A 55,542-nucleotide genomic window follows, 5' to 3' on the forward strand; every position below is an offset into this window, starting at 1 on the left:
CGTACTCCGGCCCCAAATGGGCTTCTGGGGCGCATCGGCGCCTGGCTCGACGATGCCGATCGTCGCATCCTGGGCGTCCCTGCGCGCATCATGGAGCCACGACTCTTCTTCATCCTCGCGGTGGTGGGGCTGGTGGCCTTAGGCCTGGTGATGGTCTATTCGGCCTCATCCATCAAAGGCCTGCTCTCAGACGGCGAAAACCCTTCCGCATTCTTTAACACCCAGCTCAGAAGCTGTGTGTTGGGAGTAGTGTTCTGCGTCGTTCTGGCCAAGCTGGATTACCGCAAATTGATGAGCGGCTGGCCTCTCTATGTGCTCTGTCTGTTGAGCGTAGGCCTTCTTTTGGGCGTGCATCTCTTTGGCCTGGACTCCCATGGCGCCACCCGCTGGATCCGCCTGGGACCCATATCCTTCCAGCCCTCGGAGTTCGCCAAAATCTATGTGGTGGCCGCCGCCGCAGCCATCCTCGCCCAGTTCTGGGGCGATCAGGCCCATTGGGACTTCAAGGACTTCGCCTGGAAGGGCGGCCTCATGGTGGCGCTGCCTTTAGCCCTTATTCTCTTCCAGCCCGATAAGGGCACTACCTTGGTTCTTGGCCTGGTAATCCTTAGCCTGGCCCTAATGGCGGGCGTCCCTACCCGGCTGGTGATGGGGATAGCGGCGATCTGCGCGGTAGGTTATTTAGCGCTGTCGCTCAAAGATGACTACTCCCGCCAGCGCCTGCTGGTGATGTTTGACCCTTGGGCCGACAGCAACAAGACCGGTTATCAGCTCACGCAGGGCTTCTATGGCTTTGGATCCGGCGGCCTTCTGGGCGTAGGGCTCGGTTTGGGACGCCAGAAGTACGGCTACCTTCCCGAGGCCCACAATGACATGGTCTTCGCCGTCATCGGCGAGGAGCTGGGCTTGGTGGGCTGCCTGGTGGTCTTCGTGCTCTTTGGGGTGCTGCTGGTGGCTGGCCTGCGCATCGCCAAGCAGGCTCCCGACCTCATGGGCACCCTCTTGGCCTCGGGCATCACACTGCTCATCTTTTACTCCATGGTGCTCAACGTGGCGGGCGTCATAGGAATCTTTCCTCAATCGGGCAAGGCCTTACCCTTCATCTCCTATGGCGGCACCGCTCTTATGGCCGCACTCATGCAGGTAGGCGTGATCTTATCGGTATCCTTCCACAGCCGTCTGCCCGAAACCGTTCACGATCAGCGCCGCCGCTCTCTTAAGGTGGCCGCGGGGGCTTCCAGGCGCGCCTCGGGTGTGGAGGGCTCAACCGCAGGGGAGGCCCAGCCTCGTTCGTTGCGCCTGGTGGAGGGAGGCTCTTCTCGGCAAGGGTCTGAAGCGCGCCCCCAGAACACCTTGGGATCTGGGCGGGGCTCTGCTGCGTCTGCTGCCGAGAAGCGCCCTTCGGCCAAAAGGGTGACCTCTTCATCCTTGGCGCCAAAACCTCGCCCTCGTCGAAGCACTGGCGGCTGGGAACGCATAGACTTGGGTCCAAGCTCCACAGAACGGCTGAGACCTCGCTCTGGTCCCCAGGTAAGGGAACGCGGGGGATCGGGACGGGGGAGCCAAAAAGATCCAAACAGGAGGAATCATGGCAGACACTCTTGAGGTAGCCATTGCTGCCGGTGGGACTGCAGGACATATCAACCCGGCACTGGCTCTGGCAGAAGAGCTGAGGGACCGTGGCCATCATGTGACCTTTTTTGGCCAGTCTGCCAAGCTCGAGGGCACTTTGGTACCTCAGGCAGGCTTCGATTTCGTGCCCATCAAGGTCTCGGGCTTCGACCGTTCCCGTCCCTGGACGGCCCTGAGCGCTCTGGGGCGCATGGCTTCGGCCCGTCATGAGGTGAGCCGCCACTTTGCCATGGCAGGCGCTCCCGATGTGGCCGTGGGCTTTGGCGCCTATGTGGAGATGCCCCTGTTGTCTTGGTGCACCGGCCACGGGGTGCCGGTGATGCTGCACGAGCAAAACTCGGTGCCGGGTCTCGCGAACAAGACGCTGGCCTCGAAGGCCTCGGTGGTCGCTGCGGCCTTGCCTCAGGCCACTCACGCCCTGGCGGCTCATGCAGGAGCAGGCACCTCCATCGTGGTGACGGGAAACCCCGTGAGACGCTCGGTGATCGATGGCGACGGAGCCAAAGGCCGCGCCTCTCTGGACATTCCTGAAGACGCCACATTGCTGCTGGTGTTTGGCGGCTCTCTGGGAGCCGCTTCCATCAACGAGGCCATGGAACGGGTGCGCCCAAGCTTGATGGCGCGCGAGAATCTCCATGTGGTGCATTCTACCGGTCGCGACGGCTATGAGCAGGTGGTCTCCACCCTCAACCTCACTCCATCGGAGCAGCAGCGCTACCACGCGGTGCCCTATATCGAGAACATGGGCGACCTGCTGGCTGCCGCTGACCTAGTGGTCTCCCGGGCGGGCGCCTCTTCTATCGCTGAGATCTCTGCTGCGGCGGTGCCCTCCATCTTGGTGCCCTATCCCTTTGCCACCGCAGACCACCAAACGGTCAATGCACAGTTTTTGGTGGGCGCCAAGGCGGCCAAGCTGGTGACAGATGACGAGCTTTCCGGCGCTGCCTTTGACGATGTGCTCTTTGACCTGCTGGATCATCCTCAGGCGCGGGAGGCTATGCACAAGGCTGCAGCCGACCTGGCCCAAGACAGAGCCGCTCAGCGTTTAGCTGATGAGACGGAGAAACTGGGTAAACGCGGCCATTAGGGCTCGAAGAAGGTAGAGTCAAAGGCAATACTGCGCCAAAAGCCTCAGGCATTGGCAGAGATTAGCAACTAAGGAGCTTTTTTATGGCAGACACGAGCTTGCCCTTTAACCACGCCCATTTTGTAGGCATTGGCGGCGCTGGCATGAGCGGCATTGCCAAGGTATTGCACGAGCGCGGCTGCCAGGTGACCGGCTCAGACCTTAAAGAGTCGCGCTATGTGCGTGACCTGCGCCGCTCGGGCGTAGAGGTGGCCATTGGCCATGAGGCGGCCACCATCGACAGCCAAGAGCCTGACGTCATCGTGACCTCCACCGCCATCCCCGATACCAACCCTGAGGTTGTCCGTGCCAAGGAGCTCAACATCCCCATTTGGCCTAGGGCCAAGATGCTGGCAGCCCTGGGCGCAGGCCGCAGAACCGTGGCGGTAGCAGGTACTCATGGCAAGACCACTACTTCTTCTATGGTGGCCACCATGTTGGACGCCATGGGCTTAGACCCCTCCTTCCTCATCGGCGGCATCGTGGAAGGCTATCACACCAACGGCCGCAACGGCGAAGGCGATCTCTATGTGGCAGAGGCTGACGAGTCCGATGCTTCCTTCCTTCTGTTGGATCCCTCCATTGTGGTGGTCACCAATATCGAGGCAGACCATCTGGACCACTACGGCTCTCTGGAGGCCATCGAGGAGGCCTTCTCCCAGTTCATGAGCTCGGTGGGCCCTGATGGCACGGTTATCGTGTGCGGTGAGAACCCCCATGTGCCCGAGCTGGCGTACCAAACCGGTCGCACGACCCTCACTTATGGCTTCGGCGGCCAAAACGACATCGTCTGCGCCCCTCGCGCCCAGACTCATAAGCTGGCAAGCACTGTAGATGTCACCCTGCCCAACGGCCAGGTGGTCACCGTCACCATCAAGAGCAACCCCGGCGCTCACAACCAGCTCAACGCCACTGCCGCCATTGCGGTGGCGTGGGCTTTGGGCCTTGATTGCGCCAAGGCAGCAGAGGCGCTCTCCACCTTCTCTGGCGTTCGCCGCCGCTTTACCCATGTGGGGGATATCGATAACATCTGCGTGGTGGATGACTATGGCCACCATCCCACTGAGGTCGAGGCTACTCTCAAGGCTGCAGCGGGCTTGGACTTCGATCGCGTGGTTGTAGCCTTCCAGCCCCACCGCTATAGCCGCACCCAGGCTTTGGCCTCTCAATTTGGCCAGGCGTTTTCCAATGCAGACGTCCTTTTGGTAATGGATGTCTTCTCGGCAGGGGAGATGCCTATTCCCGGCATCTCTGGCAAGACTGTGGCCACTGCAGTGGAGGAGTCGGGCCAGGTGGGCGAGGTCCGCTACGTGGCGGGCCGCAGCGACATCGTGCCTGCCTTGATGGAGGTAGTGCGTCCAGGTGACCTGGTGATCACCATGGGTGCAGGTGATGTCACCATGGTAGGCCCGGAATTCATCGAGGCCATGCAGGAGCGCGATGCCTCCTCTGAGTAATCGCTAGGATTGTTTATGAGCTGAGGTACCTCCCGGGCATCCAGGTGCTTAAGGTGCCTCAGCTTTTCTGTGAGAATAAGGACCAGCAGCTATCGGAGCCTTGAGGGAGCCTCATGAGCCTTTTTAATGCCTATATGGCGCTCTCGGGCGCCTACGATGCAGAGATCATCAAGGATGAGCGCCTTTCTCGGCGCACGTCCCTTCGTGTGGGCGGCCCCGCGGCTTTGGTGGCCAAGGTGCATAGCTATCCGTCGTTGGCCCGCGTGCTTACCACTCTTCAAGAGGAATCGGTTCCTTGGGTGGTGCTGGGCAAAGGCACCAACATCATCGCAGCCGACGGAGGCTACGATGGCTGCGTGCTATTGCTGGGACGTGAGTTCTCTCGCATCGCGGTGGACGAAGAGGCTTCGGTGATGCATGTGGGTGCCGGCGCGCTCACCGCCCAGGCGGTCAACGTGGCGCTCCAATGCGAGCTCTCGGGCATCGAGATGCTGGCAGGGATACCTGGCACATTGGGAGGCGCGGTTTCTCAAAATGCCGGATCGCGCCATCAGTGGATTGGCTCCTGTGTGCGAGGGGTGGTGTGCCACGTGCCGGGCCAGGGGCTTTGCAGGCTGGACGGCCATGACATCGAGTGGGGCTATCGCACCTCCTCGATCCCGGCAACGTCCATCTTGCTTGAGGTGGAGCTCGCTCTGGATCCTTCCACCAAAGCCCAGGTGTCCGAGCGTATAGACCGCAGGCTCTATCGTCGCAAGATGCAGCAGCCCATGGGAGTTGCCACCTGTGGCGGCATCTTTTGCGATACCGCCCACGACAGCGCTGCAAACCTCATAGGTCGCGCAGGACTTAAAGGGAAGCGCTTCGGTGCCGCTCTCATCTCGGAGGCCTATCCCAACCACATCGTCAACGAAGGCGGGGCTTCTGCCCAAGACGTATTGCGACTCATCGACGAGATGCAAACCCAGGTAAAGGAGGGATCCGGTGTCACGCTCAGACCGCAGGTCAAGTTCCTCGGGTTCTCGTCCTAGGACCTCCTCTTCCTCCCCCCGCAGGGCCACGCGCCGTCCTTCACGGCCGGCTTCCCCCAAAGCTTCGAGCCTCAACTCTTCGAGGCCGCCCCGTCCTTTGCGGGCTGCGGGCACTTCTCGGGAGACTAAACGAGTGGGTCATCTCTCGGTAGCGGGACTAGGCCTTACCGATCAGAGCAAATCCCAGCGGGCTCTGCCACGTCCTTTGCTTTGGGCATTGGTGGCGCTTGTGGCAGTGGGCGTTATTATCGGCGGCCTGTTCGCGCTGAGCCTCACTCCCATCTTGCCGGTGCAGCAGATAAACGCCGAGGCCACCAATCATTTGACTCAGGAGAACATCCTCAAGTTGGCAGCGGTGCCAGATAACGCCACGCTGCTTAATGTGGACACTGCCAAGATCGAGGAGAACCTGGCAAAAAACCCCTGGGTAAAGTCGGTGCATGTGAGCCGGAAGTTCCCCGGAGAGCTCACCGTCTCTGTGGAGGAGCGTCAAGTCTTTGCCATCGTCACCATTCCCTCAGGCAACAGCGCCTGGTACTTGAGCGAGGACGGCGCCTGGATCGAGCCTATGCCCGCTCAGGCGCTGGACGGGGGAGACCTGGTACAGGTGGCGCTGGCGCAGGCTAAAGAAGACGGCTGTCTGCTCATCCGCGATACGCCTTCTACGGTGGATCCTAAGGCTGGCGCCAAAACCACCGATGCCCCCATATTGGACTGCATCCAATACCAGACTACCTTCTCTCAAGGCCTGGCCTCGCAGATCGTGTCCTATTCCGCTGCGAGCGAGGAAGCCATCTCCTGTGTGCTTTCCTCTGGGTTGGAGATCTCGCTCGGGGCTCCCAATCAGATCTCTTCCAAAGAGGCGGTTATCAATGAGCTCATGGGCGCCCATCCCAACCAGCTCACCTACATCAACGTGCGAAATCCCGCAAAGCCCAGCTATCGTCAGATCTCCAGCTCGTCTGTGGGTGCAGGCACAGGAGTGGTCGCCAGCAACGATGGAGCGGCTGCGCAAGGCCAAGAGGCTGCAGCATCCGGCCAGCCAGCTCAAGGCCAAGAGGCGTCGGGGAGTCAAAGCGGCTCTGAGGGAGCCCAGGGTTCTGAAGGCGCAGGCTCAAGCCAAGGGAATGGCAGTTCAGAATCTACTGGAGGCTCCGACAGCCAAAACCCTCAGGACCAAACTACATCCTAGGGTTTCTTACAGCTGCTAAGTTTAAGCTTCAAGAATAGGTTGAAGGTTGCAAAGCAGCCCTTGTGAGCTGGGGCGTTCATGGATTCGTCAAAGGGGTTGACGCTCTCCTTTGCTTTGTGCCACTATTAGACGATTTAGATGGTTTATAGACGTCTACTTGAGCTTGAGGGTTTTCAAGGGGCGCTCTTCCATAAGCCACCATCGGCGCGGACTCAACGTCCACACCACCCCAAGGCGTCTTGCGATGCCTTACCACTATCAACGCAGCACCAAGCATCGGGTTGGGACCGAGCCCCGAGGAGGAACTATGAACGACACCGACGCGCCCAATAACTACCTCGCCGTAATCAAGGTTGTAGGCGTGGGCGGTGGCGGCACCAATGCCGTTAACCGCATGATCGAGGAGGGCATTCGCGGCGTCGAGTTTGTCGCCATCAATACCGATGCCCAAGCACTGGCACTCTCTGATGCAGACATCAAGGTGCATATCGGCACCGATCTCACCAAGGGTCTCGGCGCCGGTGCCAACCCTGAGGTTGGCCAGCAGGCGGCAGAGGACTCTCGCGACGAGATCAAGGCTGCATTGGCAGGCTCCGACATGGTATTCATCACTGCCGGCGAGGGCGGCGGTACGGGTACCGGCGCTGCCCCCGTTGTGGCAGACATCGCCAAGAACGACATCAAGGCGCTCACTGTGGCCGTAGTCACCCGTCCCTTCACCTTCGAGGGCCGCAAGCGCAGCCAGCAGGCAGTGAACGGCGTGGATACGCTGGCAGAGAACGTGGACACCCTCATCGTGATCCCTAACGATCGCCTTTTGGACATCGCCGAGAAGAAGACCACCATGCTTGAGGCCTTCCGCTTGGCAGACGACGTGCTTTGCCAGGGCACCCAGGGCATCACCGATCTCATCACCGTTCCCGGCCTCATCAACCTGGACTTTGCAGACGTCTGCACCATCATGCGCGGTGCTGGCACTGCCATGATGGGCATCGGCATCGCCTCTGGTGACTCCCGCGCCTCTGATGCCGCTCAAGAGGCCATTTCCAGCCGCCTTCTGGAGAGCTCGGTGGATGGCGCCACTCGCGTGCTCCTTTCCATTGCTGGCAACAAGGACCTGGGCATTCAGGAGATCAACGACGCCGCGGAGGTCATCTCTCAAAACGTCGATCCCGATGCCAACATCATCTTTGGTACCGTTATCGATGAGAGCCTGGGCGATCAGGTGCGCGTCACCGTCATCGCTACCGGCTTCAACGACGGCTCCGTCCAGCCCCAGCTATCCATGGGCTCCTTTGGCGCTTCCCCCAAGCCCCACACCCCAGCGCCGGCTCCAAAGCCTGCCTCCTCGGGCTTTGCAGACAAAGAGTTTGATATCCCCGATTTCTTGAGGCGCTCTCGTGGCTAAGGCGCAAGCCCCCTTTGAGACTAAGACTTGTAATGGCGTGACCCTGAATGGCGGTTTTCACCGCGCGGACGGGGTCACGTTCGCGTTTACAGAGAGAAATGGGGGAGTCTCTGCTGCGCCATTCGCCTCTCTCAACTTGGGCGATGCGGTAGGCGATGATCCGGGTTGCGTGACCGAGAACCGCCATCGCGTGCTCTGTGCGATGGGCGCTCAGGCTGCCGAGAAGAACCTTGTGGTGCCCAAGCAGGTTCATGGGGACCATTTGGTAGAAATCACTTCAAATGCGCCTGAGGCCATCTGTGCCGCTAGGGTCGAGGCTCGTGCAGGCGCTGATGGCATTCTGTGCACCGCCGCAGATGTTCCGGTGCTTCTGTGCTTTGCCGACTGCGTTCCCGTTGTGCTCTGTGTTCAAGATGGATTTGCAGTGGTGCATTCTGGATGGAAAGGCACGTTTGCTTCTATCGCTGCCAAAGCGGCGGTGCGGCTCTGCGAGCTCAAAGGGTATACAACCTCTCAAGTGGAAGCCTTTATTGGTCCCCATATTGCAGGTTGTGACTATGAGGTGTCGGAGGAACTACTTAATCGGTTCGAAACAAGCTTTGGTAGCATGGTCAAGGTTGATGACAGGCACCTGTCTTTAGCCGCTGCTATCGAACAATCGCTTACGAGTGCAGGGGTTATGCCGTGCAACATACACAACATCGGGATTTCCACACCGGCTCACACAGACCGGTTTTTCTCCTATCGGAAAGAGCGGGGTCTGTGCGGCCGTCACGGCGCCGTTGCCTGGATGGCGCCCGCCGCGCCTTTGTCCCAGGGTTGCTAAGCGTTCTGGTGGCCTTGGCGGTGCTTCTCGGCAGCACGGGATGCGCCGGCTCTGGAGCCTCGGCCGGTGAGCTCACGGTGGCGGGTTCCACCACCGTCATGCCCATCGCAGAGATCGCCGCAGAGCAGTTTACCGAGCATACGGGTATCCACGTGCTGGTGAGTGGCTTGGGCTCGTCGGCGGGCATCGAAAGCGTGCTCAACGGTACGGCAGATATCGCCACTTCCAGCCGCGACCTCACAGAGGCCGAGAAGAGCACCGGCGAGCTGGTCACCACAGAGGTCGCTACTGACGGCATCGCAGTGATTGTGAACACACAAAACCGTGTGGCCAACGTCACCATGGATCAGCTGCGGGCCATCTATGCCGGTCAGATCACCAACTGGAAAGAGCTGGGCGGAGAGGACCTGCCAATCTTGGTGGTCAATCGCGACGAGGCCTCGGGTACTCGTGAGGCCTTCAAGACCATCGTCATGGGCGACACGCGCTTCGACCCTGCTGCGGCAGTGCTGCCTGGTACCGGTCAGGTGCGCGACGTGGTGAGCCGCACTCCCGGCGCCATCGGCTACATCTCGCTGGGCTTTGTGGACTCCGCCTTCACCTCTGCGAAGGTTAAGGCGCTGGCAGTCAACAGCGTCGAGCCCAGTGAGGCGGCGGTGGAGGCCGGCGCCTATCCGGTCTCCCGCTATCTGTACTTCTTCACCAAGGGCGAGCCCTCCGGCACGGCCAAGGAATACATCGCACTGGTAGTCTCTGACGAGATGGCCCAAACCATCCGCGACGCGGGCTACATCCCCATTTCTGCCGAGAGAAAGGGAGGGGAGTAGCTTCATGGCCAAAGAGAAAAAGCTGCAAAAGCCGCCCCATCTAGAAGACATCGACCCCAATACCTCGGGTGCCCATAGCCGTCAGCTTCAGTTGGTAAGCCGCTCCACTATGATCAAAGAGCGCGCGTTGGAAGCGCTGTTTTTGGCCTGTGCCTGCGTGGCGGTGCTCGCGGTGCTGCTTATCTTCGCCTTCACGCTCTACAAGGCGCTGCCTGTGCTCTCAGACATCGGCCTGCTGTCCTTCTTTGGCATGGACTGGGCGCCTTCCTCCGGGCACTACGGCATCATGGCGCTTCTGGTGGGCTCCATCATCGTCACTGCCGGCGCCTTGGTTATTGGCGTGCCTCTGGCCATTGGCTGCGCCGTCTACCTCACCGAGATTGCCAACAAGCGCCTCTCCAATATCGTCTCGACGGCGGTGGACCTGCTGGCTGGCGTACCTTCGGTCATCTATGGCTTCTTTGGTCTGGTAATCCTGCGCCCCTGGCTGGCCGACCTCACCGGAGGCTTGGGTTTTGGCGCTCTCACCGCCTGGCTGGTGCTGGCCATCATGATCGTGCCCACCATCACCACCCTCACCATGGACGCCTTGCGCTCCATCCCCATGGGCGTGCGCGAAGCGAGCTATTCCATGGGCGCCACCAAATGGCAGACCATATATAAAGTGGTGCTTCCCGCGGCCAAGCTGGGCATCGTCAATGCGGTGGTGCTGGGCATGGGCCGCGCCATCGGTGAGACTATGGCCGTGCTCATGGTGGTGGGAAACGCTCCCGTCATCCCCGAGAACATCTCCAGCCCCATCTCCACCCTCACCAGCCAGATCGCGCTCGACATGGGCTACTCCTCTGGCCTCCACCGCTCCGCTCTCTTTGGCATGGGCGTAGTGCTCTTTATCATCTCTGCTGGCTTGGTGGGCATCGTGCGCCTTATCAGTCGTCCTCGCGAGGCCAAGGTGGACACTGCCAAAGCTGTCAAAGAGCGTGCCGAGAAAGACTACCGCGCTAAAGCCACCGACTATGAGCTGGCAGAAGATGTGGCAAAAGCTCCCTCCAACCTCCCGGAGCTCGAGAAAGAACAGGAGCACTCCCGCCAGCGCATCAAGCGCCTTCTGGCCTCAGGCGCCAAACCTAAGGTTTCCAAGAATGCCACCAACGCCACCATGTTGAGCGTCTTTAGGGCCACCGGCGCCGTTACTACTGGTGTGTTGGTGCTCATCATTCTCTTTGTGCTGGTAAACGGCCTGCCCGTTATGAGCCTGGACTTCATTTTTGGCTGGCCTCAAGGCGTCAACGCAGAGGGAGGCATTTTCCCCACCATCGTCTCCTCCCTCTATGTCACAGTGCTGGCCATGCTCATCTGCACCCCCATCGCAGTGTTGGCGGCAGTCTATCTGGCTGAGTATGCCAAGCAGGGCCGTCTGGTGAACTTCATTCGCTATGCCACCGACACCTTGGCCTCGGTGCCCTCCATCGTTATGGGCCTCTTTGGCTTCGCCCTCTTTGTGGAGGCCTTTGGCTTTGGCCTCTCCATGCTCTCCGCCGCTCTGGCGCTGGCCCTCATGATGCTGCCTATCGTCATGCGCACCACCGAGGAAGCCATCCGCGCAGTGCCTCGCTACATCCGTTGGGGCGCCTATGGCCTGGGAGCTACCAAATGGCAGGTAGTAAGCCGAGTGGTGCTTCCCTCCGCGTTTCCCCGCATTGCCACAGGCATCGTGTTGGCCATCGGCCGCGCCGTGGGCGAGACGGCGGTAGTGCTTTATACCATGGGCCAGGCCATCAACCTGCCCATCACACCCATGGATTCCGGCCGCCCCATGACCATCCATCTGTACCTGCTCGCTAACGACGGCATTAACATGCAGGCTGCCTACGGCACCGCCCTGCTGCTCATGCTCATGATCCTCGCGTTTAACCTCTTCGCACGCTATCTGTCGCGCAAGAGTGCGAAAAAGACCGGAGGTAAATAGCCCATGACCGAGTATCGCGACGCCCCCAAGAACGAGAAGACCGGCATCCATGTGGCGGACTTCGACTTTTGGTACGGCAGCTTCCATGCCTTGACAGGCGTAACCATGGATATCGCCCAAAACAAGATCACATCGTTCATCGGCCCCTCGGGCTGCGGCAAGTCCACCTTCCTGCGCTGCATAAACCGCATGAACGACCTCATCGAAGGAACACGCACCCAAGGCACCATGGAGCTGGACGGCAACGACATCTACGGTCCCGGGGTCGACCCTGTGGACCTGCGCCGCCGCGTGGGCATGATCTTCCAGCAGCCCAACCCCTTCCCCAAGTCCATCTACGATAACGTGGCCTTTGGCCCCAGGCTCCAGGGCGTGACCTCCAAGAGCGATCTCGATGGTATCGTCGAGGAGTCGTTGAAGCGCGCCAACCTCTGGAAGGAAGTCTCCAACCAGCTCAACAAGAACGGCCTGGCGCTCTCCGGCGGCCAGCAGCAGCGTCTCTGCATCGCCCGCGTGCTGGCAGTGCAACCCGACGTCTTGCTCATGGACGAGCCCTGCAGCGCCATCGACCCCACCTCGGTCCAAAAGGTCGAGGACCTCATGTACGAGCTCGCTCCCGAGATGACCATCATCATCGTCACCCACAACATGCAGCAGGCCGCCCGCGTCTCCGATTACATGGCCTTCTTCCTGCAAGAGCATGCCGGCGAGCCCGCCACCCTCATCGAGTACGGCGTCACCAGCGAAATCTTCTCCTCTCCGCGCGACCAGCGCACCGAGGACTACATCACCGGCCGCTTTGGCTAAGCCCCGCGCTTGGTTGGTCGGGGATCCGCACCGCCCTCCCTGCCGAGAAACCCCTCCCTTCCTTTGAGGAAGCCTTTCTTGGCAGCGACTCCTGCACCTCCCACAAGAAAGGATCTCTAGATGAGAGAGCAATTTGACAAGCAGCTCGCCCGTCTCCGCCAGGAGCTGGTCGCCATTTACACAGAGATCGATCTTCAGCTCCACAAGGCGGTGGATTCGCTGGTGGAGGGCGACAAGGCCAAGGCGCGAGAGGTGAAAAAAGCTACCCGCGCCATCGACAGCCGCTGCGCGGATCTGGAGGATCGCGCCTATAACCTCATCGTGCTGCAAAACCCGGTGGCCTCAGATATGCGCCTCTTGCAGTTTGTGATCTATGTCAATTTCAACCTGGCTCGCATGAGCAACCATGTGCGCAACATCGCCAAGACCACCAAGCGCTGCGTCGGCCGCGAGATTCCCCGCCAAATGCTGGACCTTCTGGCCAGCCAGGCCCATCTGGTCTATCGCGTGCTGGGAACCACCGTCGAGGCCATCGTGGACAACGACATCGCCGAGGCCGCAGAGCTCCCTGAGTTCGACCGCCCGGTGGACGACCTCTACAAGAGCTTCTATTCCAGCTTCTCGCACCTGGGCCCCGACGACGACATCGATGCTGTGAGCCGCGTCATGATGGCCGCGCGCATGCTGGAGCGCATCTCCGACAACTCTGTAGAGGTGGGCGAGCGTCTGGTTTTCTTGCTCACCGGCAGCCGCGCAGAGCTTGCGGTGCTGGCAGACATGGACGAGGAAGAGCTGGAAGACCTTTATGCCTCCCAGAATGCCGCCTTCACCATGGGTGCAGACAAGATTGAGACCGTGGTAAACCAGATTCCCGAGATCGAGGTGGGCACCTCCACCAACCCCATCCTCGACGATGAGGAGATCGCCGGAAACCTGGCCCAGGCATTGGAGATGGCTGCCAACGCTGCCGCCCGTGCCAAAGAAGAGAAGGCTCGCCGCAAATCCCAGAAAGCCGATGATGCTTCATGACACCCAGTTCCACGTCCGCGATCTCGATGGATCCCAACAGCTATAAAGAGTTTTTGGCCCAGCGTCGTCAAGAGATCATCCAGAAGGTACACGATGCCTGCCAGCGCTCGGGTCGCAGCGCCGAGGATGTGGACATCTATGCCGTATCCAAGACCGTAGGTGTCCCTCAGGTGATCCAGGCCATGGAGGCAGGCTACACCCACTTTGCCGAGAACCGCCCCCAGGAGCTGGTGCGCAAACTCTCCGAGTTCCAAGAGCAGGGCATTAACCCGCCGCCCTTCGACATGATCGGCAACCTGCAAAAGAACAAGATCAATGCGGTGCTGGGGACTGCTGCGCGCATCCAGTCGGTGAGCTCGGTGCATCTGGCGGAGGCCATTAGCGCCCGTGCTACCGAGAAAAATCTCGTCGTACCTGTGCTCTTTGAGGTCAATGTGAGCGGCGAGTCCACTAAGAGCGGCTTTGCTCCAGAGGAGCTGGCTCAGTGGATGGAGCGCCTGTTAGATTTGGAAGGCATCGAGCCTCAGGGCCTCATGACCATGGCGCCTGCCCATGAGCCCGCAGAGGATCGTGTGACCTTCCGCGGTTTAAGGGAGCTTCGTGATAGTCTTGAAACTAACACTGCAGCTTCGCTGCCGGTTCTGTCCTGTGGCATGAGCGACGACTTCGAGATGGCCATCGAGGAGGGCGCGACACTGGTTCGCCTAGGTCGCATCGTCTTCGATCCTCAGTACACGCCAGCGAGCGACTAGCGTCAGCAAGGGGTACTTAGGTACCCTTTCTGATACCTGTTGCTGGCACTGCTCGGTCTTCTTAGGCTGCGGGCACAGCTGTCGATCTAGAGTAAACACACCACTACCGCAGGCGAGGAGAGACTCATGAGCATTCTGGACAACCTTCGCGACCGCCTTATGGGCCAGTCGCAAAACTACAACGATTACGATGACTACGATGAGTCCTACGACGGCTATGATCAGCCCTACGACGACTACCCCGCAAACGACCATCCCACCAGCGGCGTATTGGGCAACACCTCCCGCCCTGAGGCAGAGAGCGTCTCGGTCTACACGCGTTCTGGTCGCCCGGTAGATGAGGGGGTTCCTTCTCCTTCTGCCGGGGGGTTCTCCACCTCTCAGCGCATGAGCGAGGAGAGCTGGGGCGTAGGAAGCACTCATCGCGCTCTGGATGATCGTCCCTCCACCTCGGTGTTAGGCGGCCAATCCACCGTGACTCCCGGCGACATTGGCCTTACTCCTGTGCCCCGCGTGAACTCCGGAAAGCTGCCTCCCTACGTCTTGAAGCCCACCAGCTACGATGATGTGCAGATGGTCATCCGCCGCGTGCGCACCAACCAGCCTGTGGTGCTGTCCTTCAAAAACACTCAGATCGAGATCGCCAAGCGCATTTTGGACTTCTGCTTTGGTCTCTCCTGCGGCGTCAACGGCTCGGTAGAAGAGCTGGGCGATCGCGTCTTTGTGGTGCTTCCGGCAGGCATTGAGCTCTCTCAAGCCGATCTCGACAAGCTTGTATCCGATCGAATCATCGAGGCTTAAACCCTATGACTTCTCCCTCAACTTCGAAAGCTTCCCAGGTCACCATCGCCATCCTTGGCGGCGGTTCCATGGGCTCCGCCATTGCTCGCGGTTTGGTGGCCTCTGGTCTCTGTCCTGCCAGCCATATCTCTGTGGCCGACCACAACCCCTCCAAGCTGGAAGCCCTTCGCTCCGAGGTGGGTGTCGCTATCTCGCCAAAGGCCAAAGACATCCTCGAGGCCTCTCCCGACCTGTGCATCCTGGCAGTGAAACCCCAGGTGCTCAATAACCTTATCGATGAGGTGGGGGATGCCCTTTCTGGCTCCCTTATCGTTTCGATTGCGGCAGGGGTCACCCTGGGCACCCTTCAAGAGGCGCTGGGGGAGGGAGAGCGCATCGTGCGCGTAATGCCCAATCTGCCTGTAGCAGTGCGCCAGGGCGCCTCGGCTGTGGCCCCCGGTCTTTGGGCTACCGAGAATGACGTGCAACTGTGCCTGGAGCTCTTTGGGGCCCTAGGATCTGCTGCTGCCATGACAGAAGAGCGCCTGGAAGTCGAGGGTGCGGTAGTAGGCTGCGCGCCTGCGTTCTTTGCTTTGCTGGTTGACACACTTACTCGCGCGGCTATTGATGCTGGTCTTCCGGCTGCCCAAGCCCGCGATCTTCTCAACACCACCATGGGTGGTGTATCCTCCATGCTCTCTCAATCCCAAGAGCACCCCCGCGCTTATATGGAGCGGGTGACGTCTCCTGGAGGCACTACTTCTGCAGCCCTCCATGAGCTCGAGCCCCTCATGGCCGAGGGTAGCTTTAAAGCTGTGGAGGCAGCATTGGCTCGTGCGTGCAAGCTTTCCCAAAACGGCTAGGAACCTCATGCTTCGTTTGCAACTTATTCGTGCACTCAGTACTTTTATCGACATCTACGAGTTCATTATCTTGGCTTGGTGCATCCTGTCTTGGATTCCTCGCAGGCCCGGTGGCTTTGTTGATGATCTGGCCACTGCGATCAATCGCATCGTGGCTCCCTATATGAATATCTTCAGGCGCTTTATCCCACCTTTGGGAGGCATCGACTTCTCACCCGTCATCGCCATCTTGGCGTTGGGCCTTATCCAAAATTTGGTGGTGCGCCTGCTCTTGATGTTCTAACTAGGTTGCCTCTGCAGCCCGAAAGATACCGCTTATCTCACACTTTTGCGGGTTTACCTTGCATTCTTGGCGCCCAGGGGTATCTCGAGGCTGGTCCTGAGGTAGTATTCTTTAGTTCGTATGTTCGATCACACCAGGCCATCCTCAGGGAAGGGAACCAGAATGGCAATCACACCCGCAGACATCGAGCAGCTTGCCTTTACGCCGTCCAAGCACGGTTATGACACCAAGGAGGTCGATGCCTTCTTGGAGGAGCTGGCTGTCGAGGTAGACGCTATGCTCCAAAAAATCGCAGACCTCAAGGGTCGCCTCACCGCTTCAGATCAGGCTCTTGACGCTGCTCGCTCTCAAATCGCTCAACTTCAGCAGGAGCTTCAGGAGCAGGGCCAGTCCTCATCGCCCTCGCTTTTGGCGGTTTCTCAACCCAGTGGCTCCATGGCCTCTGAGCGCCAGATCTCCCAGGCCCTCATCGTTGCCCAGCAGGCTGCAGACCGCATGATCTCTGAGGCCCGCGACAATGCAGACAAGATCAAGAATGACGCAGATCAAAAGGCTCGCGAGGTCATTCGCCAGGCGCTGGCAGAGAAGCAAAACGAGCTGGACGAGATCGACCGTCTCAAGGCTTCTCGCGAGGAGTTCCGTACCGAGTACAAGCAGCTCCTCCAGCACTTCATGGATGATGCAGAGTCTGTCTTCCCCTCGCAGATGCTCACCACTCCTGCCGGATCTGCCCCTCGCTATGACGCTCCTGTCGCTGCAGAGTCGGTGGATGTAAACGCCACTGTCTATGCTCCTGTAGCACCGGCCAACATGGACGACCTAGACTAGTCCTGCCGTTGGGTACATCCAACGCGAAAAGGCATCTATTGGACCCCGTTTTCTTTGAGAGAGCGGGGCCTTTTTCCTGCGTAGCCTTCAAGATAGGCTCCTAGGTACATATAATTCAGAAAAAATGCGACAAAGCTGAACGTATACTGGCCGTTCACGGACTCATCCTTGCCGTTGGCAATTGTGTATAGTCCCTTCATAAACCTTGTGTCCTCCCATTTCAAAATGAAAGCATCACTACCTAAGGGGAGGAATATATGTCCTGGGTTGTTCTAAATGAGAACTACGCTGCGAATTCGTCCACTAAAACCATCGTGCGCCGGGCGCTGCAGACCACCGGTATCACCGATGATGAGTATACCGTGTGCGATGATCCGCTTACCCGTAGCTCCAATCGTGGCGTGCAATTCGCGTCCTTCGACGAGCGTGTGCGCGCTGGCTATCGTGGCGGCACTGAGCGTGTGATCCTGCCTCACGGCATGGAGTTTGAAGACGCTCTTGAAACGGTGCGTTTCTACGGCATGATCTAGCTTCTAAAGGCTTCTTGGGCAACGCGCAACCCAAGAGGCAAGAGCGCTCTCATCTTGTGCCCCCCTAATAGGCGGCCCGGCTCAAGTCGGGTCGCTTTTCTTATGTCGAACCTTATCGAGTGCACCCAGCCTCTGGGGTACCCTTAGATGGCACAGAAAAAGGCGCGTGGTAGCTGCGAAAGCGCTTCTGCGACCCTCACCTAAGTTTCTTACTGTCAAAAGGGGTGGCCATGAGCTGGGATAGATCCATCAACGACTATTTGGAAGAGCTGGGCTCTCCCTCTCCTGCGCCTGGCGGGGGCGCTTCGAGCGCCTTAGCGGCGGCCATTGGCGCCGCCCAACTGCAGATGGTGGTGGAGCTTACACTGCAAAACTCCCGATACCAGCAGGTATGGCCCCAAATGGAGGAGCATACAAGCCATCTTCAAGTTCTGCGCAAGCGCTTTTTGGAGCTTGCCGATGAGGACGCTCAAGGCTACCAGGCCGTGGCTGCTGCGCTTAAACTCCCGCGCAATACCCCAGAACTTGCCGAGAAGCGCGCAGCCGTCCTAGAGGCAAATCTTTATGCTGCTACACGGGCGCCCTTGGCCATTATGGAGCTGGCTGCCCAAGCGCTTTTTCTGTGCCAAAAGATCGCCGCGGAGGGCACATCAATGGCAGCATCCGATGTCACGGTAGCAGCAGCTCTTTTACGAGCGGCAATCGATGGCGCCGCTGCTACCACGCTGGCTAATACCTGTTGGATGCAGGATCGCTCGCTGGCCCAGCGAATCAACCGGCAGCTCGACCAGCTACGCAGGCAAGGAGACGATGAGGCTCGAAACGCCATGGACCTTGCCGAGAAAGGACTCCGCCGTGATTGAGCTTAAAGGTAAGCCTGTGGCTGATGCGTTGATGAGCGCCTTGTCTGTCCGCGTGCAGGCTCTTGCAGACAGAGGGGTGACCCCACAGCTCGCCATCGTCGAGGTGGGGGATGACTCGGCGAATCGCTGGTATCGGCAGGCTGCCATTCGGCGGCTTGAAGCCGCCCATTGTGAGGTGGCGGTGATCTCTTTGAGCGATAAGGCAACCCAGCCAGAACTCAATGAGACCCTGGATCGCCTCTCGGCCGACGACCAGATCCATGGCATCCTGCTGCTCAGGCCTCTGCCCGCGCATCTCAATGAACAAGAGGCTGCCGATCACACCTCTGCGCTCAAAGATGTCGACGGCATGAGCGATGCGAGCTTGGCGGGGGTGTTTCTCGGCAATCCGGGCGTGTTCGCTCCTTGCACTGCAGATGCTGTCATTCGACTTCTTAACCATTACGGCTTTGAGTATCGGGGGAGCCGAGCCAGCGTGCTGGGCCGCTCGGCAGTGGTGGGGCGTCCTGTGGCTTCTTTGCTGCTGGTGCGCGACGCTACGGTGACTCAGGCCCATTCAAAGACACCGAGTCTCAAGGATGCCTGCTCGCAGGCTGATCTTGTGGTAAGCGCGATGGGGGTTTTGGGCGCATTGGATCAGGAGGTGCTCCCTTCTGGTTGTTGGCTTGTAGACGTGTCGTGCAACAGCCGTGAAGACGGATCGATGGCCGGCGATGCGGTGTGGGATCGCCTGGGTGATATAGCTGCAGCGACGCCGGTTCCTGGAGGAGTGGGCGCGGTGACTACGGCAGTCCTGGCGGAGCATCTGGTTTCTGCCGCAGAGCGTCAGAACGCCCATTTTTAGCGGTAGTTGCCAAAGGCTTTGAGCGGTCGGGAGAGACTTCTCGAAGCGAGAGAGGAGAGCCTAATGACCACAGATGACCCCCAAAACCCGCTGCCAGATTCTCTATTGGCGTCCACTGTCACTACCCGAGAGTTGCAAGAGAGAAAATCGGTGCGCGTCTTTAGGCCTGAGCCGCTGAGCCCTCAGGTGCGCGAATCTATCTTAGAAGCAGCTTTTGAGGCGCCTACGGCAGGCAATCAGCAGCTTTATTCAATTATCGAAATCAAAGACGAGAAGATCCGGCAAAAGCTCGCGCTTCTCTGCGACGATCAGCCTTTTATTGATGCTGCCCCGTTGGTGTTGGCTTTTGTGGCCGACTGCCGCTATTGGCCGCAGATTTATAGGGCCGCCGGTGCCGAGAAGATCCGACAGCCAGGCGTGGGGGACCTTCTGCTGGCTGTAGATGACACTTTGATCGCAGCGCAAAATGCAGTGAGTGCTGCGTGGTCGCTAGGGGTGGGATCTTGCTACATAGGCGACTTCATGGAAAACGCCGAGGCTATGCGTGAGCTGCTCCATCTGCCATCCTTTGTGTTTCCGGCCACTCTGGTGGTCTTTGGCTATCCCACTCAAAAGCAGCTGGAGCGTCAGAAGCCGTCACGCTCTCCCGAGTGCGCCATGGTGATGGTGGATAGCTATCAAGACAGGTCCCCAGAAGATCTTTATGAGATTGTGGAGGCACGCAGGGGTTCTCAAGATTTTGAGTCCTGGGCGCAGGCGTTCTGCGCACGCAAGTACAACTCCGATTTCTCGCGGGAAATGACCAGATCGGTGGGAGTATATCTTGCAGATTTTGATAACTCTGGCAATGGGGAGCTTGATCTTTCTGCATTAGGCTAAGAAGCTTAATGAACAAAAGAAGGTATGGCTATTTGTCGATTAGCCTGCTGGCTGAAATGGCAGATAGCTTTGGGGCCAGGCTGGTAAGTCCCTCTATTGTCAACCGCTATACTTATACCAGATGCTGTGTTCGTGGCATCAATGGGTTTCTTCTATTCGCGCTCATGACGATTCTTCCGATTCGTCATACATAATTGTTTGTAGAACCTCTGACCCGGGAAAGGGAGGTCCTTCTGTAATGAAAGGTATCGTTCTGGCGGGCGGCCACGGTAAGCGCATGTATCCCATTACTCGAGCCACCTCTAAGCAGCTGTTGCCTGTGTATGACAAGCCGCTGATCTACTACTCCATGTCGGTGCTGCTCGAGGCTGGTATTCGCGACATTCTCATCATCTCCAAGCCAGAGCACCTGGGCGCGTTCCAAGAGCTTTTTGGCGACGGCAGCCAGCTTGGCATCAATCTTTCCTATAAGCCCCAGCCCACTCGTGGCGGCATTGCAGAGGCCTTGGTGATCGCTTCTGACTTCATCGCGGGTGACGAAGTGGCTTTGGTCCTGGGCGACAACGTCTTCTACGGCTCTGGCTTCGCAAAGAAGCTCGCCCGTGCCATCGACAACGCCAAGGCCGGGTATGCCACCATCTTTGGCTACCGTGTTGATGACCCCCAGCATTTTGGGGTAGTGGACTTTGACGATGCAGGCAATGCCATTTCTTTGGAGGAGAAGCCCGCTGAGCCTCGCTCCAATTATTGCGTTACCGGCCTCTACTTCTATGACAAGGGTGTGGGCGACTACGTAAGTCGTCTGCAGCCCTCCACCCGTGGAGAGCTTGAGATTACCGATCTCAACCGTATGTATCTTGAGGATAAAAAACTCAAGGTCGAGCAGCTGGATCGCGGCTTTGCTTGGTTTGATACCGGTACCGTCGATTCTCTCTTCGCAGTGGGCGAGTACATCCGCGTAGTGCAAGAGGCTACCGGCGTCAAAGTTGCTGCGCTCGAAGAGATCGTCTACGACGCTGGCTGGATCAAACGAGCCCAACTGCTTAAGCTGGCAGACGGTCTCAAGAAGACCGAGTATGGTCGCTACCTCGAGAAGATCGCCTTGTCTACTCGTCGTTAAAAGGTTGGCTTGACGCCAAGAAATGCCTAAACAAAGCCCTGGAGCTTCAGTGGGAGCTTCAGGGCTTTTGCTGGTAAGGCATAGGATGCGAAGCTCTAAGAATGGGGGAACGCTTCAATTTCCGATCCAGGGAATCGAGGCTCGAGATCGTCGTGATCTTGGGGGTAGTAGGGAGAGAACGAGTCCACAATAACCGATACGCGCTCTGGCAGTACTCGCGCTGAGAATTGTGAGATCTCATAATCGAGAGCATCGCCATCGATCTGTAGAGGTATGGGCTTGCTGGAGCTTACATGCACTCGCTTGGTACGGAAACGCTCCAGACGAGGACGTCCTAAATTGGCCCCATGATGATCGATAAGGCCAAAGAGCAAGGGACGCAATAGTCCTACGGCGTCATTAGTTTCCAGTACGATGACATCGAGCAGCCCGTCATCCAGCCTACAGTCGGGCATGATCTCTATGTCCCCTTGAATCATGGCGCAATTGGCTACGATGCAGGCAATGCCTTCGCGTACCACCGTTTGGTCGTCCAGCTCTATGGTAAAGGTCACTACTGGTGGATGGCTGTTGTCAAAAGCTGCGAGGAAGTAGGCACTTTCGCCCATGGCCTTTTTGTTGGGTACGGCCGCACGCATAAGACTTGCGTCAAAGCCAGAACCCGTCATCAAAGTAAAACCGCAATGGTGTTCTTGTCCTTGAGGATCTGCCCAGCTTATCCCTCCTAGATCGCAGTCAAACGTACGACCGATGCGGCAGGCTCGCGCCACTGCTGCAGGTTCAGGCGAATTACCTAGATTGGAGAAGAACAGATTGGCTGTGCCCGAGGGAAAGACGCAGACATTCAAATCCTTGTCTTTTGCGGCGTAAAGGAGAGAGGCAGCGGTGCCATCTCCTCCTGAGATGACCACTTGGTCAAACTCCTCTGCATCCTTAAACGCATCTTCTGCATTCCATCCATCGCTCAAGGAGCGGAATTCGCAAGAATCTCCAGGGTGGGTGATGCTTCGCACAAACATATAGATAGCGTCGGAACTGAATCCGGCTTTTTCATTATGTAGAATCAGGGATCTCATAGAGAGCCCTCACCTTCGCTTTTCTGCCCGTCGTGTCTTGACCGATTATAGAGAGGTTAGCAAGGGCCGCCCAGCGTGACCATCACCTAAAGCCCCACTTCTTATGGGAGTCGCATTTTGTTAATCGATACACCTCAGCAGCTTTCCTCGTTTTGCGAGCGTGCAGCTTCCTCTCCAATTCTTGCGGTAGACACTGAGTTCCTACGAGAAAAAACCTACTATCCCACACCCTGTCTGTTGCAAGTGGGTACCGCTGAAGAGCAAGCGGCCATCGACGTTATTCGTCTAAAGGACTTAGATCTTTTAGAAGAGTTGCTGTTCGACCGCACGGTTCCCAAAGTCATCCATGCCTGTAGCCAGGACCTTGAGGTATTCGTCCGGCTGTTTGGGAAGATCCCAGAACCCATCTTTGATACGCAGGTGGCTGCTGCCTATGCCGGCTATCGTATGCAAATAGGCTACGGTCCTTTAGTGGAAGCCATTTGCGGAATCCACCTCCCAAAAAGTCAAAGCCTTACAGATTGGTCAAGGCGCCCCCTAGACCCTATGCAGGTGGGGTATGCAGAAGATGACGTGCGGTATCTGCCCGCCGTCTACAAATGCTTGATGGATAAGCTCGTCGAGCTGGATCGATTGAGCTGGGTATTGCCGGAAATGCAGGCTTTGAGCGTCAATGAAGTAGGTGGCCATGATCCCGCGAGCGCATACCTGCATGTTAAACGCATCGGTACGCTCACTCGTACACAGCTCGCGGTTGCAAGGGAACTCGCAGCCTGGCGTGAGCGCAAAGCTGCAAAACGTAACATTCCTCGAAAATGGCTTTTGTCTGACGAAGTAGTGATAGAGATTTCCAAACTAATGCCTACTACCGTTGAGCGTCTTCGAAGCATTCGAGGGGTAGTGGGCCTAAGCGAGAAGGATGCCCATGCAGTGATCGTGGCTGTGGGGCTTGGTAAAAAGTGTAAACCCGTAGATCTGCCGCCAGTCCCCAAGCATAGGCGTTCGACTCCCGAGGAAGAATGCGTGGTAGATCTCATGCATGCCTATATGAGGGTGATTTCTGAGCATACAGGCATTGCAGGTCCGCTTATGGCTAGCCGCGACGACTTGCTCGACTTTATGAAAGACCCAGAGAGCACCAAGCTCTCTGAGGGATGGAGGGAAGAGGTTCTAGGCAAGCCGTTGCGAAATCTTTTGGCGGGCCAAGTGGGGCTAACCGTAAAGGACAACCATGTGGAACTTCTTTAGCAAGCCATAGCTGACGCATCCTTTAGAAGCATGTCTCTAAAATCGCAATACGAACACATGTTCTAAATGTGCACTGGTGTAGAATGTGACTTCAATGACAGGGTCTCTAACCGTGCCCCCTGTAGGTGGAGGTATTCATGCCGTATTTTTATATGGGTTATAACGGCTCTTACTTTTTGCTCGTTATTGTCTCTCTTGTGCTGGGTGGTCTTACTCAGTGGTACATCAACAGTACCTATCGCAAGTGGTCTCGGGTCCCTTTAGGTACCTCGAGGACAGGCGCTGACGTTGCTCGTGCCATGCTTGCAGCCAATGGCGTTGATGGTGTAGGTATCGAGCCTGTTCCCGGGGAGCTCACAGACCACTTCGACCCTCGTGATAACTCTCTTCATCTGTCCCCTGCAAATTTCCAGGGCAGCTCTGTGGCTTCGGTAGCCGTAGCCTGCCACGAGGCAGGGCATGCAGTGCAGTTTGATAAGGGCTATGTTCCAGGGCGCATCCGCACCGCCTTGGTCCCTGTAGTGAACTTCGCGAGCAATGTCTGGATGATCGTCTTTATTATCGGCATCTCGATGGCTATGAGTGGACTTATCAATCTGGCAATTATACTTTTTGCCGCTTCGGTGCTCTTCCAACTTGTAACGCTGCCTGTGGAGTTTGACGCATCCCGCCGCGCGCTCTCTTATATTTCTCAGGCTGGCTTTAGCCAAGAGGTGGTCACTGGTTCTCGACAAGTGCTGTTTGCAGCTGCGCTTACCTATGTAGCTGCAGCATTGGTCTCTTGCTTGCAGCTGCTGTATCTCTTGGGCCAGACCAACAATAGGGATTAGTCATGGCGGAGCCCATCTCGGTATCTGAGGCACTCAACAAGGCAAAAGCTGTCCTCGAGACGGTTCCTACGCTTACGGTGATAGGCGAGGTTACCTCTTTTCGAGGACCCACCAATCGAGGCCATTGCTATTTTCAGATCAAAGACGGTCTTTGCTCTATGAATGTGGTGGTATGGGCGAGTATTTATCGCTCACTGCCCATACCTCTCGAAGACGGTCTTGAGATCGTTGTACGAGGAAAATTCTCGATTTATCCTAACCGCGGATCGTTCGACTTCATTGTAAGTCAGGTGGCTCTTCGAGGCGATGGATTGCTGCGCCAAAAGGTACGCCTGCTCAAAGCCAAGCTTGATGCAGAGGGGCTTACAAGCCCTTCGCACAAGCGGCGGGTTCCAGTATTCTGCGAACGTGTGGCAGTGGTCACTTCTCTTACGGGATCTGTAATAGAAGACGTAAAGCGTACGCTTGCGGATCGCAACCCATTAGTAGCCATCGACGTCTTTGGAACCATGGTGCAGGGTGTGGACGCTCCTGAGTGCATTGTGGATGCCTTGGAAAAGGCGGCTACCTCCAAACCCGACGCTATTCTTTTGGTGCGTGGCGGTGGCTCCTACGAAGACTTGATGACCTTCAATGATGAGCGCGTGGCGCGAGCCATAGCTGCCTGCCTGGTCCCTGTGGTGACAGGTATAGGCCATGAGCCAGATGTCACCATTGCAGATGATGTGGCTGATCGACGAGAGTTGACACCCACGGCAGCTGCAGCTTCTGTCGCCCCCTCTATAGGACAGCTTACCGATAAGATCGATGAGCGTGATGGGCGTCTCTGTCGCGCGATGAATCTCATGTTTGAGCGTGCCTCTGTGCATCAAGAAGAGCAGGCCCATAATTTGGATCGAGCGATCGACAAGTTTTTGGCGACTATAGAAGCCCAGATCAACAGCTGGGCTGCAAAGCCTGTGCTGGTTGCTCCACAAGGTCTTGTGCAGGTGCAAAAGTCTCAAGTGGATGTGCTGTCACACTCCTTTGAGGTAGCTGCTCAAGCGTACTTCCACAAAACCAGGGAGAGCGTTTCTCGGCAGGCTACAGAACTAGATCGATCGTCGGTCAATCTGGTTTCTCAATTTGCAGCCCCTTGCACTTCATTGGCCACTCGTCTTCAGCTGGTCGAGAAGACGCTCTTTGTGGGATATGAGGCATTTTTGAGACAGGCGCAGGCATCGCTCGATGCCCTCTCTCCCGAGCGTGTATTAGAGCGTGGATATGCCATAGTGCAAGATGCTCAAGGACACGTGATCGAAGACCCCATGATGGCGCTTCCCGGCGCAGCAATCAACGTGCAAATGGCTCGGGGGCAGATTGGGGCCCAAGTGGTTTCGGTTATGCCGGTTACAGAAGGTCAGCCTGAAGAAGAATGATCTTTCAATAGACCTCAAAGGAATGGGGAGGACATGGATACTTCAACGCCCTATCAAAATAGTAACTCTAGCGACGCCTATGAGCTGAATGCCGCTCCCGTGGAAGAGCTGTCGTTCAAGCAAGCCTCCATTGAGCTGGAACACATTGTGTCTGCTCTAGAGAATGGCTCATTGGAGTTGGAGGCCGCACTCGATTATTATCGCAGGGGCGTAGAGCTTCTCTCGAGCCTGCGCGAGCGTCTTGCCACTGCAGAGCAGCAGGTGCAGGTGCTCTATGACGCTTCAGCTTCCAATCAAGGCTAATTGTGATTCTATTCAAATGGTATTCGTTGGCAGTGAACTGCATGCATGAAAGCCTGTGGTTGTAGACGTTGATGGGGGAGAGATATGGAAGATTGCATCTTTTGCAAAATTGCTAACGGTGAGATCGATGCAGACGTGGTCTACGAAGACGAGCTGGTGACTGCTTTTCGCGACCTTTCGCCTCAAGCACCGGTGCATGTGCTTGTAGTGCCAAAGAAACACTATGATTCGCTGATCGACAACATTCCTGCTGAGACTCTTGAGGCTATGGTTTCTGCAGTAGCCAAGGTGGCTGAGTCTGAGGGCATTGCCAAGAGCGGTTTTCGCTGCATCACCAATACGGGAAAAGATGCTGGCCAAACAGTCCATCACGTACACATTCATGTGTTGGGCGGCAAAGATTTGGGTGAGGGTCTTTTAGCCTAAGCGGCTAGACCTATCGAAGAGGCCTGAGGTAAAGAGGGATGCTTTTGGCCTCATAACAAACTAGTAGTGAAGAGAGGACCACACCATGAGTTGGACTCCTACACGCGAAGAGGTCGTCGAAGACGCTTCCAACCGTCATCTGTCGGGCAGCAACTGCGCTCAATCGGTAGCTTGTGCACTGGCGCCTCTTACAGATCTGACGGTAGATCAGCTCTTCAGCGCCACCGAGGGCTTGGGTCTGGGCATGGGCTCGATGGCCGGTACCTGCGGCGCTATTTCTGGCGCCTGCATTGTGGCTGGCTGTATGAATTCCTGCGGTGACCCAGACAATCCCACCACAAAGAAGTCCACCTATGCGATTTGCCGCAAGTTGATGGATGCCTATGATGAGCAAGTGGGCTCTGTGACCTGTGCAGCTATCAAGGGTCGTACGGGCGGCCCTATCCTTATGCCTTGCCACGAATGTGTGCGCACAGCTGCTGGTATTGCCTATGACATCCTGGTGGCGCCACAAAACCAATAGCGTGCATGAGGAATACCGTCTCTCTGGCTGACGGGGTGGTTCGAGAGGGGAACTTCCAAAATAGTCATACTCAATGGCCTCTCATCCTCGTCTTGGGTCAAAGTTGTATAGAGGTAAATAGTCTTTATGGCCTAAGCACTACTCTGTATCATGGATGAGTCGCTAATTCAGCGGCGCCAATGGACGTCTCGCGCCATTAGAAAAGAGGAAATCTATGAACGTACTGGTGATCAATGCCGGCAGCTCTTCGCTTAAGTACCAGCTGCTCAATGTAGATACCGGGGAGGTATTTGCCAAGGGCAACGCAGAGCGTATTGGTATTGACGGTTCTTTTATCGGCCACCAGGAAAAGGGTGGCGATAAAGAGAAACTCGTGGTAGAGCTGCCTGATCACAAGACCGCTATCAAGCACATCTTCGAGATCATCGACGGTCTGGGCGTGCAGGTTGACGGCATTGGTCATCGCGTGGTGCAGGGCGGTTGGTACTTTCCCAGCTCTGCTGTGGTAGACGATGTGGCACTGGCCCAGGTTCGCGAGGTGGCTCCTCTGGCTCCTTTGCACAATTACGCAGAGGCAGATGTCGTGCAGATCTGCCGTGAGCTCTATCCTGAGCTGGGTAATGTCATTGTGCCTGACACCGCTTTCCATTACGACATGCCTGAGCGCGCTTGGCGCTATGCGCTGCCTCGCGACGTGGTGGACAGGCTGCATATCCGCAAGTATGGCGCCCACGGAACCTCTCACCGTTTTATTTGGCGTGCTGTCAACAAGTTCAGTGAGGGCAAAGTTCACAAGCTCGTCTCGTGTCACCTGGGGTCGGGCGCCTCGCTCTGTGCTATCGAGGATGGCCACTCCATGGACACCACCATGGGCCTCACTCCTCTGGACGGCCTTATTATGGGCACCCGTACCGGTACGCTCGATCCTGCTACGGTCTTCTACCTCCAACGCGTTGGAGGCTATACCGTGGATGAGGTCGACACCATGATGAACAAGCAGTCCGGCCTGGCTGCACTCTCCGCTATCTCCAGCGACTCCCGCGACATCGAGGAGGCTGCCGAGAAGGGCGATGCCAACGCAGAGTTGGCTCTGGATATGTTCGCCTATCGTTGCGCTCAGTTGGTGCTGGAGATGGCTCAGGCCATGGAAGGCTTCGATACTATGGCCTTCTCTGCCGGCATTGGCGAGAACTCCGACGACATGCGCGCACGCATCTGCGAGAAGCTGGGCTGGATGGGTGTCAAGATCGATGCTCAGAAGAATGCCATCCGCTCGGACGAAATCCGCGACATCTCGGCAGAAGACTCTAAGATCCGTGTTTTGGTCGTGCCTACCAACGAGGAACTCATGATCGCCATGGACGTGCAGGAGCTTCTGAGCTAAGGCTTAGTGCTACGCGTCCACACGCGTCTTACAAAAAGCGTTTTACAAGAAAGAAGAGCGTCGCTTCCACTGGGGAGCGGCGCTCTTCGCTGTTGCAAGACAATCTTTTGCCAAAAGGAAGGCGAGGGAAGTGGCGAGATGGCAAGGATGAAAGCGATCTGCGGATCTGCGAGCAGGTGGTTAATCTGCGAACCGGTGCTTAGGAGGTGTGAGTGTCCACGCAGCGGAAGCTCCAGTCGCGCGTATCGCGATGGAGGATGGAATACTCGAAGAGGCGCCCGTCAGACAAGAAGGTCACCTGGTCGATCTCTAAGAGCGGCGTCTCTTTGGGCAAGGAGAGCCAGATGCGCTCGTTCAAGGTGGGCATGACTGCACGAATGGAGCGGTGCGTGGAGGATACGGTGAGGCCCAGACCCACTTCTATATGATGGTAGATAGAGATCTGCGCCTGGGCGCGTGTGAGGTTTGGCACGATGGATACGGGGATCCAGGTGTAGGTGACCGCGCCCTGAGAGTTGTTCACAGAACGAATGCGCTCGATATGATAGACCTGGGTGCCCACAGGGACGCGGAGGCGATGGGCGACCTTGTCGGTAGCCTCTACGATCTCAAAGGTGAGCATCTGGGTCTCTACCTCGCCGCTCTGAGTCTTGGCAGACTCAGAGTAGCTCTCTACGATCTGGCTGATGCCCGCAGAGTCTGTAGGATCGACGTCTTTCACATAGGTGCCGGAGCCGCGGCGCTTGATGATAAGGCCCCGGTCTGAGAGCACGTCCATGGCCTTGCGAATGGTAATGCGCGACACGTCGTAGGCAGAGCAGAGCATGTCGGTGGTGGGAAGCTTGGATTGAGGGGCATATTGGCCATTGCGAATCTTTTGCGCAATGTCTTTGGCGACCTCCGAATACTTGAATGACACGGTCTCACCTTCCCATCAAACGTTATTTGTCTTTCAGTGTAGTCTTTCTTAAAGGATAAAAGGAGTCCGCTGAAAGAACCATGAGGGTGTGATGGCTATCAGAGATATCACTGGTTTTTGGTCCTCTCCGTTGTATTGTGAAGTCAAAAGAAGCGGGTTTGGTCCCAAGGCAAATCGCTTCGATTTATCGGCATTTGTCTGGCCCATTGGCGGCGCGAGCTTAAAAAGGAGCACTTCATCATGGCGGATCTCATTTTCTTAACACCAGTGTTTCACGAGAAGATCTGGGGAGGCCGCAGGCTGGCAACCGAGTTTGGCTTTGATATTCCCGACGGTCCCGTGGGTGAATGCTGGGCCATCGGCGCCCATCCCCATGGTGACTGCACGGTAGAGGGCGGGGAGTTTGCAGGCAAGCGTCTCTCGGAACTCTGGGATGAGAATCCGGAGCTCTTTGGCAATGTGGGAGGCGACCGTTTTCCGCTGCTGGTAAAGATCCTCGATGCCCATGACGACCTCTCGGTGCAGATCCACCCCAACGACGAGTACGCTGCAGAGCATGAGAACGGCAGCCTGGGCAAGCGCGAGTGCTGGTACGTGTTGGATTGCGATCCTGGCGCTACCATTATCGTGGGGCAAAACGCCAAGAGCCCTGAGGAGTTCCGCGAGTTGGTCGATAAGGGCGCTTGGGATCAACTGCTCAATGAGATGCCCATCCATAAGGGCGATTTCTTCCAGATCGATGCCGGCACGGTGCATGCCATCAAGCACGGCACTCTCATTTTGGAGACCCAGCAGTCCAGCGACGTGACCTATCGTCTCTATGATTACGACCGTCTGCAGGACGACGGTACCAAGCGCGAGCTGCACATTGACAAGTCCTGCGACGTGGTTGACTACCGCGTGACGGCTCTCACCTCTGGCCAGGTGGAGCTGGAGTTTAACCCCGACGGGGTGGCGGTTTTGGAGTCCAACAAGGACTACACCGTGGCATTGGTCGAGGTGGATGGCCCAGTTGCCATCCCCCAGGACGCCCCCTACCTCTGCGCCACCGTCATCGATGGGACGGGCAGCGCCAACGGCCATGAGGTTGCCAAGGGCGCCAGCTTCATTGTGCCGGCAACCGTGGAGGCGCTGAGTCTTGACGGCGCCATGCGTCTCATCATGAGCCATCAGTAGGCCTTATGGCTTAATTCAGGTAAGCCAAGAGCATCAGGGCCACATATGATACCTAGTGTGCAGGAGGGGCTTCTCGGTATGCCGAGAAGCCCCTCCATCTCTGCCGGTGAGCTTTGGGCCCTTCTGGCACCAATGTTGCCTAGAAGGGGCGCATGGTGAAGGTGCGCTCAAAGGTCTCGCCAGGTTCGAGCATCACGACGCCGCGCTTGTGGGCAAGTTCGTCGTCTTCGGCGGTGCCAGTGGCTGTGCCTGTCCAGGGCTCGATGGCGCAGAAGGGCGCATCGCCGCAGCTCCAAATGCCGCAATAATCAAAGCCGGGAAAGTCCACGGTGATACCGCGGTCGCCTTGGGCGCTTCTGAGGGTCACACAGGAATCTGGGACATCGGTGAGCACCAATGCGTCATGAGCAAAGAGATCATGACGCAGCGGTAGTGTGTCGCTGCCTTCGACGACGGGGACTTCTGCTTCCCAGTCCAACAGATGATCATCGTTGAGCTGGGGAGAGGCGTAAGTCCAGGGGCGGCTAAAAACAAGTTGATAATCTTCGAAGCGCTCGCCGCTCTCAGGGTCTAGAGGTACGTTGAAGGCCGGATGTCCGCCCAGCTGGAAGGGGAGGGGCAGGCTGTCGGTATTGATGACCTTGAAAGTCTGGAGCAACGCTCCCTCATCGGTGATCTCGTAGGTCATTTCCAGCACAAAGTCGTAGGGGAATAACTCCTTTGTCTCCTCTGAGGATTCGAGCCGGAAGGTTACGCTTTTATCGGTAACTGCTTTGATTTGGTGGGTGAACCTGCGAGCTACTCCGTGTTGCGGCATGGCCGCCTCGCCATGGGCAGTGGTGCAACGGTCGTTTCTAAGGGCGCCCACAATAGGAAAAAGAACAGGGGCTCTCCGAGGCCACCAGCGCTCGTCGCCCTGCCAAAGGTATTCCACCCCATCGTGGACAAGGCTCATGAGTTGGGCGCCTTCAGAACTCACGGCAGCACTGAGTTTGGGCGACGAAATGGTTGTGACGGTTTGGGCCATGGGGCTCTCCTCTCGCCTCCGGCTCTACAATGAGCACAGTTGGCTTTACTTTAGGATTTGCAGAGGCACGATGTAAGTCTCGTGGCCTCAAAGCTGGAATTGGGGCAAGAAGTCTAAAAAACCAATGCCAGCCTGGTACAGACCCGCGCTCGGTTGAGCGCCCTTCAAGAAAGGATGTCCATGGCACCTCTACGCCTGGCCACTATTGGCACCTCAATGATTACAGATCAGCTGCTCAAGGCATTGCCCTATGTGGAAGGCGTCACCTTTGCCGGCGCCTACTCTCGCTCGTCCCAGAAGGCCAAGGACTATTCCCGCTCCCACGGTGCTTCGGCCTGGTGGGACTCGCTGGATGAGCTGGCTCAAGACCCGCAGGTGGATGCAGTCTACATCGCCAGCCCCAATATCTGCCATTTCGAGCAGGCAATGCAGATGGTGGAGGCTGGCAAGCATGTGCTGGTAGAAAAGCCGCTATGCTCTACCTTGGTAGAGGCCGAGAAACTCTTTGCCGCCGCAAAGGCCAAGGGTGTGTGCTGCATGGAGGCCATGCGCCTCGCCCACGACCCAGCCTATGAGGCTATCTATCAGGCGTTGCCCAAGCTGGGTACCATCCGTCGCGCCCGTTTTGCCTATGGCAAGTACTCCAGCCGCTACGACTTGGTGCTTGAAGGCACGCAGACCAACATTTTCGATCCTGCCCTGGCCACAGGCGCTTTGATGGACCTGGGCGTCTATCCCATCAATGCTCTGGTGCTGCTTTTTGGCGAGCCTGACGACCTGATGGCCTTTGCAGACACGGTGGACGTTACTGGAAACGATGACCTTATCGATATCTGCGGCAGCGCCATCTTTGACTACCCGTCCATGATTGGCGAAGTGAGCTACTCCAAGGCCACAGACGACCTTTTGCCTACTCAGATCGAGGGCGAGAAGGGCACCATGCTCATCCATGAGATGTCCTCTCCTTCAAAGGTCGAGATCGTCTATCGTGACGGCGCCAAAGAAGAGCTCTCTTGGCGTCAGCGCAAGAATCCCACTACCCATGAAGTTTCAAACCTGGAGTTCGAGCTTCAAGATTTCGTCAATGCGGCGGCAGGCGAGCTGGATCTGGCGCGCTTTACCGGCAATACACTGGTGTCTTTGGGCATTATGGACACCATCCGCCTTCGCGAGGGAATCGTCTTCCCTCATGATGGGGAGGAATAGCCTGCGCTATCCTCAATGGGCTATCAATATAAGCTGCTAAAAGGAGCGTCCCTCTATGACAGGATCGAAGATTGCCAAGGTGCTAGGCGGTCTGTGCGCTGCCAGCCTATGCTTGGCGCTTTTGGGCTGCGGTCAGTCAGCGCAGCCTGCACCACAGCCTAGCGACGATTCTCAGGCTTCCGAGGCTGCCCAGTCCACTCAGGTGCGCGTCGCCTCCCTCAAGGGCCCCACTTCCATTGGCTTGGTGGATCTCATGGAGGATGCCAAGGCCGGCACTTCCGCCAACAGCTATAGCTTTGATATTGTGGGCACTCCTGACGAGGTGGTCCAAAAGGTGGTGAACGGCGATGTGGACATCGCGTTGGTCCCTGCCAATGTGGCCTCGGTGCTCTATAACAAGACCGATGGCAAAGTGCAGGCCATCGATATCAATACGCTCTCCACACTCTCGGTAGTCAGCGCCAACAGCCAGGTGAAGGACTTTTCCGATTTAGCTGGTAAGACGGTTTACCTCACGGGCAAAGGGGCAAGCCCTCAGTATGTGGTAGAGTACTTGCTTTCTCAGGCTGGCATAGCGGATTCTGTGACCTTGGAGTACAAAAGCGAGGCCTCAGAAGCGGTGGCAGCCCTGGCACAGGATCCAACCGCTGCCGCAGTTCTTCCCCAGCCCTTTGCTACGGCTGCCCTAAGCAAAGTGGAGGGGGCAGCTACCGTGGCCGACCTGGGCGATGTGTGGAAGCAGTATGCCCCTCAAGGATCCCAGTTGGTTACCGGCGTCACCATTGTGAGCGCTGACTTTTTGGCCAACCATCCTGAGGCCGTGCAAACCTTTGCCAAAGAGCAAGAGGCCTCGGTCAAGTCGGTGCTGGCAGATCCTCAGGCTGCCGCCTCTTTGGTGGTGAGCTACGGCATCATCGACAATGAATCGGTGGCAGCCAAAGCTATTCCTTCCTGTGGCCTTGCCTGCGTGACGGGTCAGGATATGGAATCCGCCTTGGAGGGTTACCTCTCTGTGCTCTTTGAAGCCAATCCTGCCTCTGTGGGCGGCGGCATGCCTACAGAAGACTTCTATTGGCTTGACTAAATGGCATCCCCTGCAGCTTCTCGTCAGCACTCGACCTCTCGCCGAGTGCTGGCGGTGCTCTTTTGGCTGGCAGCCTGGCAAGCAGCCGCCTGGATAGTGAACAGGCCTTTGCTGCTCGCAGGGCCTTTGGAGACCCTGGCCGCCCTGGGTCAGCTGGTGGTGACGCCTGGCTATTGGGCCTCTGTGGGGCTCTCGGCGCTCCATATCGCGCTGGGCTTTTTTGTGGGGCTGCTTCTAGGGCTCGGGCTTGCGGTGCCTGCCGCCCGCCATCCAGTCCTCGGGTCCTTCTTGGAGCCGCCTCTTCTGGCACTCAAGGCTGTGCCCGTGGCCTGCTTGGTGGTCATCCTCTTGCTCTGGGTCGGGTCTGCAGGAGTAGGTGTGGCCTGCACTTTTATCGTGGTGCTGCCGGCTTATTACTTCTCTGCCCTGGGGGCGCTTCAGTCCCGCAACAAAACTCTAGAAGACGCCCTTTCTGTGCAGGGGCTTCGCGGGAGCCGCAAAGCGTTGGCGCTCCTATGGCCCCAGATGATTGGCTATCTTTCTGCCACTTCGAAAGTATGCGTAGGCATGGCCTGGAAGGCGGGAGTCGCGGCCGAGCTTATCGCCCTATCTGGCATCACCCTGGGCGCCCAGGTCTATCAGGCAAAGCTCCTCTTGGAGACCAGCCAGCTTATGGCCTGGACCGTCACCATCGTGGCGTGTGCCTACCTCTCCGAGCGCCTCTTTTTGGCGCTGCTGGACGCCTCCGCTCAAGCCAGCTTTGCCTGGGTTTTGGCATCCGATGCCCGGGCTGCTGCAGGCCAACAGATTCCGGGGGCCTCTGGCTCTTGGGCTGCCGAGAAGCCCTTGCCTTCAACCGCTGCATCTTTGGCCGTCTCGCACCTACAGGTGACCTATGGTGGCGCCCCTCTGGCAGAGGATTTAAGCTTTGAAGTGACTCCAGGCCAGATCCTTTGTGTGCGCGGGGTCTCAGGAGCTGGCAAGACCACGCTTCTAAAGACGCTTCTAGGATTGGTGCGCCCCGGTGCTGGGAGCCTCAAGGTGCCGGATCAGATGGGTTATATGGGGCAAGAACCCGCACTCATCGAATCTCGCTCTGCCATCGACAACGTGAGGCTTGTGGTTCGCTGCTCCGCCCAAATGGCCCGCGAGGCACTGGCAGAGGTGGGGCTGGAGGCAGTGGCAACTCGTCCGGTGGCCCAACTCTCAGGAGGCCAGCGACGCCGGGTAGAGCTTGTGCGCGCCCTTCTGGCGCCAGGTGCAGCGGTCATTCTTGACGAGCCGTTCTACGGCCTAGACGAGCAGGCACGCCAGCTTGCCTACGGATTCATCCTGGCTCACCAAGACATGCGTCCTTTGGTGGTGGTGGTCCATGACGGGGCAGATGTTCAAGCCTTGGGTGCCTCGGTGCTTGAGGTGGGCGTCTAATCGCGCACTGCTTTGGCGAGGCCGTCGTCGAAGACCCGGATAGGCTGGAATGCGCCGTAAGCACGTTCGAACTCCGGGGTGAGGCGGGCGAGTTTCTCGGCGTCGTCTACTGAGCGAGCTGCCGTAGGACACACAGGAATGCAGCCCATGCAGCCTATGCACCGAGAGGTATCGGTGAGGTAAGGCTCCAGAGGGTCGATGGCATCAGCGGGACAGGCCGCTACGCAAGCCCCGCAGCCTATGCAGCGATCTGGGTCGCAGGCGGCCTTGAAGGCCGGTGTGAGCGGCGGTGTGGTGGGCGCCTCCTGAGAAAAGGGAAGCGGCCCTGCATCAAACACGCTGGCTGCCTGGGAGATTTTCTGAGCGAGTGACGCGCCGATTTCACGATAGTGGGTGAGATCCTCTTTTGTGGGACGGCCTGCTGCCACCGAGGTCACAATGGTGTGCTGGCAGGGGGCTTCGACGGCGGCCTGGGATATGAGACCGTGGGATGCGCACCACAAGCCAAGCTCGGGCAGGCAGGCGCCGCAGCTGCGATTGCCATAGGCGGCCACGAGGATGGCGGGGCTGAAGAGGCCTTGTACCTGGGTAAAGGCCTTCTTTGCCAACGGGGGCATCCGGCCCGCAAAGACCGGCACCCCAATGCATACCAAATCTGTGGGGCTAAGCTCGGGGGCATCGCGCTTTACCGTGAGGTTGGCGACGGCAAGCTCCGCGCCCAGCGCGCGAGAGGCGCCCAAGGCCATCTGGGTGGCGACTTTAAGGGTGGATTTGCAAGGGGAGAAGGCGAGGGCTACACATCTATCAATTTTCATGCCTTCAGCCACCTTTCGAATGCTTACGAAGAACCTGAGATTTAACACTGAGGATATGAATCGCTCTTCAGGTTCCTTCATCATAGAGAGTTGATGGCGCCCGCTGCAGTACAGGACGGTGCCAGACTTTGATACTTATCTCCCCCTAATAGTCGCGGGCATTACCTGCCTGGATCTTATCGGAGGTGTTCCTATGTTTGACGAGCGTCTCTCTGCCTACGGCATTCGCGTACAAGAAGAGGACGTCCATTGGAATCTTTCTGTGACAGAGCTGGTAGAGCAGGCTCTGGTGCGCAAGGAAGGTCAGCTGGCGTCCAATGGCTCACTGGTGGTGACCACCGGGGAGCGCACCGGCCGCTCTCCTCACGACCGCTTTATCGTGGACACCCCTGATGTCCATTCTCGCATTGCCTGGGGTGCTACCAACAAGCCCATCTCTGACGAATACTATCGGCGCATCAAGCGTGGCGTGTGCGAGCGCCTTTCCGAGCGAGACCCCTTTGTGATCCAAGGTCTGGCAGGAGCCCGTCGTCCTCATAGCCGCAAGTTCATGGTGGTGGCCGAGGAGGCCCATCAGGCGCTCTTCGCCAAGCAGATGCTGGTGCGTCCCAACCGTTTCGAGCTCTGGCGCTATGGTGAGCCAGACTTCGTGGTGCTGGCCGCCCCCAGCTTCAAGTGCTCGCCGGCAGCCCATGGCACCAACTCCGAGGTGGCGGTGGTCATCAACTTCCAGGAGCGCGTGATTCTGGTGGCGGGCACCGGCTATTCCGGAGAGATCAAAAAGAGCATCTTCTCGGCCATGAACTACCTGCTGCCTATTGAAGACGACGTGCTTACCATGCATTGCTCGGCCAATGTGGACCCGGCCACCAATTCCTCCGCGGTCTTCTTTGGCCTTTCGGGCACCGGCAAGACTACCCTTTCTGCCGATCCTTCCCGCCAGCTCATCGGCGACGACGAGCATGCCTGGTGCCGCGAGGGCGTCTTCAACCTGGAGGGCGGTTGCTACGCCAAGACCATTGGCCTTACCCGCAACCGCGAGCCGGAGATCTTCGACGCCATTCGCTTTGGCTCTCTCTGTGAAAACGTGGTGCTCAACCCACAGACTCGCAAGCCGGACTACATGGACGACTCCATCACTGAGAACACCCGTGTCTCCTATCCAGTGGAGTACGTGGACAATGCCCTGCTTACTGGTGTCGACGGCATCCCAGACGTGGTCATCTTCCTCACGGCCGACGCCTTTGGCGTGCTGCCGCCGGTCTCCCGTCTCACGCCGGAAGGGGCAAAGTACCACTTCCTCACCGGCTTCACTTCTAAGGTGGCCGGCACCGAGGAGGGTATCGAAGAGCCTCAACCTACCTTCTCCTCCATGTTTGGCGAGCCCTTCATGCCCCTTCGCCCCCAGGTCTACGCCCGCAAGCTGGGCGAGAAGATCGGCCGCCACAACGTGCGCTGTTACCTGGTGAACACCGGCTGGACAGGCGGTCCCTACGGTACAGGCCACCGCATCGACCTGGGCGCCACCCGCGCCATTGTGGACGCAGTGCTCGATGGCTCCATCGAGGAGAGCACCTTTGTGCACAACGACCTCTTCAACCTGGATGTGCCCACCACGTGCCCGGGCGTAGACTCCCGCATCCTCGACCCTCGCGCCACCTGGGTCGACGGCTGTGCCTACGACCGCTGCGCTCAGGATCTGGCCATCATGTTCGTCGAGAACTTCCAAGAGCGCTTTGGCGACCTGGAGGATCTGGCAAAGGCCGGCGGCCCCCAGCTGCCTGAGATGGCTCGCGCCTAGTCCTGCTCGCGGCCGGCTCACAAAAAGGACGACTTCCTTTAGGGGAAGCCGTCCTTTTTCAATGCAGGGACCACCTTGCGCCCGATGCCGAGAAACCCGCGCCATCAAAGGTTGTGAGGGTTTCTCGGCAAGGAAAAGGGCAAGGAGCGCCGTTAGTCTTGAAGCTGGGCCTGCACGGCGGTGATGGCCACTACGGCGACGATGTCTGTGGCGGAGCAGCCGCGGGACAGGTCGTTCACCGGGCGGGCGATGCCTTGGAGCAGCGGGCCGTAAGCGTTGGCCTTGGCAAGGCGTTGCACCAGCTTGTAACCGATGTTGCCGGCGTCTAAGTTGGGGAAGATGAGGACGTCGGCATGGCCGGCCACCTGGGAGGTGGGGGCCTTCAGGGCGCCTACGGTCTCATCCAGGGCGGCATCGGTTTGCAGCTCGCCGTCGCAGACTAGCTCGGGCTCCTTCTCATGCACAAGAGAGGTGGCCTCAGCCACTTTGTCCACGTAGTCAGAGTTCGCAGAGCCGTGGCTGGAGTAGGAGAGCATGGCCACGTGGGGCTCGGTGCCCATGAGGGCGCGCCAGGACTGGGCAGAGGAAATGGCGATCTCAGAGAGGGCGTCGGCATCGGGGTACTCGTTGAGGCCAATGTCGGAGAAGATGAAGGTGCCGTGGTCACCATACTCGCAGTTGGGCACACACATGACCATGAAGCTGGATACCAGCTTGGTCCCGGGGGCGGTCTTCAGGATTTGCAGTGCGGGGCGCAGAGTGTTGGCGGTGGAGTGGCATGCGCCGGAGACCAGGCCGTCGGCATCGCCCATCTTGACCATCATGGTGCCAAAGTAGGTGCAGTCGTTCACCAACTCGCGAGCCTGCTCGATGGTCATGCCCTTCTTGGCGCGCAGGCGCCTGAGCTCTTGGGCATAGACCTCGTGCTTGGGCGAGGTGCGGGGATCGATGATGGTGGCACCAGGCATGTCAATGGGCACGCCGGTGTTGTTAAGAATGACCAGGTTGGCCAGATCCTCGTCGATGATTTGCGCGGCTGCCTCCAGGGTGCGAGGATCTTCGCCCTCAGGAAGCACGATGGTCTTCTTGTTGGCGGCCGCCTTGGCCTTCATCGTGCCCAAAAAGTCCTGCATTCCAACTCCCTCTCTACGTGTGAGATGCTCTTTTATAGGCAGGGCCCGCTTTTTCGAGGACGTGCCTATATCGTGGCGAGCCGTTGCCTATGGCGACCATTATAGATACCCGTGATACCATTTCGAACAGAACAGGGACCAACTATGGCAAGAAGCCCGTCTACCTAGGGCTTATTCTTGGCTCACCTGGGTTTGCGGTCTTAAGGCATACCTTTTGGCCCAAACTTCCACACGATCAGAGGGGTAATTCATGATGGAGCTGTCCTGCGGGCTGCCAAACACCTTTAATGCTGCCGACTACGACATGCTCGTGGTGGGTGCAGGCTATGCGGGAGCCGTCTGCGCTCGTCGCCTGGCTGAAGGCTGCGGTTTCAAGGTGGCCGTGCTTGAACGACGCGATCACATTGCCGGCAACGCCTACGACGCCTATGACGAGGCAGGCATCCTGGTCCATGTCTATGGCCCGCACATCTATCACACCTTCAATGAGCGCGTGAACGAGTTCTTGTCGCGCTTCACCGGCTGGACAGACTACCAGCATCGTGTCTTGGCAGATATCCACGGCACTCTCATGCCGGTGCCCTTCAACCACGCCAGCCTCAAATTGGCCTTTGGCGAAGAGCGCGGAGAAGAGCTCTACCGCAAGCTGGTGGCCACCTTTGGCGAGAACAAAAAGGTGCCCATCATGGATCTGCGCGAGAAGAACGACCCTGACTTGCAAGAGGTGGCAGACTACGTCTACGAGAACGTCTTCCTTTACTACACCATGAAGCAGTGGGGCAAGACGCCTGATGAGATCGATCCTTCCATCACCGGCCGCGTGCCTATCTTCATTGGCGATGACGACCGTTACTTCCCGGCACAGCCGTTCCAGGGCATGCCCGAGGAGGGCTACACCCGCATGTTCGAGCGCATGCTGGACCACGACCTCATCGACGTCTTTGTGAACGTGGACGCCCGCGACATCTTAGAGGTCACCCCAGAGCATGTGATGGTGCAGGGCAAGCCCTACGGCGGCGAAGTCATCTACACCGGTCCTCTGGACGAGCTCTTTGGGTGCGACCTGGGCGACCTGCCTTATCGCAGCCTAGACATGCGCTTTGAGACGCTGGATATGGACCGCTTCCAGCCAGTGGGCACCGTCAACTACACCACCAGCGAGGACTTCACCCGCATCACCGAGTTCAAAAACATGACCGGCCAAGAGATGCCCGGGGTCACCACTATCATGCGCGAGTATCCCCAGCCCTATGTGCGCGGCGAGGGCATGACCCCCTACTACGCCATCCTGGAGCCTCAAAACCAGGAGCTTTATAAGGCTTATCGCGATCGCGTGAGCCACCTGGCCAACTTCCATCCCGTGGGCCGCCTGGCCGAGTATCGTTATTACGATATGGACGGCGTCACCGCTTCGGCCTTGGCGCTCTCCGACGACCTTATGGCCGCCCACAACTAACCTCAGGCCCTCAGGCGTGCACGTCTCCTGGCGAGGCGCGCATCCTTGCGCTATGCACGGCAAAAGACGAAATGGATTACTCGCCCATGATGAAGACACTATCCGTTGGCATTCCCTGCTACAACTCTGCCGAGTATATGGATCACGCCATCTCATCCATCCTCGAAGGGGCAGACTACGCAGATGACATCCAGGTGATCATCGTCGACGATGGCTCGACCAAAGACAACACCTTTGAGAAGGCTCAAGACTGGGAGCGCAGGTATCCCAACTTGGTCAAGGCCATTCATCAGGAGAACGGCGGCCATGGCATTGCTGTGCTGGCAGCGCTCAATGAGGCAGACGGCGTTTACTTCAAGGTGTGCGACTCTGACGACTGGTACGACGGCCCCGCCCTCTCAAAGCTCTTGAAAACGTTGCGCAGCTTTATCAACTACGACGTGCGCGTTGACTTGGTGGTCACCAACTACGTCTATGAGCATGTGGAAGATGGCAAACAGAACGTCATCGACTACAAGTTCGCCCTGCGCCGCAACAAGGTGCTCACCTGGGATAAGATCGGCCACTTTGGCTACGACCAAAATCTGCTCATGCATGCCCTGTGCTATCGCACTGACGTGCTGCGCTCCGGCGGCATTCCCATGCCTGCCCACACCTTCTACGTAGACAACATCTACGCGTATGTGCCCCTGCCTCGCTGCAAGACCCTCTACTATCTAGACGTGGACCTCTACCGCTATTTCATTGGCCGCGAGGACCAGTCAGTCAACGAGAAGGTCATGGCCAGCCGCATCGACCAGCAGCTGCGCGTGACTCGCATCATGATGGACGCCTACCACCTCTACGAGGACGTGGACAGTTCCAAGCTGCGTACCTATATGTTGGACTATATGAACATCATGATGGCCGTGTGCTCCATCTTCGCCCGCATGTCCGAGGTTCCCGATGCCCGCCTTAACTGCGACGCCCTCTGGGAGTACTTCAAGCAGTACGATAAAAAGATGTATAACTACTGCCGCAAGGGCCTCATCGGAATCGGCTCCAACCTGCCCACCAAGATGGGCGAGAAGACCTCCATCGGCCTCTACAAAGTCATCTCCAAGGTGGTTAAGTTCAATTAGCTACGCGCTCCTGGTGCTTTATAGCCGTAACTAGAACGAGACCTGCAACCCATTGGCTGTGGGTCTCGTTTTAGGTCATCCATTGAAGTGCAGCCGAGAAGGGCGCCCCTTTCAAGACGGAGGCGTTTCTCGGCAGGGAAGCTACTTATCCATCGAAGGAATTATGAGGTCATTCAAGACCTCAGGCATACAGCCCTCGGCGCAGTTGGAGTGGAGGTAGTAGGTGTCTTGGGGCAGGAGAGGGCGCAAAAGACCGCTCGCGTTGGCCACTACGCAACCTGCGCCTGCCGCCTGAAGCATGGCGAGGTCGTTGACCGCGTCGCCTACGGCGATGGTGTCTTGCATGGGTACGCCCAGTCGATCGGCGACATCCTTAAGGCCTGCGCCCTTGGATACCCCTGCGGTGTTGAACTCCACATAGCGGTCGGAAGAAAAGACCGTCTCCACTTTGGAGGCCAGGTCGGGCATCTGGGCGAATGCCTGGTCGCGAATGTCGTGGAGGGCCTGGGTGTCCTCGTTTTCCACCAGCACCTTGTAGATGGGGCAGTCGAGAGCGCGTATCTGGTCCAAGGTGAGCTCGACGACCTCCATGCGGCCATTCAGAAAGTCCCACTCGCCGGGGTTCATGTTCCATACATAGGTGGCCTCGGGGCCATAAAGATGCAGGCAGAGGTCGCGGTCCACCGCAAAGTCGATGAGGCGTCCCACGATGGAAGGGTCCAGAGGATGGCTGGCCACCACGGTGCCGTCGCAGGCTTTGACCAGCGCGCCGTTGATAGTGATGGCAAACTCATCGGGGTTGCCGGCGAGGCCCAACGCTTTCAGATCTTTGATGATAGAAAAATAGGGGCGCCCGGTAGCGATCACAAAATGCACGCCTAGCTGGCGCATCTTGTGCACGGCCTCAAGGTTGGCCTCGGGGATTGCGGCGTCATAGTTTAAAAAGGTTTCATCCATATCGCTGGCGACGATGCGATACATAGGCGAGCTCCTCAAAGGTATGTGCGGGTGTCTGTGGTTTCCATGATAGGCCAGCTGGTTTGGGTACATGAGGCCACAATGGCTTCAGGGCCAGCGGGGCTCACTGATAGATTACTTATCAGAGGGCCCGGATGCGCCAAGGCCGCTCTTTGACCTTCTAGCTGCACAAATGGCAAATCTCTTGGAGAGGATAGAGCTATGGCATCAAAGAAAACCTGTGCAATCTGTATGGCCGACGGTTTTGAGACCATCGAAGGCCTGGCTCCCCTGGACGTCATGACGCGTGCTGGAGTCGAGGTGGACACCATCGCCTGCACCGGCGACACCGGACAGGTCACCACCTCCAATGGCGTGCTTGTCTCCTGCACCGCCCAGCTGGGCGCGCGCGATCTGTCCGCCTATGATCTGGTGGTCATCCCAGGCGGCATGGGCGGGGTCAACAATCTGCGCCAATGCCCCCTGGTGACAGACGAGATCGCCCGCCGCATGAACGCAGGCGAGCTTTTGGGCGCCATATGTGCGGGCCCCATGCTCCTGGCCGAGCAGCATCTGCTCGACGGCCGCACTGCCACCTGCTATCCCGGTTGCGACACTGATTTTCCTGCCGGCGTGCGCCCAGAGAAAAACGGCGTCTATACCGATAAAAACCTCATCACCGGGTCCGGCCCTGCCTTTGCCGTGCCTTTTGGCCTGGCGCTTACCACGGCGCTCCTTGGCCCTGAGGCGGCACAGAGCGTTGCCAGCGCCATGCTTGTGGATTAATCCTCAAGCTTTCAGCTCTTTGGTTCCGGCTCCCCTAGAAAAAGGATGCACCTATGATCTTAGCGTCCGCGTCACCTCGTCGCTCTCAGCTGCTCTCTGAGGTGGGAATTGAGTTCCGCGTCATTCCTGCCAATATTGATGAGACGCCCCTGCCCGGCGAAAACCCCGTGTCGCTGGTAGAGCGTTTGGCACGTGCCAAAGCTCTGGCAGTGGCTCAGACAGCTGAGCCCGGCGAGCTGGTGCTGGCAGCCGATACGTTGGTATGGCTCGACGGCGCCGTATTGGGAAAGCCAACGTCGCCTGAGGATGCCCGCACCATGCTTGGAAAGCTCTCTGGGAAGACCCATCATGTCTCTACCGGCTGTGCGCTTATAGAGCGTCCGCACGAAGGGCTATCGGCTCCCAAAGACTGGCGCCATCTCACCTTCTCCAACACCTGTGCAGTGAAGTTCTACGAGCTTGATTCCCAAGAGATTCAAGCCTATGTAGCGACGGGGGAGCCCGCGGACAAAGCGGGAGCCTACGGCATTCAGGGATTAGGCCGGCTCTTGGTGAAGGAGATTCAGGGAAACTACGATACGGTGGTAGGGTTGCCGGTGGCCCAGGTGGTGCGGGAGCTGCGAGCCTTTGCTCCCCATGCCCTCGGGCCTGTTATGGGCATCTAGCAAAAGAGATGACGAGAGAGGGAGAGAAGCCATGCTGCTGCCGGGTTTTGACGATGTGTATCTGGGAAACTGGACCCAGGTGGAGGCGGGAACTGGCTGCACGGTGATAGTGGCGCCCCAAGGAGCTACCGGAGCGGTAGATGTGGCTGGAGGCGCTCCTGCTACCCGCGAGACTGATCTGCTGCGTCCCGAGGAGACGGTGGATCAAGTCCATGCCGTCATGCTGTCTGGCGGATCGGCCTTTGGCCTTGCCGCCTCTTCGGGGGCTGCAGAAGAGTTGGAGCGCCGCTCCATCGGTTTGGATCTAGGCATCGCTCGGGTACCCATTGTGACCGGGGCCTGCCTCTTTGACCTGGCCGTAGGCAACCCCCAGGTGCGCCCGGATGTCCATAGTGGCCAAGAGGCTGTGGTGGACGCTCTGGATCACCTGGCACTCACAGAGCCCCTCATGGGCAATCTTGGAGCGGGCACAGGTTGCACGGTAGGTAAGTTTTTGGGTCCTGACTGCGCCATGAAGGGTGGCCTGGGTTGGGCTACAGAGACGGCTGGAGCGGTTACCTGCACCGCCGTGGTGGCAGTGAATGCCGTAGGCAGCGTCTTTGATCCTGCTACAGGCAATCCTATTGCGGGGGCTCGTGTGGCCTCAGACTCTGAGGTCATTGCCGATAAACCCCTCGATCTCTTGGCGAAAATGGCTTCTATGCCCCTCGACGTGCTCTCAGCAGACGCTCCGCGCACCAATACCACCATCTCTTGCGTGGTAACCGATGCCCGCTTGACTAAAGCACAAGCCACCAAGGTGGCTCAGATGGCCTCTGACGGCTATGCCCACGCCATTGTGCCCACTCATACCACCAACGACGGTGATTCTGTCTTTGTGCTGGCCACAGGCAAAGTGGATTGCCCGGTAGATGTGGTGGGCGTTTTGGCTCAAAAGGCGCTGGCCCAAGCTATTGCTGGAGGCTGTGCTGCTGCCCATGATGCCTTTGGCTTCCCTGGAGCCGCAGGCCGCTAGCCTGCGCCACCCCTCAAATTGATCGGTCAGGCGGCCTGCCTGTTAAGGAGGGTCGCCTGACTATATTTTAATGGATCAAAAAACCTCTTTGCGGCTTAGTCGCGTCGCTTTAAGATGGTGACATTTTCTACATGGAACGTTTGGGGGAAGAGATCCACTGGGGTGATCGAGACCGGCTCGAAGACCCCTTGGGCCACAAAGCGCTCTAGATCGCGTGCCAACGTTGCCGGGTCACAGGAGACATAGGCGATGGCTCGGGCGGGTTGGCGAGAAAGCTTTTCTACCACAGAGGCAGCCAGGCCTGCTCGTGGAGGATCCACCACGATGACGTCTGCCTCTGAATCCGGGAACTCGCGGTCTGCATCGCCGCCCACAGGATCGCCATTGTCGATGGAGTTCATCTCTAGATTGCGACGCAGGTCGCGCACGGCAGGGCCGTAGGACTCGACTGCGTCCACGAAGGCGCATCTGCGAGCCAGCGGTACCGTGAAGGTTCCGGCGCCGCTATAAAGGTCCATTGCCAGATCGTCTTCGCAAGGATTCAAACCTTCCAGTACAAGGTGGACGAGTTTATCGGCACCTTTGGTATTGACTTGGAAAAACGATGGGGCACTCACCCGGAGCGTCTCATCTAAGATGCGCTCAGACCAAGAGCCTGTGCCCGAGAGCACCTCAACTCCTGTGACCTTGCGGGCCTTCTGGGGGCCTTTGGACAGCACGCGCACTACCGAGGTGGGTTTGGCGGCATCTCCCAACACTTTGGCCATGTGCGCCCGGGGAAAAGCGCCGGGGGAGGTCCAGAGGGCCACTTCGATGTCACGGGTGCGCCGAGAAGCCCGAATCCCCACACGCTCCAACTCCAACTGATGACTGGAGGCCACATAGGACAGGGCGCCGGAGACCCCCTTGACGAGTTTTTCTGCCACAGGGTCCAGAAGCAGGCAGCGGTCAACTTTGATGGGTGCAGCTCCTTTGGCAGGATGCATGCCCACGATGGTGCGCTGGCCTTGGCGAGCCACGGCCAGCTCGATCTTGTTGCGGTAGCCCCAGCTCTCGCCGCAGGCCTGAGCGGGAGCCACCAGCTGCTGGGCATGCTCTTGGCCAAAACGCCCAATTCGCATGAGGGATGAGACCACATTTTCGCGCTTGGCTGAGAGCTGGAAGTCATAGGATGCCGAAGCCCAGGGGCAGCCTCCGCAGACCTCCGAATAGGGGCAGCGCGACTTCACCCGATAGGGGGAAGGCTCGAGCACTTGGGTGCACGTGGCCCTAAGGCTGCGGGCTGTTTCTTTGGTGACGTGCGCCTCTACCGTATCTCCAGGGACGGCGCCGGACACAAAGACCACGCGGCCGTCGGGGGCGTGGGCGATGGCGTCAGGGCCGTAGGAAAAGCGCTCTACCTCGAGTCTCATGCCTGGTCTCCGGGGTTCTGGGAGGGCTTGGAGCCTTTTTGGGAACGACGGGCACGACGCTCGGCGCGGCGGCGCTCCTCCTTGGCATTGCGCTCGTCAGCTTTGGATTGAGCCGCCAGGGCAGCCTCAGGACCTGCGATAAGAGTGCGAAGTCCCAGCCTGATGAGGGAGAAGGCCGTGGCAATCCTGCCAGGAGCACGCTTGACGATAAAGGCGTCTGGCCTGGATTGAAGCGCATCGTCGTCTACCACGTTGGCGGTGACTGGACTCTCCGGGATCCCTGGAGTGCTTGGAGCCTTCTGAGGAGCGGGTTTCTCGGCAGGGGAGGGTGTTTCTGTCGTCTGGGGTACCGGGGCAGGCGTCTTAGCTGCGGCGACGGGCTGGGGCGTTGAGGGCGCAGCAGGCTTTTGCGCCTGAGCTGCGGCGGTCACGGCTGCCTGATCTTGGGCGATGTCTCGAGGGCGCTCGTCGGCCGGACGATCGGGGATGGCCACCGGATGGCTCTCAAATATCTCTGGCGGCACAAAGTCGCCAGCTGTCTCCAAATCATGGAGATCGTCAGCCTGAGTGGGTGCAGCCACTGGGGTGACCTCGGGCTCAAGCTTGAGGGGATAGTCGCTGAATATGGAGATAAGGCGACGGATGACATCTGGCGGCAGCGAGGCGAGCTCGGGGGAGAGGGGAGCCGGGGCGCCACCGGGGGCCTGTTTGAGCTGGGCATGGTGGTAAGCCAAAGCAATGAGCACTTCCTGGCTGTTGACCAGCGGCTCGTCGGGCTCGACAGGAATGGCTTCCCAAGTGCCCTCGGGGGAGAGGCGACGAGCCTTGACGTTGTCCGAGAGCTGGAGGTCCATGTACTCGATGACCAACTCGCGGCAGGTATCGTCCAGCACAGGGTAGGCGATCTCCACGCGGCGCTCGGTGTTGCGGGTCATCATGTCGGCGCTGGAGAGGTAAAGGGTATCCACGTTCTCGCCAAAGGCGTAGACGCGGGAGTGCTCCAGCAGGCGGCCTACGATTTGGCGCACCTCCAGACCCTGGGTTTTACCGGGGATTGCAGGGCGAATGCAGCAGATGCCGCGGACTATGAGGGTCACAGAGACGCCGGCTTGGGTGGCCTCGGCGATCTTGTCGATGACGTCGCGGTCGGTGAGGGAGTTCATCTTCATGAAGATGCGGCCGGGGCTTCCGGCCTTGACGCGGCTGATCTCGCGATCGATACCGCGCATGATGAGAGGTTTGAGGCCTACCGGTGCCACGCCCAAGTACTTATAGGCGCCGTGAAGGTTGCCCAGGGTAAGGTTGCGGAAGAAGGCGTTGCCGTCCTCGCCGATGCCCTTGTGGGCGGTCATGAGCATGAAGTCCGAATAGAGGCGAGCGGTCTTCTCGTTGAAGTTGCCGGTGCCTAGGCAGGTGATGCGGCTGATGCCATCCTTGTCGTGATAGGCGATCTGGCAGATCTTGGAGTGGCACTTATAACCCTCAGAGCCATAGATCACCGTGCAGCCGGCCTGGGAGAGGCGCTCAGCCCACTCGATGTTGTTCTTCTCGTCAAAGCGGGCGCGAAGCTCCATCAACACGGTAACCTCTTTGCCGTTTTCGGCAGCGGTGATGAGGCTTTCGCACAGACGGGAGCGAGTGGCTACGCGGTATAAGGTAATGCGGATAGAAATGCAATCATCATCGATGGCCGCCTGGTGCACCAGGTCCAAAAGAGGCTTCATGGACTCATAGGGATAATAGAGCAGCACGTCGTGGTCCATGATCTGCTCGCGCACGGGCCGCGCTGGGTCTACCATGGCTGATTGCTGGGGCTCGAATGGCTCGAAGAGCAATGCGGAGCGATGGCGCGCCGGCAGCTTGCCCTCGAGGCCATATACATAGGAGAGGTCCAACGGGATATCCAGGCGGCTGACGCGCTCTGGAGAAAGGCCTAGCTCTTCGCGGACAAACTCCTCCAGATGTTCTCCGAGTGACCCCTGAAGCTCCACGCGCACCGGATCCAGGCGCATGCGGCGCCTGAGGATCTTTTTCATGTGCTGGCGATAATCCTCCTCTTCCTCCACGCCTTCGCCGTCAGGGTCGATGTCGGCGTTCCTGGTGACGCGCACAACACAGGTCTTCGCCGGCACATAGTTGTTGAAGAGATCCGAGTGCGAAAGACCTTGCGCTATGACATCTTCAATAAGCGTGTAGCGGAAATTATTGGAATCCGAAGGCAATGGCACCACCCGGGGCGCATTGGGGGGCACTTCTACCATGCCGAGAAGCTCGCCCTCAGCTCCCGCATCCAATGCACACATGACATAGAGTTGGCCGTTGCGAAGGTTGGGGAAGGGATGGCGTGGATCCACCACCAGGGGAGAGAGCACGGGGGCCACGGCACGATCGAAATAGCGTCCTACCGCCACATTGTCGCGATCATCAAAATTGGCGGTGTCCACTCGAGTGAGGCCAAAGCGCATAAGCTGGCGCTCGATAGCATGGAAGGCCTCTTGTTGGCGTCCCAGATAGTTAGGGATCATGTCGAAGAGCACTTCTAGCTGCTCTCTAGGGGTCATGTCGCTCTTGTTGTCACGCGGCGGGTTCTTGACGTATTCCATGGTGGAGAGGCCGCCCACGCGAATCATGAACCACTCGTCCAGATTGCTCTGGAAGATAGCGCAAAACTTGAGGCGCTCGAAGAGGGGGACTTCGGGCGTAAGGGCCTCTGTGAGGACGCGGTCGTCAAAGCGCAACCAGCTGACCTCGCGGTTTTGGGTGTAGGAATAGTCGCGCTTGGACTTATGGGAGCTTTGGGCACGCATCTTCTCAGATGAGAGGTGACCGGCTCTCACTGAGGCTGCGGCATAGTCTTTGGTGGCCTTTGTCCCTATGGCCTTGCGAGCTGCCTGTTTGGCTGCCTTGCGCTGGGCCTCTGAAAGTCGCTGCTTGGCTCCGGCTTTCTCGTGGGAGCGGCCGTGTTTCTCGACAGCTTTGAGTGTGGATGACTCAGAAGCCGCTTCTATTCCAGCGTGGCGCTTCTTTTTCTTGCTGTCTTTCTTGCTGTGTTTCTTCTTAGCCATGAGAAAGCCTTTCTGGCTGAGACGGCCCTAGGGGCCAAGGTCGCTATGGGTGGGTCGCCTGTGTAGGTGGCAGCTGATGTCGCCTTCCCATTATCGTTGGTATCAAGGTCTATCCGGTAACAAATCGGTGAATCACTAAAGGGACTTCCTGCAGACCCGTGCAGAGAAGATGGTTAAAAGTCTCTTAATTAGATAGTTTTGCATTTGTGGGATTGAGCCGACCAGTAGCGGGTACGACACCTATTGGATGTTGCAATAATATACAAGAATACTGTATATTTATGCATTAGGCTCTTGGTTTAGGCACGGTTTATTTCTGGGAGCTTTCAGATAAATGCGCATAAAAACGGAGAGCGTTTGTAAAAAAGTGAACGAAGGCAAAGTGCTGCCTAAGGTAAAAGCGCAGGAAATCAATGGGAACCACACCGAACCTACACTAATGGCGATAATATGTGGGGACGCTATCCGGTGGCGGTTGAAATGTAACCGTTGGGGGGTTACCGGAAACAATATGCACCGATGGGAAGCATAATGGGGCCGTGAAAGCAGCGAGGCCCAAATGGCATCGCTTAGGGATCTGCGAATCCTAAAAACCCGGCCGCAGTCCCGTTAGGCTTTTCTGTCCTGGTACGCACCCTGCCGGACAACGGGGTGCCGTCGAAGAAGGAGGCACAATGTCCAAAGGACTTCATGTCCCGAGCGAAATCGGCAACCTCAAGAAGGTCATGCTGCACCGCCCCGGTGACGAGCTGCTGAACCTGCCCCCGGACGAGTTGGAGCGTCTGCTGTTTGACGACGTTCCCTTCCTGCCCGTGGCCCAGGAGGAGCATGACACCTTCGCACAGACCCTGCGCGACCAGGGCGTCGAGGTGCTTTACCTCGAGAAGCTCATGGCTGAGGCTCTGGATGCCGCTCCCCAGGCTCGCGACGAGTTCCTGGATCAGTGGATCGAAGAGGCTGGCATCTCTGGCAAGCACGCTCCCGCGATCATCCGCGAGTACATCGATTCGTTCAAGGACAACTACGAGATGGTCCTCCACACCATGGCTGGTGTGACCAAGCAGGAGGTCCAGCTCCCCGTTAAGTCGTCTGAGACCCTGCGTTCTATCGTGGGCACCGACGGCGACACTGAAAGCGACCTGCTCGTTGACCCCATGCCCAACCTCTACTTCACTCGCGATCCCTTCGCAGTAGTGGGCAACGGCGTCAACCTCAACCGCATGTACTCGGTAACCCGTAACCGCGAGACCCTTTACGGCAAGTACATCTTCAAGTATCACCCTGACTACAAGGACAGCCCTCTGTGGTATCGCCGCAACTCCGCCTACCACACCGAGGGCGGCGACGTGCTGAACCTCAACAGCCACGCCATCGCGGTGGGTATCTCCCAACGTACCGAGGCTGCTGCAATCGACGTCATGGCTAACCACATGTTCTGGAGCCACGGCGAGAATTGCCCCATCGACGAGATCTACGCCTTCAACATCCCTGTCTCCCGTGCCTTCATGCACCTGGACACCGTGTTCACCCAGATCGACGTCGACAAGTTCACCATTCACCCCGCCATCATGGGCACGCTCCAGGTCTTCAAGATGACCCCCGGCGCCCACGAGAACGAGGTCAAGATCGAGGAAATGAACGACACCCTCGAGCACACCCTCGCCAAGATCCTGGGTCTCGATCAGGTCACGCTGATCCCCTGCGGCGGCGGCGATCCTATTGCAGCTGCTCGTGAGCAGTGGAACGACGGCTCCAACACGCTCTGCGTGCGTCCCGGCACCATCTGCGTCTATCAGCGCAACAACGTCACCAACGACATCCTCTACAAGGCCGGTATGGAGCTGCTGGTTATCCCCAGCGCCGAGCTCTCCCGCGGCCGTGGCGGCCCCCGCTGCATGAGCATGCCGTTCTGGCGTGAGGACCTCTAATCCTCTAATCGTTTTGGCCTCCTCCGCGGCCAGGATTCGTCCTGGCCGCGGTCGACGCGGCTGTAACCTAAGTCCCGGCATTTGGGTTGCACGGCATCTTTTTTATCTATTCATCAGAGTCGCTGCCCTATGCGATGCGACTCTATCGAAAGGAATCTGCTATGGGCGTGAATATCACTGGCCGCAGCTTCACCAAGATCCTCGATTACACTCCTGCCGAGATCCAGTATCTCGTGGACGTCGCCAAGACCTTCAAAGACATGAAGCGCAACGGTGTGCCTCACAAGTACCTCACCGGCAAGAATATCGTGCTTCTGTTCGAGAAGACCTCCACTCGTACCCGCTGCTCCTTCGAGGTGGCCGGCAATGATCTGGGTATGGGCGTTACTTACCTGGATCCCGGCAGCTCTCAGATGGGCAAGAAGGAGTCCATCGAGGATACCGCTCGCGTTCTCGGCCGTATGTATGACGGCATCGAGTACCGTGGCTTCTCCCAGGAGCTCGTAGAAGAGCTCGCCGAGAAGGCCGGTGTGCCCGTATGGAACGGCCTTACCGACGAGTTCCATCCCACTCAGATGATCGCCGACCTGCTCACCATCGAGGAGAACTTCCCCATGGGCGTCAAGGGCCTGAAGTTCGTCTTCTTTGGCGACACCCGTAACAACATGGGCAACTCCCTCATGGTGCTCTGCGCCAAGATGGGCATGCACTTCGTAGGTGCCGGCCCCAAGGAGCTGCGTCCTGCTGACGATCTCATCGCCAAGTGCGAGGAGATCGCCAAGGAGACCGGCGCCACCATCGAGTTCACCGACGATCCTAAGGCTGCTGCTAAGGACGCCGACGTTCTCTACACCGACATTTGGGTATCCATGGGCGAGCCTGCCGAGCTCTGGGCGGAGCGCATCAAGGAGCTCAAACCCTTCCAGGTCAACAGCGAGCTCATGGGTCTGGCTCACAAGGACGCCATCTTCATGCACTGCCTGCCTTCCTTCCACGACACCAAGACCACCATCGGCGAGGATGTCGCTGAGAAGTTTGGCATCAAGGAGATGGAGGTCACGGACGAGGTCTTCGAGTCCAGCCAGTCCAAGGTCTTCGATGAGGCCGAGAACCGCATGCACACCATCAAGGCTGTTATGTACGCAACCCTGAAGTAACTTCTATTCCCATAAAAGAAGCAAGAGTGTCTAAGAGCGCTCTCCTTTAGGTAGCCAGAAGCCGGATAAGGTAGAAAGACCTTGTCCGGCTTCTTTTGTAATCTGAGATCCATTTAAATATTAGTGAAAGTAACCTGCGTAGTATGAGAGCAGTAAACTGTATAAAAAGAGCTTCCACCACGATGTCATTGATAAATAACCCGCTATGCAAGAAAAAAATGTATAGCAATTATCAGACAGAATAATCCTAATCTTAAATTTGAGGATAAAGGCTGTTGGGCAGGTACCTCCTTGATGGGAGGCTCACAAAAGAGCCTCAGAGCTAACTCGTTAAGGGGGATTTTGTGAGTGATACCACCGCTCCGGCGCAAAAGCCGGAGAAACCCACGGGCGCTGCCAAGATTGGCCTCTTTGGCCTTATCGGCATCGTTGTAAGTTCCTGTATCGGCTCAGGTGCCTTTGCACTGACGGGTCAGATCGCCCAGGTGGCTTCACCTGGAGCAGCGCTCATCGCTTGGCTTATCGTAGGCGTAGGCTTTCTCTGCTTGGCGCTTTCTTTGAAGAATTTGGCCGATAAGCGCCCCGACCTTGACTCCATTTTCGACTACGCCACCCAGGGTTTTGGTCCTTTCGCAGGCTTCTTGTCTGGCTGGGGATACTGGCTTTCTGCCTGGCTGGGCAACGTGGCTTTTGCCACCATCATGATGAGCGCTATTGGTTACTTCTATCCTCCTTTTGAGGCCGGCAATACGATCCCCTGCATCGCTATCGCCTCTGTGATCCTTTGGGGCATCACTATTCTGGTGATGAACGGCATAGAGAGCGCCTCGTTCATCAACGCTATCGTCATGGTCGCCAAGGTAGCTGCTCTTGGCCTCTTCATCATCTTCGCGTTGGTGATGTTTAACGCGGGCATCTTTACTGAGGATTTCTGGGGCACCGTCTATGACAACATGGTGGCTCTGGGACAAGCTGGGGGAGACGCCCAGGCATTGGGCACTATTCCAGATCAGATCGTGAACTGCATGATGATCATGTTCTGGTGCTTCATCGGCATCGAGGGCGCATCGGTCATCTCGAGCCGTGCTAAGTCCAAGGCCGAGGCCGGCCAGGCAACCGTCATCGGCCTTATCGCACTGCTGGTCATCTATATTGGCGTGTCTGTACTGCCCTTTGGCTATATGGACTACACCGAGATCGCTCAGCTTCCTAAGCCTGCCATGATCTACGTCTTCGATTCCATGGCTCCCGGCTGGGGCGGCGCCTTCATCACCATCGCCATGATCGTGTCTGTGGCAGGCTCTTGGCTCTCCTTCACCATTTTGCCGGCTGAGACCACCCAGCAAATGGCCGATCATCACCTCATTCCTGCTAAGTGGGGCGAGCTCAACAAGAAGGGTGCCCCTCAGTTCTCTCTGATAGTAGTGGGTGTGTGCACCCAGCTCTTCATGCTCACGCTCATCTTCACCGAGGATGCCTATAACTTCGCCTTCTCTCTGTGCACGGTCGCCATTGTGGTGACCTGGGCCTTGGCCTCTGCCTTCAACATGAAGGTATCCTTTGCCTCAGGCCAAACGGGGCAGGGCATCTGCGGTCTTATCGCCACGCTCTTCTTGATCATCGGCACGCTGCTCAACGGCTGGAGCTATCTGCTGCTCACCTGCGTGGGTTATATCCCTGGCATCTTTGTCTATGTGGCAGGTCGCAAAGAAAACAAGAAGACTATCTTTACGCCGGCCGAAAAAGTGGTCATGGGTTTGGTTGTGGCTGCCGGCATGTTGGCTTTGATCATGGTGGCGACAGGTCTCATCACCTTCTAATAGCTTTCAGGTCGACCAGCGTATCAAAAAATTAGGGCACCGGTTCGCAGCGGGAACCGGTGCCCTAATTTCATACCGTTCACCGAAACCGAAGGAAGAATAAAATAAGGGTCAATGCATATAGCTATGAATATGGTATACCTAATATTACTGAGTGATTTTGAATAAGACCTGCGTACGCACCATGAGAACTGCCTTATACCGAGAAGTCCCTTCAATAGGATCGTAAGAAAACTACTATTAAGTGCATAAAGTTCTGCCGCAGCCTGCTTTGGATCCAAATAGGGGAGTAACGCAGATTAAGGCAACCCGGTGCGGCGGGATTATTACGCTAGTGTGCATATAAGGAGGAGGCGTTATGGCACAGGAAGCGCAGACAGCTCACGGGTCAGGCACCAAAGGAGGAGTGCCTGGCGGACTGGGGCTCTTTAGCCTCATCGGCATGGTGGTGAGCTCTTGTATTGGCTCGGGTGCATTTGCACTTACAGGACAGCTAGGTGGTGTAGCTGCACCTGGTCCCGCACTTATCGCATGGCTTATCGTGGGTGTGGGTTTTCTCTGCTTGGCGTTGTCATTGAAGAACCTGGCAGAGGTACGCCCTGATCTCGACGGCATTTTTAATTATGCCACCCAGGGTTTTGGTCCTTTCGCAGGTTTCATCTCTGGCTGGGGCTATTGGCTCTCCGCTTGGCTGGGCAACGTAGCCTTTGCCACCATCATGATGAGTGCCGTGGGCTTTTTCTATGAGCCTTTCTTGCCAGGCAATACGGTGGCTTGCATCGCCATTGCCTCGGTAGTCATGTGGGGCATCACCATTCTGGTTATCCGCGGTGTCGAGAGCGCTTCGTTCATCAACGCTATTGTCATGGTCGCCAAGGTAGCTGCGCTTGCACTCTTTGTGATCTTCGCCTTGGTGTCTTTCAATGCTGGCGTGTTTACCGCCGACTTCTGGGGCACTCTCTATGACAATGCGGTGGCCATGGGCCAGCTGGGTGCAAATGCGGTTTCTCTGGGTTCTGTGTCCGACCAGATCGTGAACTGCATGATGATCATGTTCTGGTGCTTTATCGGCATCGAGGGCGCTTCGGTAGTCTCGAGCCGCGCTAAGTCCAAGGCTGAGGCTGGCCAGGCCACCGTCATCGGTCTCATCGCCCTGCTGGTCATCTACATCGGCGTATCGGTGCTTCCCTTTGGCGTGCTGCCTTTTAATGAGATCGCAGCTATGGACTATCCTGCCATGACCTACGTCATGGACCACATGGCTCCCGGCTGGGGCGGCGCCTTCATCACCATCGCCATGATCGTGTCTGTGGCAGG

50 protein-coding genes (1 of these 50 cut by a window edge) are annotated in these 55,542 nt (G+C 57.8%); 42 read left to right on the plus strand and 8 right to left on the minus strand.

The features are described from left to right. From E5334_RS08335 to rfbA, 21 genes are all read left to right on the plus strand, one after another. Positions 1-1,605, plus strand: the 3' portion of a protein-coding gene (locus E5334_RS08335) for an FtsW/RodA/SpoVE family cell cycle protein (protein WP_167604358.1). 48 nt of this gene lie to the left of the window's left edge; only the last 1,605 of its 1,653 coding nucleotides appear in the window; its start codon lies beyond the left edge, outside the window; it ends in the stop codon at positions 1,603-1,605. Then, a complete protein-coding gene (gene murG, locus E5334_RS08340) occupies positions 1,589-2,719 on the plus strand; it encodes an undecaprenyldiphospho-muramoylpentapeptide beta-N-acetylglucosaminyltransferase (protein ID WP_136013131.1) in 1,131 nt (376 codons plus the stop codon). Before E5334_RS08335 ends, murG begins: the two co-directional genes overlap by 17 nt. A gap of 83 nt (positions 2,720-2,802) precedes the next feature. Then, positions 2,803-4,215, plus strand: coding sequence for a UDP-N-acetylmuramate--L-alanine ligase (gene murC, locus E5334_RS08345; protein ID WP_136013132.1), 1,413 nt, complete (start codon positions 2,803-2,805; stop codon positions 4,213-4,215). 113 nt (positions 4,216-4,328) lie between these two features. Next, entirely contained in the window at positions 4,329-5,246 is a 918-nt protein-coding gene (gene murB, locus E5334_RS08350; protein WP_136013133.1) for a UDP-N-acetylmuramate dehydrogenase, read from the plus strand. A gap of 133 nt (positions 5,247-5,379) precedes the next feature. Then, positions 5,380-6,438, plus strand: a complete 1,059-nt coding sequence (locus E5334_RS08355; RefSeq protein WP_167604359.1) for a cell division protein FtsQ/DivIB — start codon at positions 5,380-5,382, stop codon at positions 6,436-6,438. Between the two features lie 307 nt (positions 6,439-6,745). Then, positions 6,746-7,846 carry a cell division protein FtsZ gene (gene ftsZ, locus E5334_RS08360; protein ID WP_136013135.1) on the plus strand — a complete coding sequence of 367 codons (1,101 nt, stop codon included), beginning with the start codon at positions 6,746-6,748 and terminating at the stop codon, positions 7,844-7,846. Then, positions 7,839-8,672 (plus strand): purine nucleoside phosphorylase YfiH/LACC1 family protein, encoded by an 834-nt coding sequence (locus tag E5334_RS08365; RefSeq protein WP_136013136.1) that lies wholly within the window; start codon positions 7,839-7,841, stop codon positions 8,670-8,672. Before ftsZ ends, E5334_RS08365 begins: the two co-directional genes overlap by 8 nt. After that, on the plus strand, positions 8,609-9,499 hold the full coding sequence (locus E5334_RS08370; protein ID WP_275438997.1) for a phosphate ABC transporter substrate-binding protein: 891 nt from the start codon (positions 8,609-8,611) through the stop codon (positions 9,497-9,499). The genes E5334_RS08365 and E5334_RS08370 overlap by 64 nt, the downstream gene beginning before the upstream one ends. 4 nt (positions 9,500-9,503) lie before the next feature. Further along, complete coding sequence (gene pstC, locus E5334_RS08860) at positions 9,504-11,468, plus strand: phosphate ABC transporter permease subunit PstC (RefSeq protein WP_275438998.1); 1,965 nt, start codon at positions 9,504-9,506, stop codon at positions 11,466-11,468. A gap of 3 nt (positions 11,469-11,471) precedes the next feature. Further along, positions 11,472-12,275, plus strand: coding sequence for a phosphate ABC transporter ATP-binding protein PstB (pstB, locus tag E5334_RS08385; protein WP_136013137.1), 804 nt, complete (start codon positions 11,472-11,474; stop codon positions 12,273-12,275). Between the two features lie 120 nt (positions 12,276-12,395). Next, on the plus strand, positions 12,396-13,304 hold the full coding sequence (locus E5334_RS08390; protein WP_136013138.1) for a phosphate signaling complex PhoU family protein: 909 nt from the start codon (positions 12,396-12,398) through the stop codon (positions 13,302-13,304). Continuing rightward, positions 13,301-14,056, plus strand: a complete 756-nt coding sequence (locus E5334_RS08395) for a YggS family pyridoxal phosphate-dependent enzyme (protein ID WP_275438999.1) — start codon at positions 13,301-13,303, stop codon at positions 14,054-14,056. Before E5334_RS08390 ends, E5334_RS08395 begins: the two co-directional genes overlap by 4 nt. A 126-nt stretch (positions 14,057-14,182) precedes the next feature. Further along, a complete protein-coding gene (locus E5334_RS08400) occupies positions 14,183-14,857 on the plus strand; it encodes a cell division protein SepF (RefSeq protein WP_136013139.1) in 675 nt (224 codons plus the stop codon). 5 nt (positions 14,858-14,862) lie between these two features. Next, positions 14,863-15,699 carry a pyrroline-5-carboxylate reductase gene (proC, locus tag E5334_RS08405; protein WP_136013140.1) on the plus strand — a complete coding sequence of 279 codons (837 nt, stop codon included), beginning with the start codon at positions 14,863-14,865 and terminating at the stop codon, positions 15,697-15,699. A 7-nt stretch (positions 15,700-15,706) separates the two neighbouring features. Then, positions 15,707-15,982, plus strand: coding sequence for a YggT family protein (locus E5334_RS08410; protein ID WP_136013141.1), 276 nt, complete (start codon positions 15,707-15,709; stop codon positions 15,980-15,982). Between the two features lie 162 nt (positions 15,983-16,144). Beyond that, positions 16,145-16,810 carry a DivIVA domain-containing protein gene (locus E5334_RS08415; protein WP_136013142.1) on the plus strand — a complete coding sequence of 222 codons (666 nt, stop codon included), beginning with the start codon at positions 16,145-16,147 and terminating at the stop codon, positions 16,808-16,810. Between the two features lie 257 nt (positions 16,811-17,067). Then, positions 17,068-17,340 carry a hypothetical protein gene (locus E5334_RS08420; RefSeq protein WP_136013143.1) on the plus strand — a complete coding sequence of 91 codons (273 nt, stop codon included), beginning with the start codon at positions 17,068-17,070 and terminating at the stop codon, positions 17,338-17,340. A 230-nt stretch (positions 17,341-17,570) separates the two neighbouring features. Beyond that, positions 17,571-18,203 (plus strand): cyclodeaminase/cyclohydrolase family protein, encoded by a 633-nt coding sequence (locus E5334_RS08425; RefSeq protein WP_136013144.1) that lies wholly within the window; start codon positions 17,571-17,573, stop codon positions 18,201-18,203. Next, positions 18,196-19,047, plus strand: a complete 852-nt coding sequence (locus tag E5334_RS08430; RefSeq protein WP_167604360.1) for a bifunctional 5,10-methylenetetrahydrofolate dehydrogenase/5,10-methenyltetrahydrofolate cyclohydrolase — start codon at positions 18,196-18,198, stop codon at positions 19,045-19,047. The genes E5334_RS08425 and E5334_RS08430 overlap by 8 nt, the downstream gene beginning before the upstream one ends. Before the next feature lie 63 nt (positions 19,048-19,110). Continuing rightward, positions 19,111-19,926 (plus strand): nitroreductase family protein, encoded by an 816-nt coding sequence (locus tag E5334_RS08435; protein ID WP_136013146.1) that lies wholly within the window; start codon positions 19,111-19,113, stop codon positions 19,924-19,926. 238 nt (positions 19,927-20,164) lie between these two features. Then, a complete protein-coding gene (gene rfbA, locus E5334_RS08440; protein ID WP_136013147.1) occupies positions 20,165-21,046 on the plus strand; it encodes a glucose-1-phosphate thymidylyltransferase RfbA in 882 nt (293 codons plus the stop codon). A 95-nt stretch (positions 21,047-21,141) separates the two neighbouring features. Here the strand turns inward: rfbA and E5334_RS08445 are convergent, their stop codons facing one another. After that, on the minus strand, positions 21,142-22,122 hold the full coding sequence (locus tag E5334_RS08445) for a diacylglycerol/lipid kinase family protein (RefSeq protein WP_136013148.1): 981 nt from the start codon (positions 22,120-22,122) through the stop codon (positions 21,142-21,144). 117 nt (positions 22,123-22,239) lie between these two features. Here E5334_RS08445 and rnd point away from each other — a divergent pair, with 117 nt between their 5' ends. The 7 genes from rnd (at position 22,240) to E5334_RS08480 (ending at position 28,254) form a co-directional block, all read left to right on the plus strand. Then, the gene (rnd, locus tag E5334_RS08450) at positions 22,240-23,370 is read left to right on the plus strand and encodes a ribonuclease D (RefSeq protein ID WP_136013149.1); all 1,131 of its coding nucleotides are present in this window, start codon (positions 22,240-22,242) and stop codon (positions 23,368-23,370) included. Positions 23,371-23,507: 137 nt separating this feature from the next. Then, on the plus strand, positions 23,508-24,200 hold the full coding sequence (locus E5334_RS08455; RefSeq protein WP_136013150.1) for a zinc metallopeptidase: 693 nt from the start codon (positions 23,508-23,510) through the stop codon (positions 24,198-24,200). A gap of 2 nt (positions 24,201-24,202) precedes the next feature. Continuing rightward, positions 24,203-25,618 (plus strand): exodeoxyribonuclease VII large subunit, encoded by a 1,416-nt coding sequence (gene xseA / locus E5334_RS08460; protein WP_136013151.1) that lies wholly within the window; start codon positions 24,203-24,205, stop codon positions 25,616-25,618. 33 nt (positions 25,619-25,651) lie between these two features. After that, the gene (gene xseB / locus E5334_RS08465; RefSeq protein ID WP_136013152.1) at positions 25,652-25,921 is read left to right on the plus strand and encodes an exodeoxyribonuclease VII small subunit; all 270 of its coding nucleotides are present in this window, start codon (positions 25,652-25,654) and stop codon (positions 25,919-25,921) included. 84 nt (positions 25,922-26,005) lie between these two features. Further along, positions 26,006-26,347 (plus strand): histidine triad nucleotide-binding protein, encoded by a 342-nt coding sequence (locus tag E5334_RS08470; protein WP_136013153.1) that lies wholly within the window; start codon positions 26,006-26,008, stop codon positions 26,345-26,347. Positions 26,348-26,432: 85 nt separating this feature from the next. Beyond that, positions 26,433-26,870, plus strand: coding sequence for a C-GCAxxG-C-C family protein (locus E5334_RS08475; RefSeq protein ID WP_136013154.1), 438 nt, complete (start codon positions 26,433-26,435; stop codon positions 26,868-26,870). Between the two features lie 214 nt (positions 26,871-27,084). Next, positions 27,085-28,254, plus strand: coding sequence for an acetate/propionate family kinase (locus E5334_RS08480; protein ID WP_136013155.1), 1,170 nt, complete (start codon positions 27,085-27,087; stop codon positions 28,252-28,254). A gap of 199 nt (positions 28,255-28,453) precedes the next feature. Here E5334_RS08480 and E5334_RS08485 read toward each other — a convergent pair whose 3' ends face one another. Next, positions 28,454-29,173: a GntR family transcriptional regulator gene (locus E5334_RS08485; protein WP_136013156.1), complete on the minus strand. Its 720-nt coding sequence runs from the start codon at positions 29,171-29,173 to the stop codon at positions 28,454-28,456. Positions 29,174-29,413: 240 nt separating this feature from the next. On the opposite strand from E5334_RS08485, the gene E5334_RS08490 reads away from it, so the two are divergent. Continuing rightward, complete coding sequence (locus E5334_RS08490; RefSeq protein ID WP_136013157.1) at positions 29,414-30,349, plus strand: type I phosphomannose isomerase catalytic subunit; 936 nt, start codon at positions 29,414-29,416, stop codon at positions 30,347-30,349. A 139-nt stretch (positions 30,350-30,488) separates the two neighbouring features. On the opposite strand, the gene E5334_RS08495 is transcribed toward E5334_RS08490, so the two are convergent. Beyond that, a complete protein-coding gene (locus E5334_RS08495) occupies positions 30,489-31,376 on the minus strand; it encodes an aldose 1-epimerase family protein (RefSeq protein ID WP_136013158.1) in 888 nt (295 codons plus the stop codon). Positions 31,377-31,556: 180 nt separating this feature from the next. Between E5334_RS08495 and E5334_RS08500 the strand changes: the two genes are divergently transcribed. The 3 genes from E5334_RS08500 to E5334_RS08510 are packed head-to-tail and all read left to right on the plus strand — an operon-like array spanning position 31,557 to position 35,094. After that, on the plus strand, positions 31,557-32,582 hold the full coding sequence (locus E5334_RS08500; protein ID WP_167604361.1) for a Gfo/Idh/MocA family protein: 1,026 nt from the start codon (positions 31,557-31,559) through the stop codon (positions 32,580-32,582). Positions 32,583-32,637: 55 nt separating this feature from the next. Then, a complete protein-coding gene (locus tag E5334_RS08505) occupies positions 32,638-33,666 on the plus strand; it encodes an ABC transporter substrate-binding protein (RefSeq protein ID WP_136013160.1) in 1,029 nt (342 codons plus the stop codon). Further along, complete coding sequence (locus tag E5334_RS08510; RefSeq protein ID WP_136013161.1) at positions 33,667-35,094, plus strand: ATP-binding cassette domain-containing protein; 1,428 nt, start codon at positions 33,667-33,669, stop codon at positions 35,092-35,094. On the opposite strand, the gene E5334_RS08515 is transcribed toward E5334_RS08510, so the two are convergent. Next, positions 35,091-35,909 carry a 4Fe-4S binding protein gene (locus E5334_RS08515; RefSeq protein ID WP_167604362.1) on the minus strand — a complete coding sequence of 273 codons (819 nt, stop codon included), beginning with the start codon at positions 35,907-35,909 and terminating at the stop codon, positions 35,091-35,093. The two genes, E5334_RS08510 and E5334_RS08515, sit on opposite strands and share 4 nt — an antisense overlap. A gap of 193 nt (positions 35,910-36,102) precedes the next feature. On the opposite strand from E5334_RS08515, the gene pckA reads away from it, so the two are divergent. Beyond that, positions 36,103-37,710 carry a phosphoenolpyruvate carboxykinase (ATP) gene (gene pckA, locus E5334_RS08520; protein ID WP_136013163.1) on the plus strand — a complete coding sequence of 536 codons (1,608 nt, stop codon included), beginning with the start codon at positions 36,103-36,105 and terminating at the stop codon, positions 37,708-37,710. A 152-nt stretch (positions 37,711-37,862) separates the two neighbouring features. Here the strand turns inward: pckA and pta are convergent, their stop codons facing one another. Then, entirely contained in the window at positions 37,863-38,843 is a 981-nt protein-coding gene (gene pta, locus E5334_RS08525) for a phosphate acetyltransferase (protein ID WP_136013164.1), read from the minus strand. A gap of 253 nt (positions 38,844-39,096) precedes the next feature. Between pta and glf the strand changes: the two genes are divergently transcribed. Together glf and E5334_RS08535 are read left to right on the plus strand one after the other, a co-directional pair. Then, positions 39,097-40,299 (plus strand): UDP-galactopyranose mutase, encoded by a 1,203-nt coding sequence (glf, locus tag E5334_RS08530; RefSeq protein ID WP_136013187.1) that lies wholly within the window; start codon positions 39,097-39,099, stop codon positions 40,297-40,299. An 86-nt stretch (positions 40,300-40,385) separates the two neighbouring features. Further along, entirely contained in the window at positions 40,386-41,420 is a 1,035-nt protein-coding gene (locus E5334_RS08535) for a glycosyltransferase family 2 protein (RefSeq protein ID WP_136013165.1), read from the plus strand. Positions 41,421-41,561: 141 nt separating this feature from the next. Here E5334_RS08535 and E5334_RS08540 read toward each other — a convergent pair whose 3' ends face one another. Then, positions 41,562-42,401 carry an HAD family hydrolase gene (locus E5334_RS08540; protein ID WP_167604363.1) on the minus strand — a complete coding sequence of 280 codons (840 nt, stop codon included), beginning with the start codon at positions 42,399-42,401 and terminating at the stop codon, positions 41,562-41,564. A gap of 198 nt (positions 42,402-42,599) precedes the next feature. On the opposite strand from E5334_RS08540, the gene E5334_RS08545 reads away from it, so the two are divergent. From E5334_RS08545 to E5334_RS08555, 3 genes are read left to right on the plus strand one after another with little or no spacing between them, the layout of a single operon-like run. Next, the gene (locus E5334_RS08545) at positions 42,600-43,163 is read left to right on the plus strand and encodes a DJ-1 family glyoxalase III (RefSeq protein ID WP_136013167.1); all 564 of its coding nucleotides are present in this window, start codon (positions 42,600-42,602) and stop codon (positions 43,161-43,163) included. 53 nt (positions 43,164-43,216) lie between these two features. Next, complete coding sequence (locus tag E5334_RS08550; RefSeq protein ID WP_136013168.1) at positions 43,217-43,828, plus strand: Maf family protein; 612 nt, start codon at positions 43,217-43,219, stop codon at positions 43,826-43,828. Between the two features lie 31 nt (positions 43,829-43,859). Continuing rightward, positions 43,860-44,843 (plus strand): P1 family peptidase, encoded by a 984-nt coding sequence (locus tag E5334_RS08555; RefSeq protein WP_136013169.1) that lies wholly within the window; start codon positions 43,860-43,862, stop codon positions 44,841-44,843. A 95-nt stretch (positions 44,844-44,938) separates the two neighbouring features. Here the strand turns inward: E5334_RS08555 and rlmD are convergent, their stop codons facing one another. Continuing rightward, positions 44,939-46,255, minus strand: coding sequence for a 23S rRNA (uracil(1939)-C(5))-methyltransferase RlmD (rlmD, locus tag E5334_RS08560; protein ID WP_136013170.1), 1,317 nt, complete (start codon positions 46,253-46,255; stop codon positions 44,939-44,941). Then, positions 46,252-49,320, minus strand: coding sequence for a polyphosphate kinase 1 (gene ppk1 / locus E5334_RS08565; RefSeq protein ID WP_275439000.1), 3,069 nt, complete (start codon positions 49,318-49,320; stop codon positions 46,252-46,254). Before ppk1 ends, rlmD begins: the two co-directional genes overlap by 4 nt. A 674-nt stretch (positions 49,321-49,994) precedes the next feature. On the opposite strand from ppk1, the gene arcA reads away from it, so the two are divergent. The 4 genes from arcA to E5334_RS08585 form a co-directional block, all read left to right on the plus strand. Then, positions 49,995-51,248, plus strand: a complete 1,254-nt coding sequence (arcA, locus tag E5334_RS08570) for an arginine deiminase (protein WP_136013171.1) — start codon at positions 49,995-49,997, stop codon at positions 51,246-51,248. A gap of 161 nt (positions 51,249-51,409) precedes the next feature. Continuing rightward, positions 51,410-52,405, plus strand: coding sequence for an ornithine carbamoyltransferase (argF, locus tag E5334_RS08575; protein WP_136013172.1), 996 nt, complete (start codon positions 51,410-51,412; stop codon positions 52,403-52,405). Positions 52,406-52,749: 344 nt separating this feature from the next. Further along, positions 52,750-54,225, plus strand: coding sequence for a basic amino acid/polyamine antiporter (locus E5334_RS08580; RefSeq protein ID WP_275439001.1), 1,476 nt, complete (start codon positions 52,750-52,752; stop codon positions 54,223-54,225). A 358-nt stretch (positions 54,226-54,583) separates the two neighbouring features. Next, the coding region (locus E5334_RS08585; RefSeq protein ID WP_136013173.1) for an amino acid permease at positions 54,584-55,542 on the plus strand (959 nt) is incomplete at its 3' end.

It is taken from the genome of Muricaecibacterium torontonense, from assembly GCF_004793925.1.
Lineage (GTDB): Bacteria > Actinomycetota > Coriobacteriia > Coriobacteriales > Atopobiaceae > Leptogranulimonas > Leptogranulimonas caecicola.

What these genes read in the sequence shown, in the direction of transcription:
- murG (WP_136013131.1), top strand. Translation starts at nt 1,589, where the DNA reads ATGGCAGACACTCTTGAGGTAGCCATTGCTGCCGGTGGGACTGCAGGA.
- murC (WP_136013132.1), top strand. Translation starts at nt 2,803, where the DNA reads ATGGCAGACACGAGCTTGCCCTTTAACCACGCCCATTTTGTAGGCATT.
- murB (WP_136013133.1), top strand. Translation starts at nt 4,329, where the DNA reads ATGAGCCTTTTTAATGCCTATATGGCGCTCTCGGGCGCCTACGATGCA.
- ftsZ (WP_136013135.1), top strand. Translation starts at nt 6,746, where the DNA reads ATGAACGACACCGACGCGCCCAATAACTACCTCGCCGTAATCAAGGTT.
- pstC (WP_275438998.1), top strand. Translation starts at nt 9,504, where the DNA reads ATGGCCAAAGAGAAAAAGCTGCAAAAGCCGCCCCATCTAGAAGACATC.
- pstB (WP_136013137.1), top strand. Translation starts at nt 11,472, where the DNA reads ATGACCGAGTATCGCGACGCCCCCAAGAACGAGAAGACCGGCATCCAT.
- E5334_RS08390 (WP_136013138.1), top strand. Translation starts at nt 12,396, where the DNA reads ATGAGAGAGCAATTTGACAAGCAGCTCGCCCGTCTCCGCCAGGAGCTG.
- E5334_RS08395 (WP_275438999.1), top strand. Translation starts at nt 13,301, where the DNA reads ATGACACCCAGTTCCACGTCCGCGATCTCGATGGATCCCAACAGCTAT.
- E5334_RS08400 (WP_136013139.1), top strand. Translation starts at nt 14,183, where the DNA reads ATGAGCATTCTGGACAACCTTCGCGACCGCCTTATGGGCCAGTCGCAA.
- proC (WP_136013140.1), top strand. Translation starts at nt 14,863, where the DNA reads ATGACTTCTCCCTCAACTTCGAAAGCTTCCCAGGTCACCATCGCCATC.
- E5334_RS08410 (WP_136013141.1), top strand. Translation starts at nt 15,707, where the DNA reads ATGCTTCGTTTGCAACTTATTCGTGCACTCAGTACTTTTATCGACATC.
- E5334_RS08415 (WP_136013142.1), top strand. Translation starts at nt 16,145, where the DNA reads ATGGCAATCACACCCGCAGACATCGAGCAGCTTGCCTTTACGCCGTCC.
- E5334_RS08420 (WP_136013143.1), top strand. Translation starts at nt 17,068, where the DNA reads ATGTCCTGGGTTGTTCTAAATGAGAACTACGCTGCGAATTCGTCCACT.
- E5334_RS08425 (WP_136013144.1), top strand. Translation starts at nt 17,571, where the DNA reads ATGAGCTGGGATAGATCCATCAACGACTATTTGGAAGAGCTGGGCTCT.
- E5334_RS08435 (WP_136013146.1), top strand. Translation starts at nt 19,111, where the DNA reads ATGACCACAGATGACCCCCAAAACCCGCTGCCAGATTCTCTATTGGCG.
- rfbA (WP_136013147.1), top strand. Translation starts at nt 20,165, where the DNA reads ATGAAAGGTATCGTTCTGGCGGGCGGCCACGGTAAGCGCATGTATCCC.
- E5334_RS08445 (WP_136013148.1), bottom strand. Translation starts at nt 22,122, where the DNA reads ATGAGATCCCTGATTCTACATAATGAAAAAGCCGGATTCAGTTCCGAC.
- E5334_RS08455 (WP_136013150.1), top strand. Translation starts at nt 23,508, where the DNA reads ATGCCGTATTTTTATATGGGTTATAACGGCTCTTACTTTTTGCTCGTT.
- xseA (WP_136013151.1), top strand. Translation starts at nt 24,203, where the DNA reads ATGGCGGAGCCCATCTCGGTATCTGAGGCACTCAACAAGGCAAAAGCT.
- xseB (WP_136013152.1), top strand. Translation starts at nt 25,652, where the DNA reads ATGGATACTTCAACGCCCTATCAAAATAGTAACTCTAGCGACGCCTAT.
- E5334_RS08470 (WP_136013153.1), top strand. Translation starts at nt 26,006, where the DNA reads ATGGAAGATTGCATCTTTTGCAAAATTGCTAACGGTGAGATCGATGCA.
- E5334_RS08475 (WP_136013154.1), top strand. Translation starts at nt 26,433, where the DNA reads ATGAGTTGGACTCCTACACGCGAAGAGGTCGTCGAAGACGCTTCCAAC.
- E5334_RS08480 (WP_136013155.1), top strand. Translation starts at nt 27,085, where the DNA reads ATGAACGTACTGGTGATCAATGCCGGCAGCTCTTCGCTTAAGTACCAG.
- E5334_RS08490 (WP_136013157.1), top strand. Translation starts at nt 29,414, where the DNA reads ATGGCGGATCTCATTTTCTTAACACCAGTGTTTCACGAGAAGATCTGG.
- E5334_RS08495 (WP_136013158.1), bottom strand. Translation starts at nt 31,376, where the DNA reads ATGGCCCAAACCGTCACAACCATTTCGTCGCCCAAACTCAGTGCTGCC.
- E5334_RS08500 (WP_167604361.1), top strand. Translation starts at nt 31,557, where the DNA reads ATGGCACCTCTACGCCTGGCCACTATTGGCACCTCAATGATTACAGAT.
- E5334_RS08505 (WP_136013160.1), top strand. Translation starts at nt 32,638, where the DNA reads ATGACAGGATCGAAGATTGCCAAGGTGCTAGGCGGTCTGTGCGCTGCC.
- E5334_RS08510 (WP_136013161.1), top strand. Translation starts at nt 33,667, where the DNA reads ATGGCATCCCCTGCAGCTTCTCGTCAGCACTCGACCTCTCGCCGAGTG.
- E5334_RS08515 (WP_167604362.1), bottom strand. Translation starts at nt 35,909, where the DNA reads ATGAAAATTGATAGATGTGTAGCCCTCGCCTTCTCCCCTTGCAAATCC.
- pckA (WP_136013163.1), top strand. Translation starts at nt 36,103, where the DNA reads ATGTTTGACGAGCGTCTCTCTGCCTACGGCATTCGCGTACAAGAAGAG.
- pta (WP_136013164.1), bottom strand. Translation starts at nt 38,843, where the DNA reads ATGCAGGACTTTTTGGGCACGATGAAGGCCAAGGCGGCCGCCAACAAG.
- glf (WP_136013187.1), top strand. Translation starts at nt 39,097, where the DNA reads ATGGAGCTGTCCTGCGGGCTGCCAAACACCTTTAATGCTGCCGACTAC.
- E5334_RS08535 (WP_136013165.1), top strand. Translation starts at nt 40,386, where the DNA reads ATGATGAAGACACTATCCGTTGGCATTCCCTGCTACAACTCTGCCGAG.
- E5334_RS08540 (WP_167604363.1), bottom strand. Translation starts at nt 42,401, where the DNA reads ATGTATCGCATCGTCGCCAGCGATATGGATGAAACCTTTTTAAACTAT.
- E5334_RS08545 (WP_136013167.1), top strand. Translation starts at nt 42,600, where the DNA reads ATGGCATCAAAGAAAACCTGTGCAATCTGTATGGCCGACGGTTTTGAG.
- E5334_RS08550 (WP_136013168.1), top strand. Translation starts at nt 43,217, where the DNA reads ATGATCTTAGCGTCCGCGTCACCTCGTCGCTCTCAGCTGCTCTCTGAG.
- E5334_RS08555 (WP_136013169.1), top strand. Translation starts at nt 43,860, where the DNA reads ATGCTGCTGCCGGGTTTTGACGATGTGTATCTGGGAAACTGGACCCAG.
- rlmD (WP_136013170.1), bottom strand. Translation starts at nt 46,255, where the DNA reads ATGAGACTCGAGGTAGAGCGCTTTTCCTACGGCCCTGACGCCATCGCC.
- ppk1 (WP_275439000.1), bottom strand. Translation starts at nt 49,320, where the DNA reads ATGGCTAAGAAGAAACACAGCAAGAAAGACAGCAAGAAAAAGAAGCGC.
- arcA (WP_136013171.1), top strand. Translation starts at nt 49,995, where the DNA reads ATGTCCAAAGGACTTCATGTCCCGAGCGAAATCGGCAACCTCAAGAAG.
- argF (WP_136013172.1), top strand. Translation starts at nt 51,410, where the DNA reads ATGGGCGTGAATATCACTGGCCGCAGCTTCACCAAGATCCTCGATTAC.